The organism is Phenylobacterium sp. (genome assembly GCF_046290725.1).
Taxonomy (GTDB): domain Bacteria; phylum Pseudomonadota; class Alphaproteobacteria; order Caulobacterales; family Caulobacteraceae; genus Phenylobacterium.
In genome coordinates this window covers 488,587-541,306 of the sequence record NZ_JBKBUH010000001.1, presented here as the reverse complement: position 1 = coordinate 541,306, position 52,720 = coordinate 488,587, and the positions used below count along the sequence as shown (strand labels likewise).

The following is a 52,720-nucleotide window of genomic DNA, read 5'->3' as shown; positions in this document are numbered from 1 at the left end:
GGGGGCCGAGGATCAGGACGCCGTGGGCGGCTTCGCCTCCGAGCGCCTTCTGCCAGGAGAAGGTGACCACATCGAGCTTGGTCCAGTCGAGCGCCTGGGCGAAGGCGGCGCTGGTGGCGTCGCAGATCGTGATCCCCTCGCGGTCGGCGGCGATGAAGTCGGCGTTCGGCACGCGCACGCCGGAGGTGGTGCCGTTCCAGGTAAAGACCAGGTCGGCGTCCTTGCGGACCTTGGCGAGGTCCGGCAGCTGGCCATAGGGCGCGTCCAGCACCTCGGCCGGCAGCTTCAGCTGCTTGGTCACGTCGGTGACCCAGTCCTTGCCGAAGCTCTCGAAAGCGAGCAGCTGCACGGGCTTCGGCCCCAGCATGGACCACATCGCCATTTCAACGGCGCCCGTGTCCGAGCCCGGCACGATGCCGATCAGGAAGTCCTCAGGAACCTCCAGCACCTCGCGGGTACGGTCGATCGCCTCCTTGAGACGCGCCTTGCCCAGCTTGGACCGGTGCGAGCGGCCCAGCACGGCGTTCTGAATGGCTTCGGGATTCCATCCGGGGCGCTTGGCGCAGGGGCCGGACGAAAATTCGGCGCGAGCCGGGCGCATGGCCGGCTTCGGCAGGGTGTTCATAGCGATGTCTCCCATCCTTACAGATGGGCTGCGCCCCGTTGGGGGGGCGTGGCCCGGCGCGGAGAAACTCTGGTTTGGCGTCCGACGCAAGCGAAAGTTTTCGAAACCTGGTTTGAGCGGAGCTGACAGCCCTGCCCCTTGGCGGCCCGACCGGAGCGTGATCTGAGGCGGTTGCATGAACCGTCCGCAGCCCATCGACTGGCTCGTCATGGCCTTCCTGGTGGTGGCCTGGGGCTCGGCCTTCGCGCTCCTGAAGATCGCCGTAGAGCACATCGAGCCCGTCTGGAACGCGGCCCTGCGGCTCTGGGTCGCGGTCGCGACCCTGGCGGCCGTGCTGCTGGCCCGCCGCGAGCGGCTGCCGCCGATCCGCCACCGCGCCTGGCGGTTCTACGCCCTGACCGGCCTGGTCGGCATGGCGGTTCCCTTCGTGCTCTTCGCCTACGCGGCCCAGACCCTGCCCTCGGCGGTGAACGCCATGTGCAACAGCGCCTCGCCGATCTTCACCGCGGTGCTGGCGCACCTGTTCGTCGCCGGCGACCGGCTGAGCTTCCAGCGGGCGGCCGGCGTCGCGGTGGGATTTGCAGGCCTCGCCCTGCTGCTGGCCCCGAAGCTGGCCGGCGGCGCCAGCCTCGAAAGCCTGGCCATGGCCGCGGCGATCGGGGCGGCTGGGCTCTATGCGGTGGCCAACGTCGTCACCAAGAACGCGCCGTCGGTGCCGGCCGTCTCCGGCGCCCTGATGCTGGCCCTGTGGGCGGCGATCTACGCCACGGCCATGGCGCTGGCCATGTCGCCGCTTCCGGCCTGGCCGCCGGCGCCGGCGCTCGCGGCGGTGATCGGGCAGGGCGTGTTTCCCGCAGGCCTGGCCACCATCGGCTGGGTGTTCCTGATCCAGAGGCGAGGACCGCTGTTCGTATCCCTGTCGATCTACATGGCGCCGGTCTGGGCGACGGCGCTGGGCGTCTGGCTGCTGGAGGAGCGACCGAGTTGGACGGCCTTCGCCGCCCTGGCTCTGATCCTGGCTGGCGTGGCCCTGGCGACCTTCGAGCCTAGAGCGCGAGCGTCGGCCTAGAGGCCTCGGCCGTCCGCAGGGCGCGGCGCTGCTCGCGCCAGGACATCGCCGTCCCCAGCGCCAGGCAGCCGAGGATGGCGTAGAGATTCACGTTGTTGATCAGCAGATAGAGCATGTCGATCGGTCGGCCGGTGACCAGGTAGAAGGAGTGCAGGCTGAACTGCACCGCCTGGAACAGCAGCGCGCCGCCGAGCCAGAGGCTCGCATAGCGCATGGCGACGACCAGCAGCCCCACCGCGGTGAGGCCGTCTCCAACCAGTTGGACGAGGGGCATCCAGGGCGCGAAGCTGGGCGGCAGAAGACGGCCGAATTCCCAAAGCAGCGCAAAGAACAGGATCAGCAGGGCGCCATAGCGCTCCGCAGGGCCGCCCTTCCAGATGGCCAGGCCGCACGTCCCCAGCAAGAGGACGATAAAGACGGCCCAGAAGGCCACATGGATGGATATGTGCGGCATAGTTCGCGCCCCTAACCGGGATTAGGGGCGCGAACCAGTTAAACTATTGCAACCTGATGAGCGGCTCAGCCGACTTCGCGCATCTCGGTCGTGTTGTTGTGGCGCAGGAAGTTCGGCTTCATGTAGCCGTTCATCTTCGTGCGCACGCCGAGGCGGAGTTGGGCCTCGGCCAGCTCGTTGTGCACGCCGACCATGGCCGAGCGGGCTTCGCTGAGGGCCTTGATGGCTTCCATCAGCTTCACTTGAGCCTCGTCGGCGAAGACGAGAGAGACCTTCACGTCCTGCCGGGCCTTCAGAAGGTCCGCCATGAACTCGGTGGCTTCGACCATAGCTTGATCCACGGCCGCCTCGGTCGAGAACAGCTTGGTCGCCACGCGCTGAGCGACAAACGCTTTTTCCATTACGAACCCTCCACGGGAATGCTTAACGCATATTAAGCTAAACTAAAGGTTAAGCTCCGCCAAATGGAATCATAGGCCGTTAACCGCGACAATCGCGCGCAGAGGTTGTTGTTGTGTCCTTTGGGTCACGGTTTCGCGCCCAGGCTGTGTCGCCGGAAGCGAACCGTTAGGGAGTGACCGCTAGGCTTGGACCTCGGATCCGACCTCGAGCGCCATGACCGACCTGTCCGCAAGAACCGGTGAACGGCATCACGCGACCTTTCATGCGCGCGTGGCGAGCGTGGCCCTCGTCACGACCGTGGCGGTCCTGGTGGCCGCCTGTCTCACCTTTATGCTTCAGCAGTGGGCGGTGGCCCGCGAGCAGAGCCATCAGGGCCATCTGGCGCTGGTGGAGATCGGCGCGCGCATGACCGCCCCGGCGGTTGCGGCGGGCGATTCCGAGCGCGCGGACGCCTTCGTCGCAGGCTTCTCCCGGGCGCCGCGGGTGGTCGCGGCGCGTGTCACCGGCCGCGATGGGCGCGCCGTCGCCGACTATGCGAGCGCCGACGAGGTCGCCCGCCGCGACGCCGAGACCTTCCGCGCGCCGCTGGTGCACGAGGGGCGGACGATCGGGGAGCTGACCCTGGTGGTCAACAGGCCCCGCCTGACCACCCTGTTGCCGCAGTTCGTGGCCTTGACCGGGGCGCTCTTCTTCGGGGGCGTGGGCGTGGCCCTGTTCCTGGCCCGGGGGCTCGCCTCGCGCGTGATCGCGCCGGTGCAGAAGCTGTCGGAAGCCATGCACGAGGTCGCCGCCAGCGGTCGGTTCGAGCCTGTCGAGGTGCAGGCCCACGACGCGCTGTTCCGCTCCTTGAGCGACTCCTTCAACCATCTGCTCGAGAAGCTGGACGAACGCGAACGCGCCCTGCAGCGCACCCTGGGCGAGCTGGTGGAGGCGCGCGACGCCGCCAACGCCGCCAATGTGCTCAAGTCCCAGTTCCTGGCCAATATGAGCCACGAGATCCGCACGCCGCTGAACGGCGTGCTGGCCATGGCCGAGGTGATGTCCATGGGCGAGCTGGCGCCGGTTCAGCGCGAGCGGCTGGACGTGATCCGCCAGTCCGGCGGCCTGCTGCTGGCGGTGCTGAACGACGTGCTGGACCTGTCGAAGATCGAGGCGGGCAAGCTGACCCTGCTGGTGGACGACTTCGACCTAGAGGCGGTCGTCGAGCCGACCCGCAAGGCCTTCGCCGTCGTGGCCGAACAGAAGGGCCTCGCCTTCGCTATCGAGGTGAGCGAGGCCGCCGCCGGCGCCTGGCGCGGCGACGCCGACCGCATTCGCCAGATCCTGGGCAATCTCGTCTCCAACGCGGTGAAGTTCACCTTGCAGGGCGAGGTGAAGGCCGCCTTCGAGGTGTCCGCCGACGGCGCGCTGAAGCTGACCGTGCGCGACACCGGCGTCGGCATCGCCCTGGAGAAACAGGCGGTGCTGTTCGAGAAGTTCATCCAGGCCGACAACACCGCCACCCGCCGGTTCGGCGGCACGGGCCTGGGCCTGGCCATCTGCCGCGAGCTGACCCAGATGATGGGCGGGTCGATCTCGGTCGACAGCCGCGAGGGCGAGGGCTCGGTCTTTTCCGTCGAGCTGCCCCTGGAGCGCGGCGAGGCCGCGCCGAAGCGCGCGGCCGAGACGGAGGAAGCCGCCCCGGCCGAGGAGGGCGCACTGCGCATCCTCGCCGCCGAGGACAATCCCACCAATCAGCAGGTGCTCTCGGCCGTCATGGGCGCGCTGGGTCTCGAGGTGGAGATCGTCGCCGACGGCAAGCAGGCCTTTGAGGCCTGGCGCGCGGGCGCCTACGACCTGATCCTGATGGACATCCAGATGCCGGTCATGGACGGCATCGCCTCGGCCCGGTCGATCCGGGCGGCGGAGGCCGAAGCCGGGCGGCCGCGGACGCCGATCATAGCGCTCACGGCCAACGCCCTGTCGCACCAGGTGGAGGAATACCTCGCCGCCGGCATGGACGGCCATGTCGCCAAGCCGATCGAGATCGCCAAGCTCTATGACGCTATCGCCCGCACCCTGAGCGAGGCCGCGGTCGGGGCGAGCGCGGCCAGCGCGGCCGCCTAACGGCCCATGAAGCGGCCCGGCCGCCGCTCCTGCACCGCGCGCACGCCCTCGGCGAAATCCTCCGTCGCCCGAAGGATCGATTGCTGCTCGTGCTCGTGGCCGGTCTGCGCGCGCACCGCGGCGGCGAGTTCGCCGCGCAGGGTCTTGCGTGTGGCGGCGACAGCCAGCGGCGCGTTCTCGGCAATCTCGGCGGCGAGGGTTCGTGCGGCCGAGCGCAGGTCTTCCAGCGGCGACACCTGATCCACCAGGCCCCAGGAGAGGGCTTCCTCGGCCTTCACGCGCCGTCCGGTCAGGAACATCAGGCTCGCCCTCTGATGGCCGATGAGGCGAGGCAGGGTGTGGGTCAGGCCGAAGCCCGGATGGAAACCCAGCTTGACGAAATTGGCCGAGAACCGCGCCTCGGGCGCCGCCACCCGGAAATCGGCCACCAGGGCCAGGCCTAGCCCTGCGCCGACGGCCGCGCCCTGCACGGCCGCGACGATGGGCTTGGCCGTCGAGAACAGCCGCACCGCCTGATCGTAGAGGGGCGCGATGCCTTGCATGCCCGATCCGCCGATGCCGTCTGAGGAGACGAGGTCGGCGCCAGCGCAGAACGGCTTGCCGTTGGAGGCCAGAACAATGGCCCGGCAGTCCTGGTCCCGATCCAGCGCCTCCAGGGCGTCGGCCAGGTCGCGCATCAGCTCCACCGAAACGTGGTTGTTCGGCGGCCGGTCGAACACCACGGTCGCGACGTGGTCCGAAAGCTCGACCGTGATGTGGTCGCCGTAAGCCGTCTTCATCGTCTGGTTCCCATAAGGTTGCGGGCGATGACCATCCGATGCACTTCGGACGGCCCGTCATAGATGCGCATGTTGCGAACGCTGGCCGCGAGCAGCTGCAGGGGCATTTCCTTGGTCATGCCCATGGCGCCGAAGGCCTGCATGGCGTGGTCGACGATCTCCCAGGCCATTTCGGTGCCGAAGACCTTCACCATCGAGATTTCCTGGCGGACGTCGCGGCCTTGGTCCAGCTTCCAGGCGCAGTCGTAGACCATCAGGCGACAGGCGTGGATCTTCATCGCGGCGTCCGCCGCCCACCACTGCACCGCCTGGCGGTCGGAAAGCGGCTGACCGAAGGTGACGCGCTGGGGCGCGTATTCGCACATCATGTCCAGGGCCCGCTGGGCGATGCCGATGCACCAGGAGGCCATCTCCAGCCGCCGCGTGCCCAGCCGCACCTGCATGGGGGCGAAGCCCTGGCCTTCCGTCCCCAGAAGCTTCCAGCCAGGGACGCGGCAGTCCTCCAGCGCCACCTCGTAGGTGAAGGCCCCGCCGATCATCGGGATGCGCCGCAAGACCTTGAAGCCGGGATTGTCGCGGTCGACCAGAAAGGCCGACATGCCGCCGCGGGCGCCCTTCTCCTTGTCGGTGACCGCCATGACGATGGTGAAGTCGGCCTCCGCCGCCCGGCTCGTCCAGATTTTGCGGCCGTTGATGACCCAGTCCTCGCCGTCGCGCTCGGCGCGGGTGGTCATGCCCGCGGGATCGGCGCCGGCGCCGGGCTCGGAGATGCCGATGGCGCTGATCGTCTCGCCGCGCGCGTAGGGGGCCAGATAAGCCTCCCGCTGACGGTCGGTCACCGTCGCCATCAACATCCGCAGGTTCGGCGAGTCCGGCGGCAGGGTGTAGGGCGTGATCGTCGAGCCGAGAGCCTCGTTCACGCCCACCAGCGCCACCTGGGGCAAGTCGGCGCCGCCGACGTCCTCCGGCGCGTCCAGCCCCCAGAGGCCGAGCGACCGGGAGACCTCGTCGATCTTCGCCCGCTCCTCCGCCGTCAGCACGGCCCCCTGGCCCGAAGCCTCGCGCGCGAGGACGGCCGGCTCCAGCGGCGCCAGGTGGTCCTTCACGAACCGCTGGGCCAACTCCTTGAGCATCCGGTGCTCGTCGGAAAGCGCGAAGTCCACTAGCCCTCCCCAAGGTCAATCGGCGAATTTGCGCGATCATAGCCGTGCGAAGCGGAGAGGGGAGAGATGACGTGACGGAAGTAAAGCAGCTGGCCGAGACGGCGACCGGGCCAATGACGGGCGTGCGGATCCTGGACACCACCAGCGTGGTGTTCGGCGCCTATGCGACCCAGATGCTCGGCGACCAAGGCGCCGAGGTGATCAAGCTGGAAGACCCCGGCTCCGGCCGCGGCGACGGCGGCGACATCATGCGCTGGGCCGGCCACGTGCCGCAGGACTGCCCGCGCGACCTGGGCCCCATCTTCCTGACCATCAACCGCAACAAGCGCTCGGTGCTGATCGACCTCAAGGACCCGAAGATGCGGCCGGCGCTGGAGCGGCTGATCAAGTCCTGCGACGTCTTCGCCACCTCCATCCGCTACGAGGGCCTGAAGCGCCTGGGTCTGTCCTACGAGGACGTGAAGGCGCTGCGACCCGACGTCGTCTACGTGCATGCCGCCGGCTACGGTTCGGAAGGCCCCTATGCGGGGGAGCCGGCCTATGACGACCTGATCCAGTCGGCCTCAGGCCTGGCGGACATCCTGCCGCGAACGGACGGCAATCCGGCGCCGCGCATCCTGCCGACCCTGGTGGCCGACAAGGTCTCGGGCCTCTTCATGGCCCAGGCGATCACCGCCGGCGTCTTCGCCCGCGAGCGGACCGGCGAGGGCCAGTTCATCGAGGTGCCGATGCTGGAATGCGTCACCAGCTTCACCCTGGTGGAGCACCTCTACGACCACGCCTTCGAGCCGCCGATCGGCCAGTGGGGCTATCAGCGCGTGGTCAACCCGCACCGCAAGCCGTATCCCACCAAGGACGGCTACATCGGCCTGCTGCCCTATACCGACCGACAGTGGGACCAGTTCTTCCAGGTCGCCGGCTGGGGCGAGACCTTCGGCAAGGATCCTCGGTTCTCCGACTACGCGACGCGGGCCAAGCACATCCACGAGCTCTACGCCCTGGTGGAGACCGTGACGGCCACGCGCACCACCCAGGAATGGCTGGATCTGCTCAAGCCGCTGTCGATCCCGGTGGTGCGCACAAACCGCCTGGACGACCTGCCGGAGGATCCTCACCTGAAGGCGGTGGGCTTCTTCGAGACCTACGACCATCCCCACGCCGGGCCCTACAACGCCATGAAGCCGCCGGTGAAGTTCACGGGTACGCCGTCGAACATCCGCAGGCATCCGCCTCGGCTTGGCGAGAACACCGCCGAGGTGCTGGCCGAGGTGTCTGAGGGCGAAGAGGCGTAGCGCCTGGCGGGTGGCGGTGATCGGGGCGTCCGGCATCCGCACCTACGCGCCGATCCACCTCCCCCAGACCGCGCGGCGCTGGGGGAGGATATGATCGGAGCCGATCAGGCCGGACCGAACACCGGCGCCGGCGGGCCGCCCTGGGTGGGCTGGAATCTCACCTTCACCCGCATGCCGATGGAGATCTCCTCCGGCGTCATGTCGACGAAGTTGGTCAGCATGGCCGGGCCTTCGTCCAGCTTCACGTAGCCGATGGCGTAGGGGCCGGTCGGCGCGCGGCGCATGACGCTGAAGGTGTAGATCGTCCCTTCGCCGGGGCTCTCTTCCCACACGGTGTCGCCCGACAGGCAGAAGGGGCAGACGGCGCGCGGATACCAATGGGCCTGGCCGCAGCCCTTGCAGCGCTTGATCAGGAACCGGCCCTCGGCGGCCGCATCCCAGAAGGGCTTGCTCTCCACCGTCACCGCCGGCGGCGGGATTTCGCGGGTCATGGTCGCGGGACGGTCTTGGACGTCGGTCATGTTCAGGCCTCCCGTTCCATGATGAGGGTCGCAGCGCCGTGGCGGGTGCCGAGCGAGCCGCCGGTGCCGTGGGCCAGGGCGAGATCGCAGTTGGCGACCTGCACCTTGGGATGAGCCTCGCCGCGCAGCTGGCGGACGGCTTCGATCACCTTGGTGATGCCGCCGCGGTTGGTGGGGTGATTGTTGCAGAGGCCGCCGCCGTCGGTGTTGAAAGGCAAGCGTCCGACGCCGGAGATCAGATTGCCGTCGGCGACGAACTTGCCGCCCTCGCCCTTCCTGCAGAAGCCGAGGTCCTCCAGCTGCATCAGCACGGTGATGGTGAAGCTGTCGTAGATCGAGGCGTACTTGATGTCGGCCGGCGTCACCCCGGCTTCCTCGAAAGCGATGGGCCCCGACCAGACCGCGCCGGAGTGGGTGAGGTCGAGGTCGTGACCGCCCAGCGGTCCCTTCGGCGCCTCGCCCGCGCCGATCACCTTCACCTTCGGCCGGTTCAGGCTCTTCGCCACCTCCGGAGAGGTGACGATGAGGGCGCCGCCGCCGTCGGTGACGACGCAGCAGTCCAGCAGGTGCAGCGGGTCGGCGATCATGCGGGAGTTCACCACCTCCTCGACCGTGACCACGTTCTTCAGGAAGGCGTGCTCGTTGTACTGGGCGTGGTGGCTGGCGGCGACCTTGATCCAGGCCAGCTGTTCGCTGGTGGTGCCGTACTCGTACATGTGCCGCATGGCGCACATGCCATAGGTGTTGTGGGTGGTGCCGCCGTAGATGTTCTCGAAGCCCGCTTCCGGGGGGCCGTCGGAGAGCTGGCCCGGCTTGCCGCCGCCGAAGCCGCCGCGTCCGCCCTGGCCCTGCCGCGGCCGGCCCGCCAGGGTGACCAGCGCCACGGTGCACTTGCCCTCGGCGATCGCCTGGGCCGCGTGGCCCACGTGCAGCAGGTAGGACGAGCCGCCCGTCTCGGTGGAGTCCATGTGCCGGACGTTCTTCAGGCCCATGTAATCGACCATCGACATGGCCCCGAAGCCCGGCGCGTCGCCGGCGCAGAAATAGCCGTCGATGTCGTCCTTGGTGAGCCCGGCGTCCTCCAGGGCGCCCTTGGCGCATTCGGCGTGGAGCTGGGGGGTGGACTTGTCGGGCGCGTCGCGGAGCGGATGCTCGTAGGCGCCCATCAGGTAGGCCTTGCCCTTGATGCTCATATCCCCTTCCTGAAATGGCTTAGATGAATGCCGTCGGGCTTAGCGCGCCGGACGGGACGTGTCATGTGGCGCGTGCAGGCGCCGCCGTGGCGGAGCGCTATTTCAGCCCGTTCCAGTCCGCCCCGGCCAGCCGGCGGGTCAGCGCCGTCAGGTCCGCCTGCAGGCGCGCGAAGCCGGCGGTGGGGCTGAGCACAGCCTCGTCCAAATAGAGGGCGCGGCTGATCTCGATCTGCAGAGCGTGGGTCCGGCGGCCGGGCCGACCGTAGTGTTCGGTGGTGTAGCCGCCGGCATAGGGGGCGTTGCGCGCGACGCGGTAGCCCATCTCCTCCAGGGCCCGCTCGACGCGCTGGGTGACCACGCCGGCGCACGCCGCGCCGAAGCGGTCGCCCAGCACTATGTCGCAGGCGCCGTCCCGCCCGCCGATCCGGGCCGCCGCCGCCGGCATGGAGTGCCAGTCGATCAGGATCGCATAGCCGTGGGCGGCGTGGGCCTCTCCGATCAGGCGGGCGAGGGCGGCGTGATAGGGGGCGTGCGCGCCTTCGATCCGCCGCTTGGCCTCGGCGAAGGTGAGCTTGCGAGCGTAGATTTCCTGACCTTCGGAGACCACGCGGGCGATGGTCCCCAGGCCCGCCGCCACCCGGGCGGTGCGGGCGCGGGCGAAGTCCGGCAGCTCGTCGGCGAACATCGCCGGGTCGAGCTCGAAGGCGTCGCGGTTCAGGTCGATATACGCCCGCGCCAGGTTGGCGCGGATGACGGCGACGCCCAGCTCCGGCGCCTCGGCGATCAGCTCGTCGACGAAAGCGTCTTCGGAACGGCGGATAGCGAGCGCATCGAGCGCCGCGGCCGCCATCATGTCCTCTGGATAGAAGCGGCCTGAGTGGGGGGAGGCGAAAACCAGCGGCGTCGGCGGGGGCTCGCCTTCGGGCGCGGCGCGGCGCAACTCAAACGGCGGGACCGCGGGTGCGGCGTCCGTCGCGGCGATGGGCTCCCATGCGGTCATCGGCTTCATATGAGGGCGCGTCTGCGCGGCGGTCAAACGGATCGGAGGCGCAAGGGGCCTGCGGCTCGATGGTTCATCGCGGATTTACGTCTGCGTCGCTAAATTGAAGGCTTACTCGCCAGACCGACGGACGCCATGCCCCGCATCCTGCTTGCCGAAGACGACGATTCCCTGCGCGGATTCCTCACCCGGGCCCTGGAGCGCGCCGGCTATGAGGTGACCGCCTGCGCCGACGGCGACCAGGCGGCCGCGGCGCTGGACCGCGATTGGGACCTGCTGCTGACCGACATCGTCATGCCCGGCATGGACGGCATCGAGGTGGCGCGCCTGGCCGCCGCCCGTCAGCCGGGCCTGCGCATCATGTTCATCACCGGCTTCGCCGCCGTCGCCCTGGCCGCCGGCGAAGCGGCTCCGCCCGGGGCCAAGGTGCTGTCCAAGCCCATCCACCTGCGGGAGATCGTCTCGGAGGTGGAGCGGATGATGGCCGCGGCCTGACGACGCTTGCACGGCGCCCGCCGCGCCGTTATACCGCCGCCTCCCGTCCCCGCGAGGGGAGCCGGCCCGGTCGGACGCGTAGCTCAGCGGGAGAGCACTACGTTGACATCGTAGGGGTCGCTGGTTCGATCCCAGCCGCGTCCACCATCCTTCCTCAATAAAATCAACCACTTACCGGGTGCCGAGATCGGCATCGAGGCCTGCTGACACCCTTTTTCTTTGTTTGGGGGGCAGTAGGGGGGCATTGGATGCGGAACAACCTGCGACAATCTGCACCAACATCCTCTGGGCAGTTTGTGGTCCGAACCCACGAGGGAGCTCGTGGCTGCTCTCGAGTTCAGAGCCTACAGCGTCAACGCGCAGGGCCGTCTCAAGGTGGGGCCCGGTAACCCCTGGAGCGAGCGCGCCCTGGCGCCGGGGCTGGCCGTCATCCAACGCGCCACCAACGCGCTGGATGTGGCCCGCTCTTGGTGGCGGCCGGCCGGCCAAACGTGAACTGGCGGCTCTGGAACGGCGGGGCCGGCGGTTCAAGGCGCCGCCTCAGGAGCTTCGGCAGACGGCTCCTGAAGCGGCTTTCGAGGGCCATCTGGGCGGCGCCTCCCGACGCCAGCTGCATGGCTCCAGCGTGACCTGCTTGATGGCTTCCCGGCCCTGATTCTGTCCGATCGGCGAGGGCGGAGCGTTGGGCGAGGCCTCTGGCCTCTGGCCGGCCCGACGCGACGAACCAAATGTTTCACGCCGCGTTAGCTTGGCTGCACCGGAACCCGATGCAGCGCGACGCTTCGGCGTCCAGGATGGGCGGGCGGGGGACGATCGCGCCTCCGCATCGCCACGAGTTCGTATGGAGTAGGGGGGGCATGGCGCACGCGGACCACTCACCGCAGGGCAGTCCTGCGCCGGGTCATATCCGGCCGTCGCTCAGCGAGCGATTGGCTGCCGCCGATTGGGGAGCGACCAGCTGCGGGTCGCCTACGGCTTGGCCGGAGGCGCTTCGCCACGCCGTCGGACTCATTCAGCGGTCCGGCTTTCCGATGTTCGTGGTCTGGGGGCCGGAGCGGACATTCCTTTACAACGACGCCTACGCGCCGATCCTTGGGGCCCGGCATCCCGAGGGTTTCGCGCGACCGTTCTTTTCGGTGTGGCCCGAGGTCGAAGAGGTCATCGCCCCGGTCATCGACGCCGCCTTCGCTGGGCAGGAAAGCTTCTTCGAAGACCTCGAGGTCACCTTGACGCGCTCCGGCGCGCCCGAGCAGGCCTGGTTCACCTTCTCCTACAGCCCGATCATCGACGAACGGGGAGCCATTCCCGGCGGCCTCTGCGTCTGCGTGGAGACCACTGCGAGTGTGCGGGCGCGCGGGACCGCTACACGCGAGCAGGAGCGCGCCGCAGAACAGGCTCATGTCCTGGAGGTGCTGAACGCCACCGGCGCCGCGCTGTCCGCCGAGCTCGACCTCGACCGGATCGTGCAGATGGTCACCGACGCCGGCGTCGATATCACCGGCGCACAGTTCGGGGCCTTCTTCTACAACGTCTACGACGAGCAAGGCGGCAGTCTCCTGCTCTACAGCCTCTCCGGCGCGCCTAAGGAGGCGTTCTCCCAGTTCCCCCACCCCCGCGCGACGGAGGTCTTCGGACCGACGTTCAGGGGCGAAGGCGTGATCCGCTCCGACGACATCACCCAGGACCCCCGCTATGGCCGCAACGCCCCCAACAAGGGCATGCCGTCCGGGCACCTGCCGGTCCGCAGCTACCTGGCGGTTCCCGTCACCTCGCGCTCCGGCGAGGTGATCGGCGGGCTGTTCTTCGGTCACTCGACGCCGGGCGTCTTCAGCGACACGGTCGAAACCCTGATGCTCGGTCTCGCGGGCCAGGCTGCAATCGCCATCGACAACGCCCGGCTCTATCAGGCCGCCCAGTCGGAGATCGCGCGGCGGCAGCGGATCGAGGATCAGCTGCGCGAGTTCAACGAGACACTCGAGTTGAAGGTCGAGGAGCGGACCCGCGAGCGTGACCGCATCTTCCAGCTCTCCAGCGACCTCTTCGCGATCGCCGGCTTCGACGGAACGCTGAGAGCGGTGAACCCGGCGTGGGAGCGGCTCCTGGGCTACAGTCAGGAGGAGCTCCTGTCCCGACCGTTCGCAGAGATCATCCACCCCGACGACCACGCCAGCGCGGCGGCAGTGGTGGCCGCCCTGTCGCGAGGCGACCCGGCGATCTCATACGAGGACCGCCTGGTCCGCGCGGATGGCTCGCCGGTGACGGTCTCCTGGACCGCGGTGCCGGAGGGCGATGTCTTCTACGCCGTCGGCCGCGACGTGACCGTCGAACGCGAGCGCGAGGAGCAACTGCGGCAGGCGCAAAAGATGGAAGCCATCGGCCAGCTGACCGGCGGCATCGCCCACGACTTCAACAACCTGCTGACCGGCATCCTCGGCTCCCTGGAACTGATGCAGTCGCGCATCCGCCAGGGACGGACCGCCGACGTCGAGCGCTTCGCCACGGCGGCCACCACTGCCGCCAACCGCGCCGCGGCCCTGACCCACCGCCTGCTCGCCTTCTCGCGCCGGCAGCCGATCGATCCGAAGCCGATCGACGCCAATCGGCTGGTGAGCTCGATGGAGGACCTGCTCCGCCGCACCATTGGCGAGGCGATTTCGCTCGAAATCGTCACGGCGGCGGGCCTATGGATCACCCGCTGCGACGCCAACCAGCTCGAAAGCGCGATCCTGAACCTCGCCATCAATGCGCGCGACGCGATGCCGGACGGCGGCCGGATCACGATCGAGACCTGCAACGCCCACCTGGACAGCGCCTACGCGGCCCGGCAGCGCGAGGTGCGGCCGGGGCAGTACGTCTGCATCTGCGTGACCGACACCGGAACCGGCATGCCGCCGGACGTGCTTAGCCGCGCGTTCGACCCATTCTACACCACCAAGCCCATCGGCCAGGGCACGGGGCTGGGCCTGTCGATGGTCTATGGTTTCGCTCGCCAGTCCGATGGCTACGCGAAGATCTACAGCGAGCCGGGCGACGGCACGACGGTCAAGCTCTACCTGCCTCGCTTCCGCGGAAAGGCCGGCGAGGACGAAGCGCACGATCTCGACGTCGTCGAGGACCTCCGCACCCACGAGGGCGAGGTGGTGGTGGTCGTCGAGGACGAACAGGCGGTGCGGGACCTTGTCGTCGAGGTCCTTCGGGAACTCGGATATCAGACCGTCGAGGCGGCGGACGGCCTCGAGGGCCTCAAGCTGGTGCAGAGCCTGTCCAGGATCGATCTCCTCGTGACCGATGTCGGTTTGCCCGGCCTGAATGGGCGCCAGCTGGCGGACGCCGCCCGCGAAAGTCGCCCCCAGCTCAAGGTGCTGTTCATGACCGGATACGCCGAGAACGCGGCCGTCAGCCGGGGCTTTCTGGACGCTGGGATGGCGCTCATCACTAAGCCCTTCCCAGTCCAGACTCTGGCCGCACGCATCCGCGCCATGATCGAGGAAGCCTGAGCGGCGCGCGGCAGGGCTTAGACCGCCAACCCCATGTCGGACGGTTCCGCCGCCAAACGGGGATCGTGTTTCTGACCGGCACGGCCGACGGAGAACTGCCGCATCGGGCCCAGGCAGACGTCCGGGCGCTTGCAGCCGCTATCCGCCTGCAATAGCAGCAGCAGTCTCCCGAGCGAGCCCCGCAGGCCCGGTCGCGCGCGGTCGGGCCTAGGGCCGATCCTGCGCGCCGGGCCCTTCAAGGCCGCCGCGGGCCGCGCCGCGTATCAGCCGAGCCATCGCCGTTCCCGCCTCGAACAGGAGCCGGCATTGACGAAACCCAGGTTTGTGGCCGCCTTCCGGCGTGTGGCGCTCGCCCCCGACGCCGAGTAGGCCCCAGCATGCGGCGCCCGGCGCGGGTCACGCGGCTTAGACCGGCCGCAGCTCGCCCCACGGTTCCTGCACCAGGACTTGTACGGGGCCGCCGGACGCATCCGCCTGCCGCGCAAGGCGCAGGGCGGCCTCTTCCGCATCCACCCTGTAGCCGAAATGGCGCCACCGTCCGTTCGGACCGAACACGCACCAGCCGTCTCGATGGCGCAGGACCGCAAGCGTCAAAGCGGCTCGGAGTTTAACGGCTGGCCCTGGCATCAAGGCTGGCTCCCCTTGGCGGTACGCGCGCAAAGCTTTGTGCTTGAGGTCCGCCAGGACCTCCTGACGCACGGCGAGGGGCCTCGCGCGACTGACGGACGTCGATTGTCATCTCGACGGCCGTCCGGAGCGTCCAACAGACGTTCTGGGCGCCCCGTCCGCGGGGTGACCGCATGCGCCTCCTCCCCGAGGGGCTTACGCGGGCCGAAGGGGCGGTGCGATTAACTAGATTAGGCGCGCGCCATTTTGTTGGACCGCACGCTGCGGCGCCCCTGCGCCACGGTGCTGCACTCGATCGGCGTCAGCTTGGAACCGGTCATGCGCATCGCCGCGCCACAGCCCGGACAGGCGCCGGCCTGGCGCTCCGCGCCGTCCCACAGAACAATCACACCCTGCGCATGGTGAATTCGCCTTGAGACCTGGCGGCCTCAGAAGCCAGGAACGTCCATCTTTCGCTGCAGACGATGCGACGCTGGAGCGCCCTCGTCGGCCGCTCAAGGAGCGCTGGCGAGCCGAGTGCGAACAGATTCACGTCCATGTGGTGGTCACGGCCAACACCGGCCTCCGACCCGACGAAGCTTCGCGCCTTCAGTACCGGGACGTCAGCATCATCAACGACGAGGCGACGGGGCAGCGCATTCTCGAGATCAAGGTGCGAGGAAAGCGCGGCACGGGCTACTGCAAGAGCATGCCGGAGGCCGTTCCCGCAGTCGAGAGGCTGTCGGAGCGCAGCGCCCTCGATCCCAGCATCCCGATTTTCGGCAAAGTGCAGCGGCAATTCCTGAACAGGGTCCTCGACGAACTCGGGCTGAAGCGAGATCGGGAAGGAATCTGCGCACGGCCTATAGCCTGCGCCACACCTACATCTGCCTGCGGCTGATGGAGGGCGCCGACATCTATCAAGTGGCGAAGAACTGTCCGACGAGCGTCGACATGATCGAAAAGGTCTACGCCTCTCACATCAAGACTCGCCTCGATGCGGCGGCTATCAATGTGCCAAGGCCTCAGCCCGGAAGGCACCTTCCGGCTCTCAGGTCGCGGGCGAACGCTCCAGCGACCACCTGGCGAACGCCATCCTGGACGATAGATGGATCGCCGCGGCGGGCGTGGCGAAATGGTAGACGCTGCGGATTCGAAATCCGCAGCGAGAGACGTGTCGGTTCGAGTCCGACCGCCCGCACCATCACCCTTCGAAACATTCTAGACATCCGACATGGTCGGGAGCGACCTTCAGAAGGTCAGCTTCCGAGCCCGAGGGAAGGGTTGCGGCCTGATTGCGTGCAGCGTCGTCACCCTAGACAAACAGGCTCCGCCAGGCGGCGCGGTGGGTAAGCCAGTGGACAACAGCTGAAGCGCCGTCGCTCCCTCGCGGCCAGACCTCTCGGCTTCCCCCGCCTCGCCCTCGACTGTACTGAGCACCGGGCGTCCCCACCTGAAGGCTCCTCGTGTTCCAGGCGTACTTCGCGTTCATCGCCTCCAACTGGCGAGGCCTGCTCTTCGGCGCCGCCCTGATGGGGCTCTCAAGCTTCGGGCAGACCTACTATGTCGCCCTGTTCGGGCAGCACTTCCGGGCCGCCTTCGACCTCTCCGACGGCGGCCTTGGCGCGCTTTACGCGTTCGGCACCGTCGCCAGCGCGCTCACCCTCACCTGGGTCGGCCGGCTGCTCGATCGCACGACGGTGCGGACCTATAGTTGGATGACGGCCGCGCTGCTGAGCATCGCCTGCCTCGCCGTGGCCGCGGCGCCGGGGGCGCTGTTCCTAGCCGCGGGCTTCTACCTGCTGCGCCTGGGCGGCCAGGGGCTGATGGTCCACACCGCGCTCACGGCCACGGCGCGGGCGTTCCCGGCCGAGTCGGGGCGCGCGCTCGGCATTGTCGCCCTGGGCTTCACGCTGGCCCAGGCGGTGTTCCCAGCCCTGGCCGTCGCCCTGATCGCCGCCTTCGGCTGGCGCGGGGCGTGGGCGTTGAGCGCAGGCCTGGTCCTGGCCGGCATGGCCCTCGCCACCCGCTTCCTGCCGCCCCGGCCCGCCGAGGTGGCCGACCTGGCTGAGCGGACCGCCGCACTGGCGCAAGCCAAGAGCGCGCCGCTGTGGCGCGACCGCCGGCTGCACGTCACGATGCCCGCGATCCTGGCGGCGCCGTTCTTCGGAACTGGCTTCTTTTTCCACCAGGCCCGGCTCGTGACCGAGAAGGGCTGGACCTTGGAGTGGCTCGCCGGGTGGTTCGCCGCCTTCGCGGCGGTGCAGGCGATCACCTATGTGGGCATTGGCCCGGTGATCGATCGCCTCGGACCGCGCCGGCTCCTGCCGGTCTTCCTGGCGCCCTTCGCGCTGGGCCTGTTCGCGCTCGCGGTCTCCGACTCTCCGTGGGTCGCGCCGGTCTACCTGGTGCTGTCCGGCGTCTCCTCGGCCATCGCAGGCACCTTGGCCACCGCGCTCTGGGTCCAGCTCTATGGACCGGAGCGGCTTGCCGGCGTGCGATCGACCGTCGAGGCGGCCCTGGTGATCGCCAGCGGAGCGTCCCCGATCCTGATGGGCGTGCTCATCGACCGCGGAATCCCCTTGAGCGCACAGGCGGGCGGCGCGATCCTCTACATGCTTGCGGCGAGCCTCTTGGCGGCGCGCATCCCCGGGGCCAAGCGGGAGGGCTAGCGCGGAGCGCCAACGCCGATCCAGGCTTCCCAGCCCCCATCGGACACCCTATGCTTGACGGGCTTGGCGCCGGGCCGGGCACTGCCCCGCCAAGTCACAGCGGCTCCCCAGCTGCTTCCGCCCCGAGACTTGTCCGCCCTGTGACCCCGAGCGGACATCGCAGCCCTCATCCGATGAGGGGCGTGGCGTGAGGTCAATTGCCTAATTTCGATCCGTGGCCCTCGCCGATTCAGTGCGGACTTCCGCTCTGCCAGGCGTTGCACCGGCGCTGCGAAGAAGCGCCACGAGCAGAACGCCGCAAATCCGGCCATCCTCACCGGCCGAGCGCCGTTGAGAGGCTGGAGCGACATTACGGAGCTCCGTCAGGACTCCGCACCCGACAGGTCGCTGCGGCTGAGCCGCATCGGCCCGTTTCGCCGGGAGCCGCGGTTCGCCGTCTCCCCGACCATCCCCGGGAATCCGCCCGGGGGATCTGAAGGAATCACCATGTTCGAATCCCACACCAAGTCCGTCGAATGGGCGGGGCGCACCCTCACCCTTGAAACCGGGCGCATGGCGCGCCAGGCGGACGGCGCGGTGCTCGTCACTTACGGCCAGACCATGGTCATGGCCGCCGTCACATTCGCGAAGGCCGCGAAGCCCGGCCAGGACTTCTTCCCCCTCACCGTCCACTACCAGGAGAAGTTCTATGCCGCGGGCAAGATCCCGGGAAGTTTCCCCCGCCGGGAGACCGCGCCGTCGCAGAAGGAGACGCTCACCTCGCGCCTGATCGATCGCCCGATCCGGCCGCTGTTCGCAAAGGGCTTCAAGAACGAGGTCCTCGTCGTGGCCACCGTGCTCTCTCACGACCGCGAGAACGATCCGGACGTGGTGGCGATGATCGCCGCCTCGGCGGCGCTATCCCTCTCCGGCGCGCCGTTCCTCGGGCCGATCGGCTGCGCGCGCGTGGGCTTCGTGAATGGCGCGTATGTTCTGAACCCGACGCTGGACGAGATGAAGGAGAGCCGGATGGACCTGGTGGTCGCCGGCACCGACGACGCCGTGATGATGGTGGAGTCCGAGATCCAGGAGATGTCCGAGGACGAAGTGCTGAAGGGGGTGATGTTCGCCCACGCCGGCATGCAGCCCGTCATCGCCGCGATCGTCGAGCTGGCCGAACGCGCCGCCAAGCCCCCGTTCGATTTTCAGCCCGACGACACCGACGCCCTGAAGGCTCGGGTGAAGGCTGCCATCGGCGACGACCTGCGCGCCGCCTATCAGATGACCGGCAAGTCCGAGCGCCAGGCCGCGCTGGCGGCCGCCAAGACCAAGGCGGTGACCGCCTTCGCCAAGACCGACGCCAATCCGGATGGCGTGGACGCCAACAAGCTGGGCGCCGTGTTCAAGGACCTCGAGGCCGACATCGTCCGGCGCTCGATTCTGGAGACCGGCAAGCGCATCGACGGCCGTTCGGTGGACCAGGTCCGGCAGATCGTCGGCGAAGTGGGCGTGCTGTCCCGGGCCCACGGCTCGGCGCTGTTCACCCGCGGCGAGACCCAGGCGCTGGTCGTGGCCACGCTCGGCACCGGCGACGACGAGCAGCTTGTGGACGCCCTGGCGGGCAAGTCCTTCGAGGCCTTCATGCTGCACTACAACTTCCCGCCCTTCTCGGTGGGCGAGACGGGCCGCATGGGCACCGGTCGCCGGGAGATCGGCCACGGCAAACTCGCCTGGCGGGCGATCCGGCCGGTGCTGCCGCCGCGGGACGAGTTTCCCTACACCATGCGAGTGGTGTCCGAGGTCCTGGAGTCCAACGGCTCGTCATCCATGGCCACGGTCTGCGGCGCATCCCTGGCCCTGATGGACGCGGGCGTGCCCCTGGCGCGCCCGGTCTCCGGCATCGCCATGGGCCTGATCCTCGAGAGCGACGGCTTCGCGGTCCTCTCGGACATCCTGGGCGACGAGGACCACCTCGGCGACATGGATTTCAAGGTGGCCGGCACGGCTGACGGGATCACCTCCCTGCAGATGGACATCAAGATCGCCGGGATCACCGAGGCGATCATGAGGAAGGCCCTTGAGCAGGCGAAGGGCGGCCGCGACCATATCCTCCTGGAAATGAGCAAGGCCATGGAGGCGCCCCGCGCCGAATTGGGCGAGTACGCCCCGAAGATCGAGACCATGAAGGTCCCCGTGGACAAGATCCGTGAGGTGATCGGGACGGGCGGCAAGGTGATCCGCGAGATCGTCGAGAAGACCGGCGCAAAGGTGAGCATCGAGGACGACGGCGCCGTGAAGATCGCCGCGGCCGAGCAGTCGAAAATCGACGCCGCGCGGGCGTGGATCGAATCCATCGTCGCCGAGCCGGAGCTGAACGCCATCTACGAAGGCAAGGTCATGAAGATCGTCGACTTCGGCGCGTTCGTGAACTTCTTCGGGCCGAAGGACGGGCTGGTCCACATCAGCCAGATCTCCGGCGAGCGCGTGGCCAAGGTCTCGGACGTTCTCGCTGAAGGGCAGACGGTGAAGGTGAAGTTCCTCGGCGCTGACGAACGCGGCAAGATCCGGCTGTCGCTGAAAGATGTCGATCAGGCCACGGGCCAGGACCTTTCGACGACGTTGGCGAGCTAACGCCTCTGGGAAGCCGGCGGGCGCAGAGGCGTCGTCTCGGCACCTGAGGCGGCACGCAGGTCTGCGCCTGTCGATGTCCGCCCGCGGCGGACCTCTCCCGGCCTCGCCTCCGGCGGATCTTGTCTTCACAGGCCGGGTCCCGCCCCCTATGTTCAAGGGACTTGGCGCGCGGCCGGGCACTGCCCCGCCAAGTCGCAGCGGTTCGGCCAGCTGCTCCAGCCCCAAATCTGTCCGCCCTGTGACCCCGAGCGGACTCCGCGACCGCAGCCTCACGGCGCGGCGCGTGGCGCGAGGTCGTGATGCCCAACATCCACCCTGGAACCGTCTTCCGTGAAGCCGGCGGGCCGCAGCACTGGCAGGTGCTGAACGAGCATTCCGGCGTCTACGAACTGCAGTGCGTGGAGCGGCCCAGTCGGAGCCGCTTCGCGCGAGCCGAGAAGCTGCTCGACGGTCACCACTACGAGCCCGTCTCCCGCGATCGCACGGCGAGGGAGTCCCGGTGAGCGCGCTCTTCCAGGAACTCGCCTTCGCCCCGACGCCCATGGGCGACCTCAGCCTGCGACGCCGCAGGATCCTCTCGCTCGACGTCGATGTCCTCGAAGTGAAGCTGGGGGAGGAGTTCCTCATGTCCAGCCTGTTCACGGTCGGGGAGCGGGCGCTTGCGACCCTCGGGCTCGCGGAGATCGACCGTCCGGACCTCGAGGTCGTCGTCGGCGGCCTCGGCCTCGGCTACACGGCGGCGACGGCGCTGAGGGAGCCTCGGGTCCGACGCCTTGACGTCATCGAGGCGCTCGAACCCGTCATCCAATGGCACAAGCAGGGCCTCGTGCCGCTCGGCGGCGGACTGATCGGCGACGCCCGCTGCCGGCTGCGCCTGGGCGACTTCTTCGCCTATGCGCGCGGCGAGGCCGACGCCGGCGCGGCGCCCGTGGACGTCATCCTGCTGGACATCGACCATTCGCCGACCGCGCTGCTGAGCGACGCCCACGACGGCTTCTACACGAACGAGGGCCTGCGCCAGCTCGGAACGCGCCTGCGCTCGGACGGGGTGTTCGCCATGTGGTCCGATGCGCCGCCGGAGCCGGCCTTCGAGGCCGCCCTCGCCGGCGCCTTCGCCGCCACGAGATCGGAGGTCGTCGAGTTTCCGAACCCGCTGCAGGATCGCACCGCCACCTGCACGATCTACATCGGCCGGGGGCCGCGATGATGCAGACGCAGGTCTCTTCGCTGCATCAGGCCCGTCTGGACACCGTGCTGGGCGCCCTGGAGTCCAGGGCCGCGCGGCGCGTGCTGGACCTGGGGTGCGGGCCAGGCCCGCTGCTGGAGCGGTTGCTCGAATCCGGCGTGGCCGAGGCGCTCACGGCGATCGACATCTCCGCCGAGGCGATCGAACGCCTGCGCAGACGCTTCGGCCGCGAGCCGCGCCTTCGGCTGATCCACGGCTCCTTCACCGATCGCGATCACCGGCTGCAGGGCTTCGACGCCGCCGTCATGCTGGAGACCATCGAGCACCTGCCGCCGGATCGGCTCTCCCAGGTGGAGCAGGCCCTGTTCGCCTTCCACCGACCCAGGCTCGTCCTGATCACCACGCCGAACGCCGATTGCAATCGCCTCCTCGGCGTGCCGGACGGCTGCTTCCGCCGGCCGGATCACCGGTTCGAATGGGGCCGGGACCGGTTCAGGCGGTGGGCCGAGGGGGTGGCGCAGCGCAACGGCTACAGCGTCTCGGTGACGGGTATCGGCCCGGAGCACCCCCGCTACGGATCCCCGAGCCAGCTCGCCGAGTTCGTCGAAGCGCGCGCCGAGATGTCCCACGCCTCGGCCCAGCGGCCGTCCACGCCAAACCCCAGCCTCACGGCGTCATTCCAGGAGGAGCCATGAAGATCTCGTTCGCCACCACCGAAGCCATGCTGCGGCGCATTCTGGACCGGAACCCGCGGGCGAGCCTGCGCGAGATCCGCAGCGCGCATCCCGCCTTCCGCGCCATGTCCTATGACCACCTGACCGTTCGCGTCACCCGGTTGCTCGAGCGCGAGACGGGCCTGAGCAAATGACCGACGCTCCCGCCGCCGCCCAAGGGACTGACGACGCCGCGGTCCGCACGGTGTCGATGTCCCCCTTCGACGACCAGCGCCCGGGGACGTCGGGCCTGCGGAAGACGACGGAGCGCTTCCGCACGCCGCACTACCTCGCCGCATTCGTCCAAGCGATTTTCGACGTCCGGCCGATCGACGGTCCCGTCGTGCTCGGCGGGGACGGACGGTTCTTCGGCGCCGAGGCCGCCCAGACCATCATCCGCCTGGCGGCGGCGAACGGCGCAAAACGGATCGTCGTGGGCCGCAACGCCTTGCTCTCGACGCCGGCGGCCTCGCATCTGGTGCGCGCGCGCAACGCCTGGGGCGCCCTCGTGCTATCCGCCAGCCACAATCCCGGCGGCGCGGACGGCGACTTCGGCGTGAAGTTCAACGGTCCGAACGGCGCCCCGGCGCCGGAGGCGGTCTCCGAGGCGGTTTTCGCCCGCAGCCGGCAGCTTACAGCCTATCGGTTGGCCGGTCTCCCCGCCGCCGACCTGTCCAGTGTCGGCGAGCGGTCGCTGGGGAACACGGTCCTGGAAGTCGTCGATCCCGCGGCGGCCTACGCCGACCTCATGGAGCGGCTGTTCGACTTCGACCGGATCTCGGCGCTTCTGCGCAAGCCGGGCTTCCGGATGGTGTTCGACGCCATGCACGCCGTGACCGGTCCGTACGCGCGGGAGATCTTCGAGCGCCGGCTCGCGGCGACGGGGGTCGTCCTGCGCGGCGATCCGCTGCCGGACTTCGGCGGCGGCCACCCGGACCCGACGCCGGCCCATGCGGCGGAGCTGTCGGCGCTGATGTTCGGCGCCGGGCCGCCGAGGTTCGGCGCAGCGTCCGACGGCGACGGCGACCGCCACCTGATCATGGGGCCGAACTTCACGGTGAACCCCAGCGACAGCTTGGCCATCATCCTCGCCAACGCCGAGCTGATCCCCGGCTACAGCGGCCGCGTGACCGGCGTGGCCCGTTCGATGCCGACGAGCCGGGCGGTGGACGAGGTCGCCGCGCGGCTTGGCCTACCGTGCTTCGAGACGCCGACGGGCTGGAAGTACTTCGGCTCGCTGCTGGACGCGGGCCGCATCACCTTCTGCGGGGAGGAAAGCGCCGGCGCCGGCTCCGACCATGTTCGCGAAAAGGACGGCCTGTGGGCGGTCCTCTACTGGCTCAACATCATGGCGGCGCGCGGGCAGGGCGTCGTCCAGGTCGTGCATGAGCATTGGGCGCGGTTTGGGCGCCACGCCGCCCAGCGGCTGGACTTCGAAGGGTTGCCGGCCGAGCCGGCCGCCGTCCTCATCGAGCGGCTCCGCAGCAAACTCGACACGCTTCCCGGTACGACCCTGGCCGGCCGGCTGGTCGAGGCTTGCGACGACTTCGCCTATGTCGATCCGATCGACGGGTCGGAGACGGCGCGCCAGGGCGTGCGCCTGGTGCTCGCGGGAAGCGGACGGGTGGTCTTCCGCCTCTCCGGCACCGGCACGTCGGGCGCGACCCTCAGGGTCTATCTCGACCAGTACGTCGCCGCCACGGACCTGCAGGGCCTGCCCGCCGAGACGCTGACGCTGCCGCTCGAACAGGCCGCGCGGGCGGCGCTCGCCCTCGTGGAGGCCGACCGTCTCCTAGGCCCCTTGGCGCCGAACCATCGAACCTGAGCCGCGCCGTTGTGATCTCCGCGGGCCGGTCCGACACCTTCTCCCCGCCCCGGGTTCCCCGCGGCGAACAACGGCAATCCGGAGGAATAATGAGCGACGAGAGCTACAAGCCTACGGCGGTGACGCCGAAGCCCGCGCCGCGCGACATGCTGCTCAGCCTCGACCAGGCGCTGACACGGCGTTCCAGCCATCCGGGTCCCTTCGAGCAGCTCTTCTACGCCCACAAGGGACGGCCCGCCGACAAGTGGACCCACTACTTGCCCTTCTACGATCGGATGCTCGCGCCGTATCGCGGCCTTCCCGTGCGGCTTCTAGAGATCGGGGTCTGCGAAGGCGGATCGCTGGAGCTCTGGCGGAAGTACTTCGGTCCTGAGGCGGTGATCTTCGGAATCGACATCGACCCCGAATGCGCCGAGCGGGCGGATGCGCCAAACCAGGTCCGGATCGGCTCGCAGGCCGACAAGGCGTTTCTCCGGGAAGTCGTGCGGGAGATGGGCGGGCTAGAGATCGTGCTCGACGACGGCTCGCACGTGGCGACTCACCAGCGCCTGTCGTTCGAAGCGCTCTGGCCGCTGCTAAACCCCGGCGGCCTCTACGTCATCGAGGACCTGCACACGGCCTATATGCCGAAGTGGGAAGGCGGCCTGCGCCGCCCGGGCTCCGCGATCGAACTCGTGAAACAACTCATCGACGACATGCACGCCTGGTATCACACGGAGGATGAGCGCTGGGCCGGGCGCGACGAGATCGGCTCCATCCTGATCGCCGACTCCATCGTCGCCCTGAGGAAGGTGCAGCGCCGCCCCGCCCCCGGCCACGTCTGGGTGGGCGCCGGGACGGAAAACTGGGGGCCCGAGACACCGTGAGCGCAACCCCCGCGGCAGATCGCCTTCCGCTGATCGAAGAGCTCATCGCACTCAATCCGGCGCTGCAGGCCTGGGGCGACGACAGCCCGGCGAACTGGGCGCCCGCGCCGGACGTGCTGCGCTTCATCGCCGCAAATGTGCAAGCCGGCATGCAGACGGTCGAAACAGGCGCGGGACAAAGCACCATTGCCTTCGCCCTGGCCGGCGCGCGACATACGGCGGTCACGCTCGACAGCGGCGAGGCGGCGCGGATCCGCGCCTACCTGGCGGATCGCGGGCTGCATTGCCCCGTCCGCTTCATCCACGAGAGCTCGGACAGGGCGCTCGCCCGGGCCGACACGCTCCCGCCGGTGCTCGACTTCGTCTTTATCGATGGCGCGCACCGTTTCCCGTTTCCGTGCCTCGACTGGCATTACACGGAGGGCCGGCTCCGGGTCGGCGGCCTCGTCGGCGTCGACGACTTCTGCATGCCCTCAGTGCGCATCCTTCACGACTTTCTCCTGGGCGAAGACGAGTGGGAGCTCGTCCAGGTCTTCGAGCGCACCTCCTTCTTCCGCCGTGTGCGCGAGACCGTGGTCCTCAATGACTGCCAAGGCCAGAGGATCAACCAGCGTCCCTGGTGAGGTCCTAACGGAATCAGGCGGGCGAGCCTCGACGCCGCGGCCTGCGATCAGGCGCGCTCCTTCAGCTTGAGGAAGCGTACGCCCGGATAGGTCTTCTCGGCGTAGTCCAGGTCCCACTGCGACTTGGCCAGCAGGACCGGCGCGTCGTCGCGGTCGAGCGCCACGGCCGTCCGGTGAGCGTCGATGAAGCGCTCCAGCGCGGCCGGGGTGTCCCCCTCGAGCCAGCGGACGAGCTGATGGGGCGAGGCCTCGAACCCAGCGGCGACGGCGTACTCCGCGGCGATCCGGGAGGTCAGCACGTCGAGCTGCAGCTGGCCCACGACGCCAACCATGATCTGCGACCCTACGAGGGGGCGGAAGACCTGCGCCACCCCCTCGTCGGCGAGGTCGTCAAGGGCCTTGCGCAACTGCTTGGCCTTCAGGGGATCGTCCAGCCGGACCCGGCGCAGGATCTCGGGGGCGAAGTTCGGCAGGCCGGTGAAAGCTTCCGTCTCGCCCTCGGTTAGGGTGTCGCCCACATAGAGCGCGCCATGGTTGGGGATGCCGATGATGTCGCCGGGAAAGGCCTCGTCGACCACCTCCCGGTCCTGCGCTAAGAAGAAGATCGGGTTGTTCACCGACATGAGCTTGCCCGCGCGGACGTGGCGCAGCTTCATCCCGCGGCGGAAGCGGCCGGAGCAGAGACGCACGAAGGCCACGCGGTCCCGATGGTTTGGGTCCATGTTGGCTTGCACCTTGAAGACGAAGCCGCTGACCTTCGGGTCGGACGGCTGGACCGGGCGCGGCCGGGCCGGCCGCGGCTGCGGCGGCGGCGCCAGGCACCCCAGGGCCTCGAGCAGCTCCTCGACGCAGAAGTCCTTCAGCGCGCTGCCGAAGAACACCGGCGTCAGGTGGCCCTCCCGGTAGGCGACGGGATCGAGCGCGGCGTAGCCGGCCAGCGCCAGGGCGCCGGTCTCCCGCAGTTCCGCAAGCTGGTTTTCGGGCACGTGGTCCGCGAGCGCCGGATCGTCGAGCCCGCGCACGTCCACGCCACGGGCGAAATGTCCCCGCGGCTCGGTCGGCTCCGGCAGCAGCAGCCGGTTGCGGCGCAGGTCGTAGCAGCCGCGGAACACCGACCCCGTCCCGACCGGCCAGGTCACCGGGGCGACATCCAGCGCCAGCGTCTGGGCGATCTCGTCGAGCAGCTCGAAGGGATCGCGCCCCTCCCGGTCGGCCTTGTTGATGAAGGTCAGGATCGGGATGTCGCGCAGGCGGCAGACCTCGAAGAGCTTCAGCGTCTGGGCCTCGATGCCCTTGGCCGCATCGATCACCATGACCGCGCTGTCGACCGCCGTCAGCGTACGGAAGGTGTCCTCGGAGAAGTCCTCGTGTCCCGGGGTGTCGAGCAGGTTGAAGACGACGCCGTCCCGCTCGAAGGTCATCACCGAACTGGTCACCGAGATCCCGCGCTGCTGCTCGATCTTCATCCAGTCTGAGCGGGCGCGGCGGCGGGCGCCGCGGGCCTTCACCTCCCCAGCCGCCCGGATCGCCCCGCCGAACAGCAGCAGTTTCTCGGTCAGGGTGGTCTTGCCCGCGTCGGGGTGGGAGATGATGGCGAAGGTTCGGCGGCTTGCCGGCCCGGCGGGCGCCGCCGCCGGCAGAAGGTCGTGCGGCGCGGAACGGTCGGCGGGGGCCTCTGCGGCGAGGCTGTGGGGTTGCGAGGTCATCGGACCGCGCCCCGCGCCCCGCGCCTGGGGCGCTGGCCCGGCCGGGGCTCACCGGTGACCTCACGCAAGGCGCGCTTCACCTCCTCCCGGAACGCGTCCGCGGAGAGGCCGCCCGGGCGCTCGGCGAACATGTGGATCCTCGACTGATCCCCATCGAACTCGATGAGGATTCTCGCCTCGATCAGGCCGCCCAGACATCTCGCAACGAGGCTGAGCTCGGCAGGTCGCGTGGCGGCGGGCATGGCGATCGCGATCCAGGTCAGGCGCGCTCGAAAGTCATGGGGGTCGGGCGCCATCAGAGGTCCTCCAGAGCTTCGACGACCGCCCGACGCAGGCGAATGGCGGCGGCGTGTCCGGCCTCGCCCACATGGGCGAAGGTGTTCACCGGAGCCAGTTCGCGGCCGAGCGTGGGGTCCGCCGGCAGGTCGAGGAATCGCGCCAGCTTGCGCCCCAGGCGCGCATATTCGAGGCGCACGTCGGCTTCGCTCGCGCCGACCGCCTGCGCCAGGTCGCCCCAGGTGGACCGGGCGTCCGGACGATAGACGTGCGCCCGCAGGATCGACATCAGCCGGGCCGAGCCCTGCAGCGGCGCCGCCTCGATCGCGTCGCGGTACTCCTCGGCGCCCGGCCAGCCGTCGACGCGCGCAGATCTGTGGGCGCGGACGCGGGCCTCGAGCCGCGCGACCACGGCGTCGAAGGCGCCGTCCAGGCTCTCCGCGTCGGCCATCTCGATGCGGCGCATGCCGGCGTAGGCGGCCGCCTTGCAGAGCCCGCCTGCGGGCGCCGCGATGACCCGGTACATGCCCCGGCTCTCGTCGCGCCGCGGCTGGCCGGCCGCCCGCGGGCGGGCCCTCGCGATCATCGGGCCAGCCCCTTGCGGCGTTCGAGCATCCGCTTGGCCTGCGCCATCCAATCCTTGAGTTCGTGTTCCGGGACGGCGGCGAGCGCCGGCGCAATGGCTCGTACCTGGTCCACCGTCGCGTCCGGCTTCACGCGCAGCACGTTTTGCAGCAGCATGCTCTTCTTGGTCGGATCGTTCTTCATCGCCTTCCCTCCGGCCGACGGCCGGTGCTGGGCGCGAGCGAACGGCGCATCTTGCGATGCGACGACGATGCGTCCTCGAGGGATCCGAGCCACCTGGAACAAGCCAGTCGCCGAGGAGCTCTCGGCGGACGCGGAGACACCTCGGTCGCGAGACAATGCTCCAAGGCATCGGCTCGCACAGCAGGTCGCTCGCGCGTTGGTCGGACCCGGGATGTTCCGGGAAAGTCGCGGCCGCCGCGGAAGGGCTGCCGTCGGACATCAGTCTAAGGCCTCTTGCCGGCCGTTTGTAGTGCTATCTTCCGCCTCGCAACGGGCGACGATCCGCCCCGGTGACGGTCGTAAGGGGTCACCTCGATGCGAACCGCCTCCCCGACAGCAAGGTGGCGCAGGTCGCGCCGGGCCCGGTTGGCGACGGTCGCCAGGACGATGATGTCGTCAGGCGCCTGCACCCGAAAGTGCCCTGAGGGCAGCACTTCCAGGATGCGGCCTCTGTACGGAATGCCTTGTTCCTTCGCCACGTCGGCTCCTCTCGTTTCATGGGTTCAGTCCAGGGGCAGCAGGACGCGCGCCTCCAGGCCCGGGTCGAGGCGCCGGAACGTCACCCGGCCTCCGTTTCGGCCGACCAGGGACAGGATGATCTGCGAGCCGGGCCTCGGCAGCTGCAACGGATCCACGCCCTCGGGCAGGCCGCGCCCCCGATCCCGCACCAGGATCTCCAACCCGCCGGCGAGCCGCCGCGCCTGGAGCGCAACCGGGCGCGCTTCCGCGGGTCCGTACGCATGTTTGGCGGCGTTCAGCAGCAGTTCGTTGACGACGAGCGCGATGGTGATGGCGAGCGACGAGGTGAGCTCGACGCGATCGGCCGAAATGTCAGGCGTCAGGTCCAGGCTGCGCGCGGCATCGGCGCCGAGTTCCCCCACGAGGTCTTGCAGGTCGATCCGCTCGCTCTCGCTGTATTGGGTCAGCCGGTCATACACCTGCGCGATGGCGCGAACCCGCTGGTTCGCGGTCTCGAAGGCTGGCCGTGACTCCTGGCTGGCGGTCTGCCCCGCCATGCCGAGGAAGCCGCTCACCAGCTGCAGGTCGTTCTTGACGCGATGGCTGAGCTCCCGCAGCCGCACCTTGTGCTCGCGCACGACCGCGTCCTTTTCGGCCAGCTTGCGCTGATGCTCCTCCTCTGCGGCGCGGGCGGCCGTGAGGTCGACGGCGCTGACCAGCACATGCGGCGGGCCGCCCAGTCTCGCCACGGCGATCACCGCGACCTCGACGTCCAGGAACCCGCGGCGGCGGTGACTCCAGAGGCGCGCGGGCATGCGGCGCGGGTCGTCGCCGCCCCGGGCCTGCCCCAGAAGCTTGCGCACACGGGCTCGATCCTCCACCGCGAAAGCTTCGATCCATTCCTCGGAGCGGAAGGAAGGTCCGACTCCGGGGCGGTCGGCGTCCATCGCCTCGAGAACCCGCCCGCTGTCGTCCAGCAGGATCGTCAGGCAGGAGGCGGTCTGGGCGAGCGCCCGGAAATGCGACGCTCCGATGCCGTCGCCGGCCGCCGCCGGCTCCGTCTCGCCGCTCATCGGGCTCCCCTTCCGTGGGCCGGAAGCTTGTCTCCCACGTCGGCGACCTCGCCTGGGTCGCGGGTCGCCGCGCGGCCCGGATCGGGCGTGTAGGCGACCGGGAACAGCGGTCCGTCGCCGACCACGAACCCTGCCCCGGCATAGCTGGCGACCAGGCGCGCCTGGTCGGGCTGGGGCGCTTCCGGGGTGGCGAACGCGCGCGCATTGCCGCGGATCGCCAGGCCGTGCTCCGCCGCCAGGGCGATGATGCGCCGGAGAAAGGCGAGGAAACCGCCCGCGCCTGGGGAAAGGGATTCCACCCTTTGGAGGTGGATGGCGTCGCGACTGAAGTGCAGGGCGGCGACCACATGCCCGTAGCGCCGAAAGGCCACGTGCTCGTCGTTCCCCCGCCGCCCGTCGAACGGCTGGCTGATTGCAAGCCAGGCGGCCTGCGCGGCGGCCATTGGCAGGGTGCTCCGCATGAGAGCCAAATTCAGAGCGCCCGCTGCGCGGCGCAGCCGCCGCAGGTGGGCGCCAGCGGGTCCGCCTCGATTCGCTCCGGAGCGATGTCCTCGCCGCAGCTCTGGCAATATCCGAACTCGCCCGCCGCGAGCCGTTCGAGGGCGAGCCGCACCCGGCGCAGGTTGAAAACCCGGCGCTCTTCCGTCGCCACGGCCAGGCGATGGGCGACCGCGTCGCCCCCGCCCGCCGAGGCCTCCTGGGCCGGCGCCTGCGCCTCCAGCCTTGCCTGGATCTCGGCCAGCAGCGAGCGGGCGCGGTCGGGCGTCATCGTCATGCAGATCTGTCCTTCATCATGGAGGGGGTTCACGCCGCGTGCTCCGTAAGCCGGCGGGGGGAGTGGCCGCGAAGCCTGCCGAGCGCCTCGCGGATTTCGGGCCTGAGCCGGATGGACCAGTCGTCCCGGAAGCTTGATCGGGTGAGTTGCGAGAAGGTGAGCAGCGGCCGCGCTTGCAGCTGTTCCGGGGGGACGCTCTTGGGCGGCGGGGCCTCCAGAGCCGAGGCGACCTTGCGGCCGAAGCGCTCGTAGGCCCACCAGACATGGGGGACGCTCTTTCCGGCTCGCGCGCCGATCTCCGCTGCCGTCGCCAGCCCGCCGAGATCCAGATGCGCGAAGAGCAGCGTCAGGATCTTGGCGCGCCATGTGGCGGGCAGCGCATCCAGCAGGTCCTGTAGTTCGTCCCCCGTGGCCACGCCGTCCCGCCGCTGCAGCCGGGCGGCGACGAGGCGCCTCTCAAGCTCGGCCTCGACTGCGGCGCACGCGAGGTCCGGGCGGCGCGCCGATGCAGCGGCCACCACTCTGTCGCCGGTATAGGCGAACGCGGTGTGTGCATCCCCGGCGGCGTGCGTGCGAACCGTGTAGAATCGCCAGGTTCGCGCCAGGGCGTCGGCGGCGGGGGGGGGTGGCGACAGACATGCGTCTCTCCTCTCGCTGCACGCGAGGCGGGGAGCACGCCGACGACCTGTCGGTGCGGCCGTGTCTTCGCATCCATCTCGATCCGCGACGGCGATCGCCGCATCGCGAGGGCGCTCAGACAGCCAGGCCGTAAGGCCGAGAACGTCTCAACGCTCGCGATCATCAAAGATGGACGCCTGAATTTCAGGGAGTCCGCGCCCTCGACCTGAAAGACGGGAGAGCGCTTCAGAAGTATAGTCGAACGATCGTAGCTGTTCTACCCCTGTGTTCGCGATCGCGGCCCTTCGCCGCGTCGCAGCCGTGATCGCAATTCCGTGAGATGCGGCGGACGGCGACCCCGCTTAAGACCTCATTAAGCACAGGCGGTCAGCCTGCGCGGGCTTGGCGACTTTCGCCCGCTCCGGACATCGCAGAACAGTTGGGGAGGCTCGCATGAGGCCGCTCGCCATTCGCCTTTTGGCCGCCCTTGCAATGGGCGCCGCGTCATTGGCGCCCGCCCTGCCGACCCCAGCAGCCGCCCAGTCGCGGCCGATCTTCAGCCAGCAGAAGTTCGCCGCCATCTCCGTAGACGCAGCCACCGGCCAGGTGCTCTTCGCCCACGAGCCGGACACGATCCGCCATCCCGCGTCGCTGGCGAAGCTGATGACGCTTTACATCGTCTTCGACGAGCTCTCCGCGGGCCGGATGAAGCCCAGCGACCGCGTGGTGATCTCGCCGCGCGCCGCCGCGCAGTCGCCGACCAAGCTCGGCCTCGCCGCAGGCGAAACCATCAGCCTCAGGGAGGCGATTGACGCGGTGGCCATCCGTTCTGCCAACGACATCGCCGTCGCCTTGGCCGAGCATGTTTCCGGGACGGAGGCGCGGTTCGCAACCCGGATGACCCGCCAGGGGCTGGGCCTCGGGATGCGCGACACCGTGTTCCGCAACGCCTCGGGCCTGCCGCATCCCGGCCAGATCACCACCGCCCGCGACATGGCGGTCCTTGGTCGTGCGATCCTGCGGGACCACCCCGAGCGGTATGCTGTCTTTGGCCGCACGTCCTTCACGCACCGGGGCCGCACGATCACAGGCCACAACCGCGTCACGCAGCGCTACCCGGGGGCCGACGGCCTGAAGACCGGCTACATCCGCGCGTCCGGCTTCAACCTGATCTCCTCCGCCGTGCGGGACGACCGACGGGTCATCGCCGTCGTGCTCGGCGGCCCGACCGGGGCTGCCCGCGACGCCTACATGGAAGAGCTTCTGAGCAGCAGCTTCACCGTGCTTGCGGGGCGGGCTCGCGGCCAGAAGCTCGACGTCGCACAGTTCGTCTCGCTGCCGCGCTTCACGGACGGGGAGCCTCGCAGCGCGCAGCCGACCGCCCAGGGCTCGAACTAGGGCGCCCCCACGGGGACGTTACTCCGACGAGCAGCCCACGCAGGTGGCGATCGCCGGGTCGAGCTCAAGCCGGCGCGGAGCGATCGCTTCGCCGCAACGGGCGCAATAGCCGTAGTCGCCGCTGTCGATGCGATCGAGGGCGGCGTCGATCCGCCGCCGCTCGAGCTGGCGGCGCTGCTTGCCGGCCTGGGCCATGGCCTGCCGCTGGATGGCGTCCATGCGCGACAGCCGCCCGACGCTCGTCTGGTCCAGTTCCACCGGCGCCCGGTCGGTTTCGGTGATCTGGTCCTGCTCGACGAGCTCGGCCCTGGCCTGGTCGAGCCTGCGGCGCGCCGCCTCGATGTCCATGGCCTCACCTCAGCGGAAGAGCAGCACCGGCAGCTTGCTGGTGCGGATCATCGCCGTCGTCGTGCTGCCGACGATGAGTTCGCGAATACGGGAATGGCCATAGGCGCCCATCACCAGGAGATCTCCTTCGCCGTGACGAAGGCGGCTGCGAAGACCTTCCTCCACCTGGCCGCCGACGATCTGGATGTCGATCTGGCGCGCGCCCGCCGCGGCCCGGGCGGCGGCGGACCGCTGCTCGGCGTGCGCTTCCGCCTCGCTGACGATGACCACCGTGCACGGGACCTCGTCGAACACGGGGCTCGTCAGGACATGACGCAGGGCCTTGGTCGAGGCCGCCCCGGCATCGAAGGCGACCACGGCGCGGGTGATCGGCATGAAGACCCGCGGCACCACCAGCACCGGGCGGATGCTGCCGCGCACCACGCGCTCGACCTTGCTGCCGAGGTGGCCGTGCGAGAAGTTGCCGCTCTCGCCGCGCTTCCCGATCACCACCAGGTCGGCCGAGGCTTCGAGCTCGATGACCGTCTCGGCGACTTCGCCATGCCGGTGCGTCTGGGTGACGGTTGTCACGCCGTCCTCGCGCAGACGGCGCTCGGCGCCGTCGAGCATGGCCTTGCCTTGCTCCCGCGCCACACGGCCGCGCGCCTCATCCGCACGGGCAAGCTCCTCCATGAGGGTCTCGCTCGCGCCGAGTCCGACGCTGCCGCTGAGGTCGAGCCGCTCGCGGGCGCCCTCGGCCCGGTCGATCACGTGCAGGACCTCGACCTCCGCGTCCATGCGCGTGGCGAACCACGCGGCGTGATCGCAGATGCTTGTCGCATATGAGGAGGCGTCGACCGCCGCCAGTACCTTGGGCATTGCTCGCCTCCCTAGTGCGCGCCGATCTTGAGCTCGGCGTCTGGTTTGTCGTGCAGGCCGAACCTGTCGATCATCGTGGAGCTGGCCTCGTTGAGGCCCATGATCTCCACCTCCGTGCCTTCACGGCGGAACTTCAGCACCACCTTGTCGAGGGCGCCGATGGCCGAGATGTCCCAGAAGTGCGCGTGGGACACGTCGATCACCACCTTGTCCAGGACCTCCCGGAGGTCGAAGCCATTTGCGAACGTCTCCGAGGACGCGAAGAACACCTGGCCGGCGACGCGGTAGGTCCGCACGCGGCCATCCTCGCTCAGCTCCGAGCTGATCGCCAGGATCCGCGCCACCTTGCGGGCGAAGAAAATGCCGGAGAGCAGCACCCCCGCCAGCACGCCGAGCGAGAGGTCGTGCGTCGCGACAACCACGATGACCGTCACCACCATGACGACGGACGAGCTCAGCGGATGGCTGCGCAGGTTCTTGATCGAACCCCAGTTGAAGGTGCCGATCGCCACCATGATCATGACGGCGACGAGGGCCGCCATCGGGATCTGCGCGACCCAGGGTCCCAGCACCACGATCAGGAACAGCAGGAAGCAGCCGGCGACCACGCCCGAGAGGCGACCGCGGCCGCCTGACTTCACGTTGATCACCGACTGGCCGATCATGGCGCAGCCGCCCATGCCGCCCAGGAAACCGGCGATCACGTTCGCGACGCCCTGGCCGCCGCACTCCCGGTTCTTGTTGCTGGGCGTGTCGGTGAGGTCATCGACGATGGTGGCGGTCAGCAGGCTCTCCAGAAGGCCGACGACCGCCATGGTGAGCGCATACGGGAAGATGATCTGCAGGGTCTCGAAGTTCAGCGGGATCTGCGGCAGCAGGAACATGGGCAAGGTCGTCGGAAGTTCGCCCAGATCGCCGACCCGCCGGACGTCCAGGTCGAGCAGGATGGCCAGGAGCGACAGGACGACGATCGTCACCAGCGGGGACGGTATCGCCTTCGTCAGACGCGGGAAGAGGTAGATGATCGCCAGCCCGCCGGCGACCATGGCGTAGGTCTGCCATCCCACGCCGGTCAGCTCCGGGAGCTGCGCCAGGAAGATCAGGATCGCCAGCGCGTTGACGAAGCCGGTGATCACCGAGCGCGAGACGTAGCGCATCAACACGCCCAGCCGCAGGGCGCCGGCCACAAGCTGGAGCAATCCCATCAGGATCGTGGCGGCGAACAGGTACTGCACCCCGTGATCCTTCACGAGGTCGACCATCAAGAGGGCGACGGCGGCGGTGGCCGCGGAGATCATCCCTGGCCGGCCGCCCACGATGGCCGTCACCACGGCGATGGAGAAGGAAGCGTAGAGGCCGACCTTGGGATCGACCCCGGCGATGACGGAGAAGCCGATGGCCTCCGGGATCAGGGCCAGCGCGACGACGATGCCGGCGAGCACGTCGCCGCGGACATTGGACAGCCAATCACGTCGCACGGATGCGATGAGATCCATAAACACACATTCCAGGATCGAAGCTGCGAAGGGTGGGTCATGCCGCACCGCGCAAGCTTGGAGTTGTCCGGGGGATAGGCGCCCGGAAGAGCCACCCGGCGCGCCGGGTCCTTGTCGGCGCCTCCAATGCCTCGGCTCGCCATCGAAAGCAAGCCGTTCGGGCGGGCCTGCGGCAATTGCTCGGCGCCGGGTCAGTCGCCAACTGGTTCGAGATCCGTCGCCGCGGTTCGGCCGCTCGAGTCCAGCTCAATACGGAAGCGGAAGCGTTGGCCTTTCGCCAGGCCCTCCAGCCCTGCGCGTCGGACTTCGGACACGTGAACGAACACCTTCGGCTCTTTGTCGTCGCGGGAAATGAAGCCATAGCCCGCGTCGGCATTGACGAATTTCACGGTGCCAATGGGCATGGCCCCTCCCGCGCTATGCGCCTAACTCCGCTTCCATTGTACGGGAGCCTCGCCGGACAGGCGCCCCAGGGCAAGCGGTATGCTTAGCGAAGCTTTCCAATCGCATTCGGGAGTATTCGAAGACCGATGTGGGCGGGGTCATAAGGGTACGCTGTCCCTCCGACCTCAAATGCCCGCCACGGCCAGTCGGCGACTCTCAGAGTCGCACAACCTCGCCGTCTTCTTTGGTGAAGCTGTCGGGCTTGCGGTCGAGCAAGTCGAGGACAGCGTCCGAAGGCCGGCTGAGTTTCACGCCCTTGGGCGTGACCACGATCGGCCGGTTCACCAGGATCGGGTGTTCCACCATCGCGTCCAGGATGGCGTCGTCGGTGACCTTTGGTTCGAGGAGGCCGAGCTCCGCGGCGGGCGTGCCTTTGTCGCGCAGCATGTCCCGCGGCTTGGCGCCCATCGCGGCGAGCAGCTCCTGCAGCTGCGGCTTGGTCCAACCCGCCTGCAGGTATTCGACGACGGTGGGCTCGTAGCCGGCGGCTTGGACCATGGCGACGGTGTTGCGCGAGGTGCCGCAGGCGGGGTTGTGGAAGATGGTGATCGGGAAGTCGGACATGGGCCTCACCTTGTGATCGGCGGGGCGCAGCGCGCCGCCACCCGTTGAACGGCCGCGCCGCGCTCGTACCAGCGCTTGGATCGGTTCACGATGGCGACGATGGTCAGCATCACCGGCACCTCGATCAGCACGCCGACCACGGTGGCGAGCGCCGCGCCGGAGCTGAAGCCGAACAGGCTGATGGCGGCGGCGACAGCCAGCTCGAAGAAGTTGCTGGCGCCGATCAGGGCCGAGGGGCCCGCGACGCAATGGGCTTCGCCGGTGGCGCGGTTTAGCAGGTAGGCGATGGCCGAGTTGGCGTAGACCTGGATGAGGATCGGCACGGCCAGCATGGCGATGATCGCCGGCTGGGCGAGGATCTGCTCGCCCTGGAAGCCGAACAGCAGGACCAGGGTGGCGAGCAGGGCAGTGAGGGAGAGGGGGCCGATGCGGCCAAGCACTCGCTGGAGTTCGGCCTCGCCGCCGCGCTGGAGGAGCGCGCGCCTGAGCAGCTGCGCCAGCACGACCGGGACGATGATGTAGAGCCCGACCGAGAGCAGCAGGGTCTCCCAGGGCACGGTGATCGCCGACAGCCCCAGCAGCAGGCCGACGATCGGCGCGAACGCCACCACCATGATCGCGTCGTTCACCGCCACCTGGCTGAGCGTGAAATGGGGCTCTCCGCGGGTCAGATTGCTCCAGACGAACACCATCGCGGTGCAGGGCGCCGCCGCCAGCAGGATCAGGCCGGCGATGTAGCTGTTGATCTCGCCGGCCGGCAGGTAGGGCCGGAACAGGTAGCCGATGAAGAAGGCGCCCAGCGCCGCCATGGAGAACGGCTTCACGGCCCAGTTGACGAACAGGGTGACGCCGATGCCCCGCCAGTGCTGGCCCACTTCGCGCATGGCCCCGAAGTCGACCTTCATCAGCATCGGGGTGATCATCAGCCAGATCAGCACCGCGACGGGGAGGTTGACCTTGGCGACCTCGGCGCCGCCGATCGCCTGGAAGACGCTCGGGAAGAGGTGACCCAGGCCGACGCCGACCACGATGCAAAGCGCGACCCACAGGGACAGGAAGCGCTCGAAACGGGACATCGCCTTGGGCCCCTCAGCAGGGGCGGGCGGTTCGATGGTGGTCATTGGGCCGTGTGGGTCTCGTCGGCGCGCTCCCCGATCTCGCGCAGCTTCGTCTGGAGCGACATCCGGTCGATGGAAGCCAGCGGCAGGTTGAGGAAGATGCGGATGCGGTTGCCCAGCATCCGCGCCGTCTCGGAAAATGCGGCGGCGATCTCGGCCTCGGAGCCCTGGGCCGCGGCCGGGTCGGGCACGCCCCAGTGGGCGGTCATGGGCTGGCCGGGCCAGACCGGGCAGACCTCGCCGGCGGCGTTGTCACAGACCGTGAAGACGAAATCGAGGGCCGGCGCGCCTGGCTTGGCGAACTCCCCCCAGGACTTGGAGCGGAACGCCGTGTCCTCGAAGCCGAGGGCGCGGGTGATCGCCAGCGCGTGCGGATTGACGCGTCCCGTGGGCATGGACCCCGCCGAGTAGGCCGCGAAGCGGCCGCGGCCCTCCTTGTTCATCAGCGCCTCGGCGATGACCGACCGGGCCGAATTGCCGGTGCACAGGAAGAGGATGTTGTAGGTCTTGTCGGCCATCGCAGAGCTCCGTTCAGGCGCAGGCGCCTTCGGCCGAGCATGCGTGGCTGGCGATGGCGGCGAGCGGGGCGCAGATCTCGGGTGAGCCGGCGCAGCAGTCCTCCATCAGGAAGGCGAGCAGCTCGCGCATGGCGTCGTAGCGGGCGGTGTAGATGATCGAGCGGCCGTCGCGCCGCGAGTCGATCAAACCGGCATGGCTCAGCACATTGAGGCTGGCCGACAGGGTATTGGGCAGCACGCCCAGGCGGCGGGCGACCTCGCCGGCCGCGAGGCCTTCCGGGCCGGCCTGCACCAGGAGGCGGAAGGTCGACAGGCGAACCTCGTGCGCGAGGGCCGACAGGCTTGCAACGGCAGGCTTGGTTTCCATATTTCCACAATATAGGAACTTTTTGACAGTTTGAAGTCGCGTCCGCCGTGTTCCGAGGTTTCCGAATGACCGAATTCCCCGCCCTGCAGCCGCAGTTCCTCGACACACCGAGCCTGGAGAAGCTCAAAGCGGCGGCGCCGGCGACCCACCCGCCGCGGATCCTACTGCTCTACGGCTCCCTGCGGGAACGGTCCTACAGCCGGCTGCTGACGGAGGAGGCCGCCCGGATCCTGCAGCGCTTCGGCGCCGAGACGCGCATCTTCGATCCCCGTAACCTGCCGCTTCCCGACTCCGTTTCCCCCGACCATCCGAAGGTGCAGGAGCTGCGGGCGCTCTCGCAGTGGTCCGAGGGCCAGGTGTGGTGCAGCCCGGAACGCCATGGGGCGATCTCGGGGATCATGAAGGCGCAGATCGACTGGATCCCTTTGGAGATCGGCAGTGTGCGGCCGACCCAGGGCCGAACGCTGGCCGTCATGCAGGTGTCCGGCGGCTCGCAGTCGTTCAACGCCGTGAACACCCTGCGCCTGCTTGGCCGCTGGATGCGGATGATCACCATCCCCAATCAGTCCTCGGTGGCCAAGGCCTACCAGGAATTCGACGAGGCCGGCCGCATGAAGCCGTCCGCCTACTACGACCGCGTCGTGGACGTGATGGAGGAGCTCTACAAGTTCACGCTGCTGACGCGCGACCGCGCCGACTATCTGGTGGATCGCTACAGCGAGCGCAAAGCCGCCCGTCGTGTCACCGAGGGCGATCAGTTGGCCGCCGCCGCCATGTCTCATGAGGCGGCGATGACCTGAGGCGCCCGCTGCGCCGGCGACCGCTACCGCGCCGGCGCGTTAGGCGGGGATGTGCAACGACTACCGCTACACAAAGTCGCCGGACACGCTGCGGGAGGAGTTCAGCCAGCTGAAGATCCCGCTGCGCTTCGCGGGCGACGCGACGCCGAACTACCCGCCCTACGAGGACATCCGACCGAACCAGACCGCGCCGATCCTTCGGGGCTCGTCCGCTGGCGTCGAACTGTCGGTGACGCCTTGGGCCTGGAAGTCGTCCAGCGGCAAGCCCGTGTTCAACTTCCGGTCCGAAGGCCGCAGATTCGCCAAGAGCGACCGGTGCCTGATCCCGTCCGACGGCTTCTATGAGTTCACCAAGCCCGACGACCCCAAGCAGCGGCTGAAGGACAAGCACCTGTTCACCCTGGCCGGCGAGCCGTGGTTCTGGATCGCGGGTCTGGTGAAGGAGGGCGCCTTCGCCATGCTGACCACCTCGCCGGGCCCGGATATCGCCCCCTATCATGATCGCCAGATCGTCGTGCTGCCGCGGAACCAGGGCATGGATTGGCTGAACCTGGCGCGCCCTGAGGCCGAAGTCCTGCGGCCCTTGCCCGAAGGCAGCCTGACGCACGAACAGGTTCGCTGACGCGGAGCCTCGTTCTGGCGCCGCTTGCCTTTTGCGCTGCAGCATAGGAGAGGGGCGCCATCACCACGGACCCGGTTTGACCGGGTGGCTAGCCTGCGCGCCGATCCCCCGGGAAACCTTCCAGCCTCCGAACTCGCCCCGCCTAGGCTGCGCCCGGCGCGCGGCGGCTGACGCAGTGTCTGAACCTCAATGTCCATCTTTGCATCCGCGCGCAGCAATGGCTCGCCAATCCCCGCGGCGACCTCCTAGCGGGTACGGTCGTGGCGCTGGCCCTCATTCCCGAGGCCATCGCCTTTTCGATCATCGCCGGCGTCGACCCGGCCGTCGGCCTCTACGCCTCCTTCATCATCGCCGTGACCATCGCCTTCGTCGGCGGCCGTCCGCCGATGATTTCCGCCGCCACCGGCGCCATGGCGCTCCTGATGGTCACCCTCGTGAAGGACCACGGGGTGGAGTACCTGTTCGCCGCGTCGATCCTGACCGGCGTGTTCCAGATCGCCGTCGGGCTGCTGAAGCTCGGTCGCTACAAGTTCGTGTCGCGCAGCGTCATGACCGGCTTCGTCAATTCGCTGGCCATCCTGATCTTCCTGGCCCAGATGCCCGAATTGATCGGCGCCAGCTGGCAGACCTTCGCCCTGGTCGCGGGTGGTCTGGCGATCATCTACGGCTTCCCCAGGCTCAACAAGGCCGTGCCGTCGCCGCTGGTCGCCATCGTGGTGCTCAGCGCTTTGGTGATCTTCACCGGCTCGACGTGCGCACCGTCGGCGACATGGGGCAGATGCCGTCGAAGTTGCCCATGTTCCACCTGCCCCTGGTCCCGCTGACCTGGGAGACCTTCGCGATCATCGCGCCAGTGTCGGCGACCCTGGCCTTCGTCGGCCTGCTGGAGTCGCTGCTGACCGCCAATCTGCTGGACGACATCACCGACACCCCGTCCGACAAGGACCGGGAGACGAGGGGCCAGGGCATCGCCAACATCGCCTCGGGCCTGTTCGGCGGGATGGCGGGCTGCGCCATGATCGGCCAATCGCTCATCAATGTGACGTCCGGCGCCCGTGCTCGGCTCTCCACCCTCTGGGCGGGACTGTTCCTCCTGTTCCTCATCCTGATCTTGCAGGACTGGGTCGCCCGCATCCCGATGGCGGCCCTGGTGGCGGTGATGATCATGGTTTCGATCGGCACCTTCGACTGGGGCTCGGTGCTGCGCCTGCGCTCGACGCCGGTGCAGTCGTCCATCGTGATGATCGCCACGACGGTCACCGTGGTCGCCACGCACGACCTGTCAAAGGGCGTCGTTCTGGGCGTGCTCCTGTCGGCCGTCTTCTTCATGCGAAAGGTCGGCAAGACCATCGCGGTGGAGGAGATCGAGACGCCGGAGGATGGCGTGCTGCGCTATCGCGTCAGCGGCCAGTTGTTCTTCGCCTCCGCCGACCTGTTCGCCGCCAGCTTCGAGCATCATGGGCATCCGAAGCGTGTGGAGATCGACATGAGCGAAGCGCACCTGTGGGACCTGACCGGAGTGGCCGCGGTCGACAAGGTGGTTCCGTTACCGCCGCCAGGGCGCTGAGGTCGAACTGATCGGCATGAACCAGGCCGGCCAGACCCTCGTTGATCAGGTCGGCAAGCACGACAAGAGCCATCTGCCAGCGGGGGCCGATCCGCACTAGACCAATGCGGGCCCTCACAGCGGCCCAGAAAGTGGACCTTCCCAAGCTCGCCGATGGGCGGGAAACTTCCTAGAGCTCACGCCCGACCAGGCGGTCGGCGGAGTACCGGTCGCAACCTCTGATCGAGATGGGAAAGGCCACAAATCCTAGGATCAGAGGATACTCGAATCCGCCGTCGATCCAGGGATAGGTCGGTCCCATGGCTAGGCAGATGAAGATGATCTGGCCAGCATCGGCGCGAACCGTCGGGTGGCGAGGCCGGCAGCGACCGCGAGACCGCCAAAGGTCTCCAGCAGCGCGACAAACACTGCAAGCTGCGGAGCGAAGGGCAGGCCAAGCACTTCGCCAATCAAACGGGTTGATCCGGCCATGGGGTCAGCCATGGACCCGTGGCTGGTCCCCAGCATCTTCGGGACCCATGGGTGACGATGGTCAGTCCAAAGGCCAGTCGAAGGAGCGCATAGGCCAGGCCTTCAGCGTGGCGGTGGAACGGCGCCAGCCGAGGGATGCGCAACCGGATCGCCGTGGCGTTCAGCTGGTGCTGGGACTATCTGACGTTCGGCCGGCGGGCTCGACTGATCACCGAACCTGCGAACGCCCGGCCCGCACAAGCGCAGCCTGCGGGTCCATCGGCGCCCCCTCATCTCCTGAGCCGGCGTCCGGCGGCCGCGACCAGCCTTGAGCCGGCGCGCCCCTGTGGCGCTGATCGCCCCGGCCCGGCCCCGCGCCTGCGCGGGCACGGGGGGAGCTCCACGCACCGGCGGCGAGCCGCGCCGGGGCAAAGCAAGGCGGGTCTGCGCAAGGTGTGGCCGAACCTCGCCTCGCCTCGGGGACGCCGCTCGCAGCCGTTTTTCGGGCAGTGCTAACCCAGGTGAATGCCGGACCCCGCAAGGCGCGCATAGTCGCGGATCACAGCGTTCGGCCGCGTTCGACGAGGGCGCACACCCCCGCTGAAGCGCGCCGGCAGACACAACCCCCAAGGGGCGACGATACACATGCAGACGGTCAAGGTGATACCCGTCCAGGGCGGCTGGATGGTGGAGAGTCAAGTCGCCGCGCCGACGGCGTTCCTGTCTGGCGCCGCGGCCGAGAAGAAGGCCGAGGAGCTCGGTCGCCTTCTCGCCGCCCGGGACCAGGCGCAGGTGTTGGTCCATGATCGCGGAGGATGCCTGGTCGGCTCCACCGTGATGGGGGACCCGCGAACAGCGCCGGAGACTTCCGCACGCAAGGCCGGATGATCTTGAGGCAGATGGCGCTCCCGGCGGCGCCGAACGCCTGATCCCCTTCGACGTCGTGCCCCGGGTGATCCGTTCGGCGGCGTGGGGCGCATCGAGCGAGGGCTGATTCCCCCCGGCACCGCGATGGCTTACATCGAGCGGATCGAGCAGTTCATTTCAGGGTTCGAGCGGGACCCGAACGCGGCACGCGCCGCGATGACATACGCCCAGCGCTCCGGACCGTCGGCTTTGAGCGGCGCCTCACAGTTGCGTTCCTGGCCCGCGAGCAGGTGACGATCCTTCGGATCTTCTACGGCGGCCGTGACTGGGAAGCCGCCCTCGGCGCCTTTTGAGCTTGTGCTCATCCGTCGCGTCCAACTCAGCAACGCATTGCTTCCCGCGGAGTGCTCGATCATCAGCGGGCGCCAGCCACCCTCACTTCGCGCCGGCAGCGGCATTTGCGAGGGACGACGCGCCGGCGGCGACGGCGCTGCACACGCTCGCCGAAGCCTCTCGCCGCGTGCCCGGACGCCCCCTTCGGTAGAGCGCGCGCCGGGCGCGGCCAGGTCCGCCGCGCCGCGGGCCCTGGGACCGAGAAGCCCAAGGATGCCCGACCCCGATGCACGGTGGCGGGGCGGCCGGTCGGACTGCGGGCGACGACGACGACCACGGAACAGCCGGCCGTCGGAACTTCGGAAGCATCGGCGCAAGTGCATTCCAGTTGCTGGGCCTTCGACACCACGCCCGACGGCGCCGTCTGGGCAAGCGCAGACTCGGCGTGAGGCCCCTCGGCCTCTACGCCCCCTGGGCTCGGCGCCCCGCCTCGAATGCGATCATCGCGTCCATCTCGCGAATCTGCGCTTTGAGGGACATGATGCGCGCAAGGTTCGCGGCCTCGTCGCCACTCGCCAAGGCGCCCGCCTCCAGAGGCTTGAGCAGCTCCTCCGCCTGGCGGCGCATCGTCTTGAGCTGTGCGACGTAGTGGTCGTGGTTCATCACCGCGATGATACCGACGTGATCACATAAACGGAATGCGGCCGATGCGACCGATCTCAGGATCGGACTTGCCGCAGACCGCCCGGGAACAGCAGCGCTGAAACTATCAATTCATATGGCGGGTTGTGCGCACCATTCGGTCGACGAGACGACAGAGCGCGCGATGACGGATCGGGATTTCAATCAGCGAAGGGCGGAAGAACTGCTGCGCAAGGCCGCCGAGACGCAGAACCTCGCGGAGCGCAGCCGCCTGATCGGCGAGGCTACGATGCACCACATGCGGGCCGTGGAAGCCGAGGTGGGGAAGCTCGACGGCGACCCGGACGCCGCCAGGGCGCCGGATGACGGCTGACGACGGCGGCCCGCCGCAGCCGCGGCGAGCTCAGTAAGCTGGGGGCCGCGAGCAACCGGACTCCGGCGCGGCGGGCCGATGCAGAACCCACCTTGCCCGCGGTCCGCAGCTGCGACTAGCGTAAGCGGTGCAATATCGGCGGCATGGGGTCGCATGTCCGAGTACAAGCCCATGTCCATAGTCGCGCCGGCGTTCCGGTCGGGCGGCGAGTTGGCCGCCAAGGCCGGGCGCCGGCGGGCGCCTTCCCAATGAGCACGGAGTCCGGGCGGCACGCCTTGATCATCGAGGACGAGATGCTGATCGCCCTGGAGATCGAGGCCGAGCTCCGAGACCTTGGCTACGAAAGCGTCCCTTCGCGGCCTCGCCGTCTGAAGCCGTGGCCGAAGCGCGCCGGCGTCGCCCTGACCTGATCACCGCCGACGTGCGTATAACCCATGGCACCGGCATCGAAGCGGTGCAGGCTATCGCCGAGCTGCTAGGGCCCATTCCGGTGGTCTACGTCACGGGCAATGTCGGCATGCTCGCCGAACTCGCGGCCCCGGCGGTGGTGGAGAAGCCCATACGGCAGCAGCTGTTCCGGGCGGCCTGCCGCAGGGTGGAAGCGCACAGCTGAGCGACCGGGCGCCGGCGCCTCGGATCGACGGCCGCTGTTCACCGCTCCCCCGGACAGTCGAGATCGACACACGTCGGGTCGCGGCCCATGGCGGCAATCGTCGCGTTGCGAAGATCCAGCTCCAGCGCCCGTGCGCCGGGTCGCGCGGCAAGCTCCGCAACTGTGGCAGGTGCACGGACCCGTCCCCGTCATTCCCTCCATTGCAAAGGTTGAGGTGGAGGTGGCGGCGTTCTACGAAGCGGCCCTAGTCGATCTGCGCCCGCCCAAGTCCGTATCCTCAGTCCGGCCTGGAGACCGTCCCGTTGTCAGCGCAAGGCTCCGGTTCACAAGTCTGGCTCCCCGAGCATCTCAAGCAGGCGATCGACGCCGCCGAGGTGGCTTTGTGGTCTTGGAACGTCAACACCGACCGCTTCACCATGGACGAGCGCGCCTTCGGCCTCTGGGGACTCCCGTGGGCCGACGAAGTCACGTTCGAGGAGCTCTCGGCCCACATCCACCCCGCCGACCGGGATCGGGTCCGCGCCGCGTTCACGGGGACGCGGTCGGTCGCCGGAGCCTACGAGATCGACTTCCGCATTATTCTGGGGGACGAGGTCCGCTGGATCTCGGCGCGCGGCCAGGGCGCGGATGCGGGCATCGTCGAGGGGGTGATGTTCGGCATCTTCCTGGACGTGACCAATCGCAAGCAGGCGGAGGAGGGTCACGAACTGCTGGCCGGCGAGATGAGCCACAGGGTCAAGAACCTGCTCGCGGTCGCAACCGGTCTCACGCACATCTCCCGGCGGTCCGGCAAAGGCGCCGAGGAGATGGCCGAGGACCTGATCCAGCGCCTCACCGCGCTCGGCCGCGCCCACGACCTCGTTCGTCCGCTTCCCGGCAGCCAGGGCAAGGCCGCCCTCCTGGGCGACCTGCTGTCGGTCCTGCTCGCGCCCTATGACGATCCGGGGGCGTTCGCCGGGCGCATCCGGGTGGCCGTGCCCCGGATGGGCATAGGGGAAGGGACCGCGACGACCCTCGCGATGGTGATCCACGAGCTGGCCACCAACTCGGTCAAGCATGGCGCCCTGTCCGTCCAGGAAGGGACCTTGGACGTTTCGGGGTCGTGCGACGACACCCACCTGCAGCTCACCTGGGCGGAAGACGGCGGGCCCAAGGTCCAGGGAACGCCCGAGATGCGGGGGTTCGGCAGCAAGATGATCTCCCGCAGCATGTCCCAGCACTTCGACGGCGGCCTGTCGTACGACTGGCAGCCCAGCGGCTTGGTCGTGACGTTGCGGATGCGGAAGGACCGCCTCGCCGCTTAGCCGCGAGCCTGCGCCAGGGCGTCGGGCGGAGATATCAGTCAAGGCTGCGAGACAGAGGCCCCGTGCCGCCGGAACGCCGACGGCCTTCGTCGGGCTGGCTTCTTCGTCCGGACAGGCTTACACTGCCGGCATCACCGGCCAAGACGACAGGCGCCGGTGGCTGAGAGACCCCCGCGCTCCCGCCTGTGACGGGAGAGCGCATGTCCAGCAAGATCACAGACCTACGGATCATCGGCCTTCGCATAGAACGGGCCGCCGATCACCAGCGCATGGTCATCGCGCGTCGCCAGGTGGTGGCCCGCGCTCGTGCGCTTGTGCTGCCGCGCCTGCAGGCCGCGAACGATCCAGACCCACAAGCTGCATAACGAGCCCCGATGGAACGCTACTTCTTCCACGTCACCTATGGCGAAACCACGCGGGATAACGAGGGGTTTTTGCTCCCGAGCCTGCAGGAGGCCCGGGCCGCCGCCGTGCAGTTGCTGGGCGAGATGCTCCGGGATCAGGGCGATAGCTTCTGGGCGAAGCCCGACCTGGTCGTGACGGTCACGAACGCCGACAACTTGACGCTCTGGACCCTGAGCGTGACGGGCGCCGAGGCGGCGAGCGTCTCCATGGGTCGGCTCAGGGCGCGATAGCCGGCGCTCAGCCGGCTAGGCTGCGGCGAGGTGCAGGTAGTCCTCGTTGAACTCGCCGGCGGCCGTGAGCCGCGACCACTCCAGCACCTGCAAGCGCCCGGTGCGCATCTGGATGATCTCTTCGCCGCGGAGCTGCTGGAGCACGCGATTGACGTGGACGCTCGACAGTCCGAGCGCGTCCGCCAGCTCCACCTGCGTCAGGCGAAGCTCGATCGTGTCGTCCTTGGCGAGGCCGACCGCCCTGAACTTCACCACCAGCTCGCAGAAGAGGTGGGCGATCCGCGCGTAGGCCGAGCGCCGCCCCAGCCCCACCATCCACTCCCGGAACACCGCCGCATCGACGAGCGTGTCCCGCCAGAGCATGTCGGTCAGCCTGGGATGGGCATGGGTCAGGCGGCGAATGGCCTCGTGGGGAATGTAGACCACCCGGCTTGGCAGCAGAGCCGCGAGGCTGTGGTCCATCTTCCTGAGGTGGAGGCTTTGCAGGTCGGGGATGTCGCCCGGGACGTGGAACGACAGGATCTGTCGACGTCCGTCCGGGAGCAGCTTGTAGCGGCAGGCGAAGCCTTCCAGCACCAGGCAGCACTCCTTCGGGGCGTCTCCTTCCCGGACCAGGTCCTCGTCACCCTTGGGCTCGCTCACCCGGATCGGCAGGTCGCGGATCGCGGCGCGCTGCTCCTGGGTCACCGGGCCCATGCTCTCAAGCTTGTCGAGCAGGCGGTCGTAATTCGGCTGGGAACGCAGGGGATCGTGCATGGGTGCTCCAGGGCTGCGAGGCTGGGAGCACAGGTTGTCTCTCGGCCGCCGGCAGCCTCCACAAAGGGCCAGCGATGAGGCCATCATAGGCGAAGAGTGGCGGGCTGTCCCCTCACATAGGTGGACGCACCGCCGAAAGGCGCAGGCCGCCTGCGCACGTCCCCGCGTCGTCTGGCGCGCGGCGTCCCGAGCCGCCGTGGCGAAGTCGAGCTTCCTTCCGTCGCATGGCCGCGCCCCGCGCCCCTTACTACCTGAACGCCCCAGTCAAAGGTGTGGAGACATGCAGGCCTACCGCGTCTACCGGTTGAACCCGGCGGGGAAGATCACCAGCGGCGAATGGATCGAGGCCGCGAACGAGGACGACGCCCGAGCCGCGGCGCACGCGATGTGCGATCCGGCGACGCCGAAGGTCGAGCTTTGGCGCGGCGCGATGCGCGTGGCGGTCCTCCCATGCGAAGGCGGCGAGGCCGCGTAGGCGGCCCCCACGCCCCCTGCGCGGCGCTGCCGCCTCGACGGCCGCAACTGGCGCTCTGCGTTCGCCAAAGCTTTCCCACGAAGTTGCGTCGGCGGCTTAACCGATCCGGGCGCCGCGAAGCGCCGCCACGGTGGAACAAGCTTGGCCTGGGCGCGTTTTCCCTCCGCAGCGACACACACGCCCCCCCACCGCCGGCCTGCATCTCGGGTCCGGCCACCGCTGCCATCGCCCCCGGCCGGAAGGCCGGGGGCTTTTTGCTGCTTCAGGCGGCCGCCGACAGGCGCGGTGGCGCTCGGGAACGAGGCCGTTTCAGAGCGGCGTCGTTGAACCAAATTTAGCCTATGTTAGTTTTGAGATGATGGGACGATCGGACGACTTCTACCGGGGCAAGGCGCAGGAGTGCGAGACGCAGGCCTCGCACTTGAAGGATCCCGCCCAGAGGGCTCCCTGGCTGAAGATGGCCCGGGACTGGCGCGCCCTGCTGTCGAAGAAGGGCGTGCGATCGGGCGGTTGAAGTCGTAGGCCTACCTCCGCCATTTGCTTCCGGAGTTCGTCGGCGCACGACATGCGCAGACCCGGCCTGGCGGGCTCGCAACGCGCCCGCCGCAAGCGCATTGTCCACAGGATTGATGTGATCGTCGCCCGGGAGGCCCCGCGGCGGCGGGGAACGACGCAGGTCATGGACGAGAACAGCTCGGACGTCTCTCCCAACGACTTCGAGCCGGCCAAGCCCGGCACGGCGGCGCGTACGCTCGCGCAGTCGGGCATCGAGCAGCTCAGGGCGGCTGGCGGCGTCTTCGTCGAGGCGGTGCGCGCCACCCGCATGCCCATGGTGGTGACCGATCCGGCGCTTCCGGGCAACCCGATCGTCTTCGCCAACGGCGCGTTCCTCGAGCTGTCGGGCTACAGCATGGCCGAGGTGCTCGGGCAGCAGCCCTACTTCATGAACGGCGACGAGACGGACCCGACCGACGCGGACAGGTTCCAGGAGGCCCTGTCGCAGGACCGCGACGAGATCCTAGAGGCCGTCCAGTATCGCAAGGACGGCTCCCGCTTCGTCGCCTCCGTCTTCCTGAGCGCCTTCAAGGACGGCGATGGCCGCACCCTGCATCAGTTCCTCTCCTACTTCGACATCACCCGCCGGGTCGAAGCGGAAGACGAGCTCGCCGCGCGCCGGAAGATGGAGGCCCGGCTGCGCGAGAGCGAAGAGCGGTTCCGACAGTTCGCCGACGCGACCACGGACGCCTTCTGGGTGCGGAACGCCGACAGCCTCCTTATGGAGTACCTGAGCCCGGCGTTCGAGCGCATCTACGGGGAGGACCGGGCGGCGGTGCTGGGGGCCGGCCTCGGCGAGTGGACCCACCTGATCCATCCCGACGACCGGGCCGGCGCCGTGGCGGCCCTTGAGCGCGTACGCGCCGGCGCCCGGGTCACGCACGAGTTCCGGATCGTCCGGCCGGACGGCGCCTTGCGCTGGATCGAGAACACCGACTTCCCCCTCTACGACGCCCGAGGGCGGCTTCAGCGGATCGGGGGCATCGCCCGCGACGTGACCGCGGCGAAGCGGGCCGCCGCGCGCCAGCAGCTTCTGCTGGCGGAACTGCAGCATCGCGTACGGAACATCCTGGCGATGATCCGGTCCGTCGTTCGGCGGACCGTGGGAAACGCCGAGACCGTCGAAGAGGTCGCCAACCACCTGGATGGCCGGCTGAGTTCGCTGGCCCGGACACAAGGCCTTCTGACCCGCGCGGCCGGAGCAGGCGTGGACCTGGAGATGCTGGTCCGCGAGGAGCTGCTGGCCCAGCGCGCCGACGACACGAAGGTGCTGGTGGAGGGACCAGCGGTCGAGCTCGCCCCCAAGGCCGCCGAGGTGCTCACCCTGGCCGTCCACGAGCTTGCGACCAACGCCACCAAGTACGGCGCCTTCGCCCAGCCCAACGGGTCCCTCGTCGTCCGGTGGCGCGTCGAGCCGGCCGGCGCCGCACGCACGCTCCGGCTGACATGGAGGGAGAGCGGCGTGCTGGTCGTCGCAAACGCGCCTCGGCGGAGGGGCTTCGGCAGCGAGCTCGTCGAGCGGCGCGTCCCGTACGAGCTGAAGGGCGAGGGATCGATGCAGCTCCTGCCTGGCGGCCTACAGGCCCAGATCTCGTTCCCCCTCGTCCCCGGCGAAAGCATCCTGGCGACCGACCTGCCCAAGACCTCGCCCAACGCGGAGGATCTCCCATGAGCTCGCCGCAGGCGCTCGAGGCCGTCGGGGTCCTGGTCCTGGAGGACGACTTCTACCTGGCGGAAGACGCGCGTCGGACGCTGGAGGAGGCGGGCGCAACGGTCATCGGCCCATTTTCCGACGCTGACGAAGCGATCGCGGCCGCCGAGCGGGAGAAACCGAGCTGCGCCCTCGTCGACATCAACCTGGGCGACGGTCCGGACTTCGCGCCGGCCAAGGCCCTGATCGCCCGCGGGATTTCGATCATCTTCGTCACGGGCTATGACGCCGCCGTGATCCCCCCGGAACTCGCAGCCGTCCCTTGCCTGCAGAAGCCGGTGGAGCCGCGTCACATCCTGGACGCGATCCAGTCCCTTTCCCTGCATTGACGCGCGACGCCAACGGAGCGCCGCGGCTTTGTAGGGTCCGCTTCGTTGAGGAGCAGGCATCGCCCTCGAAACAGGCGATGCATCAGGTGCAGCGGGTCCGGGCGCGGGCAAAATGTTCCCGAACCCAGCAATTTTGACCCGCGCAGGAAGGACTGCAGTCCGGGTGAACCGCGATAGCCCGAGGGTCTCTCGATCAGCCCGGCGCGGAGGCGGCGCGGGGCGTCACGGCGCTCGATCGGCCCGCGTGCGAGCCGACGTCGAAGCCGGCGATCTGCTCGAGTGCGCGTCTGTCCTCCAGCGCCAGACGACCCGCGCGGCAGCGGATCAAGCCGGCCCGCCGCAGCTGCTGCAGGGTGCGGTTCATGTGGACGATCGAGAGACCGAGGGTGTCCGCCAATGTTTCCTGGGTGAGCGGGAACGGCACCGTCTCCCCTTCGACGAGGCCCACCGCCCGGAGGCGGGCGTGGAGGTCGAGCAGCAAGTGCGGTCCGCTCGAGCGCCGATAGACGGCCCAGGCGCACCAGGTGATCCACGAGGGCCTGGTGCTGCCGTACAGCCTGGCTTCGGAGCAGATCGGCCATGGCGCGGTGCTCGACGGTCTCGGCGCGCAGCACCGCGGCGATGCTGCCGAAGTTCGCGGTCCCGACGCGGCTCAGCGCCACCGTCGAGCATCCGCTCGGCTGCGAGCTGAAGCTCGCCAGACCGCAGATGTCCCCAGGCAATAGGAGATGGAGGATCTGCCTGCGGCCGTCGGGCAGGGACCGACAGCAACCGGCCCACCCGCTCTGCACGATCCGCAGCACAGGCTGCTCCTCGGCCACGTGCTCGATCGTGGCGCCGGTGCTGTACCACTCCTCGGAATGCGCCGGCTGTACCCTTCCGAGCCACGCGGCTGAAGGGTCGAGAAGCTCGGATCTGGGCGCCAGCAGCCGCGCCCCGCCGCTGTTTTGCGATGTGACCGTCATTTGGTGCTTTCCCATCCTCGCGGTCAGCCAAAGCATGGGATGGATGGCGCGGCGCTTACCCACGTTAAGACTTGGGACGCCGTCGGCACATTCAACCGTGAACCCAGCCTTGCAACCTGGAGCGCCCCGCGCGATCGGTCGCAGTTCCCAAGGCTTCTGTCGTAGGACCCAACCTCGCCCTCGGCGCCGCCGGCGTGCTGCGCGACAGAGGAGCCATCCGACGGTGGAAGCGACGCCGGCCGCCATCGGGCCCACCACACGCGACCCATCGCCATCACGGATGACCGCGCATCGTCACGGTGATCCGGGCGCCATCTTCGGCCTTGTTATCGGGTCCCAGCCCGGACGAGGCGCTCGGCCTTGTGAAATCGCGCGAAGGGACCGCTGCCCCGCGCCCCCATCGTCGCGCGCCGTGGGGTTGTTCGCCGGCCTAGACTGCGCTCAGGCGAGCGGGGGCAGAAGGCGCGTCTCGCGGCCGGGGCCGCGTACCTGTGGGCCCGCGGCGCGCCGCTTTCAGTATGGCCAGCCGAAGCTCTGCGCCTCGTCGGCCCATGCGGCGAGGCGCAGAGCCCAATCCGGAGGCGTCAGGATTGGCGCCGGGTGCGGTCGACCACCTGCCAGACGCGCGCGGCGCTGGCGTAAATCTGCATCCGCAGTGGATCGAGGGCCTGCATGGCGCCTACGGTCGGATAGAGGCGCCCTCCGCGTCGTTCCAGAAAGCCACGCGCAACCATCGCGGCGACCTTGCGGCGGACGGTCTCCCTGGGGATGCGGCAGGACTCTGAGATCGACCGGACATTGGTGCCGCCTCCGGGCAGCTCCGCAATCTTGCCGGCGAGTAGATCGCCGCGGGAGACCGCCCCGAACGCCCCTGCGGACTGGGCGCGGGTCAATACCGCCAGGAACACGGTCCAGTCCTCTAGGTCGCAAAAGTGCTCCCGAGCCTTGAGAAGCACGGCGAGCACCTCCGCCACGATGGGGGGGCCTGTGCGTGGATAGTCGCTCACGAGGCGTTCAACCTCCTCCGTCAAGTCCATGAACCCTCCCGCAGGCTTCAAGACCAAACTGGCATGTTCGCTGCGCCGCGGACGCCGCCGGCGACGAGTTCAGGCCTGCAGGCGCTCCGGGACATGGCCAGCCGGAGCCCCTCTGTCGACCGGATCTGAGCCTGTCGTCAGCGCCTCCTCCAGCGCCTCCATCA

At 68.9% G+C, this 52,720-nt stretch carries 61 protein-coding genes, 2 tRNA genes, 2 pseudogenes and 2 other annotated features (2 of these 67 running past the window's edge); of the genes and pseudogenes, 32 read left to right on the top strand and 33 right to left on the bottom strand.

Going from position 1 to position 52,720, the window contains the following annotated elements; genetic code table 11:
- Positions 1 to 640, bottom strand: the 5' portion of a protein-coding gene (locus ACK41C_RS02905) for a phosphoserine transaminase (protein WP_409650295.1). It extends 545 nt beyond the left edge of the window; 640 of the gene's 1,185 nt are visible here — the first part of the coding sequence; the start codon lies at positions 638 to 640; its stop codon lies off the left edge, out of view.
- Positions 641 to 800: 160 nt separating this feature from the next.
- Here ACK41C_RS02905 and ACK41C_RS02900 point away from each other — a divergent pair, with 160 nt between their 5' ends.
- Positions 801 to 1,694, top strand: coding sequence for a DMT family transporter (locus ACK41C_RS02900; protein ID WP_409650292.1), 894 nt, complete (start codon positions 801 to 803; stop codon positions 1,692 to 1,694).
- Here ACK41C_RS02900 and ACK41C_RS02895 read toward each other — a convergent pair.
- Both ACK41C_RS02895 and ACK41C_RS02890 read right to left on the bottom strand, forming a co-directional pair.
- Positions 1,672 to 2,148 (bottom strand): hypothetical protein, encoded by a 477-nt coding sequence (locus tag ACK41C_RS02895; protein WP_409650289.1) that lies wholly within the window; start codon positions 2,146 to 2,148, stop codon positions 1,672 to 1,674. The two genes, ACK41C_RS02900 and ACK41C_RS02895, sit on opposite strands and share 23 nt — an antisense overlap.
- A 65-nt stretch (positions 2,149 to 2,213) precedes the next feature.
- Positions 2,214 to 2,549: a hypothetical protein gene (locus ACK41C_RS02890; protein ID WP_409650286.1), complete on the bottom strand. Its 336-nt coding sequence runs from the start codon at positions 2,547 to 2,549 to the stop codon at positions 2,214 to 2,216.
- 280 nt (positions 2,550 to 2,829) lie between these two features.
- Between ACK41C_RS02890 and ACK41C_RS02885 the strand changes: the two genes are divergently transcribed.
- Positions 2,830 to 4,656 carry an ATP-binding protein gene (locus ACK41C_RS02885; RefSeq protein WP_409650283.1) on the top strand — a complete coding sequence of 609 codons (1,827 nt, stop codon included), beginning with the start codon at positions 2,830 to 2,832 and terminating at the stop codon, positions 4,654 to 4,656.
- Here ACK41C_RS02885 and ACK41C_RS02880 read toward each other — a convergent pair.
- Together ACK41C_RS02880 and ACK41C_RS02875 are read right to left on the bottom strand one after the other, a co-directional pair.
- A complete protein-coding gene (locus tag ACK41C_RS02880) occupies positions 4,653 to 5,435 on the bottom strand; it encodes an enoyl-CoA hydratase/isomerase family protein (protein WP_409650280.1) in 783 nt (260 codons plus the stop codon). The two genes, ACK41C_RS02885 and ACK41C_RS02880, sit on opposite strands and share 4 nt — an antisense overlap.
- A complete protein-coding gene (locus ACK41C_RS02875) occupies positions 5,432 to 6,598 on the bottom strand; it encodes an acyl-CoA dehydrogenase family protein (RefSeq protein ID WP_409650277.1) in 1,167 nt (388 codons plus the stop codon). Before ACK41C_RS02875 ends, ACK41C_RS02880 begins: the two co-directional genes overlap by 4 nt.
- A 71-nt stretch (positions 6,599 to 6,669) precedes the next feature.
- On the opposite strand from ACK41C_RS02875, the gene ACK41C_RS02870 reads away from it, so the two are divergent.
- The gene (locus ACK41C_RS02870) at positions 6,670 to 7,890 is read left to right on the top strand and encodes a CaiB/BaiF CoA transferase family protein (protein ID WP_409650274.1); all 1,221 of its coding nucleotides are present in this window, start codon (positions 6,670 to 6,672) and stop codon (positions 7,888 to 7,890) included.
- A 104-nt stretch (positions 7,891 to 7,994) separates the two neighbouring features.
- Here the strand turns inward: ACK41C_RS02870 and ACK41C_RS02865 are convergent, their stop codons facing one another.
- The 3 genes from ACK41C_RS02865 to ACK41C_RS02855 form a co-directional block, all read right to left on the bottom strand.
- Positions 7,995 to 8,411 carry a Zn-ribbon domain-containing OB-fold protein gene (locus ACK41C_RS02865; protein WP_409650271.1) on the bottom strand — a complete coding sequence of 139 codons (417 nt, stop codon included), beginning with the start codon at positions 8,409 to 8,411 and terminating at the stop codon, positions 7,995 to 7,997.
- Between the two features lie 2 nt (positions 8,412 to 8,413).
- The gene (locus tag ACK41C_RS02860) at positions 8,414 to 9,604 is read right to left on the bottom strand and encodes a thiolase domain-containing protein (protein ID WP_409650268.1); all 1,191 of its coding nucleotides are present in this window, start codon (positions 9,602 to 9,604) and stop codon (positions 8,414 to 8,416) included.
- Between the two features lie 97 nt (positions 9,605 to 9,701).
- Positions 9,702 to 10,604, bottom strand: a complete 903-nt coding sequence (locus ACK41C_RS02855) for an N-formylglutamate amidohydrolase (protein WP_409650265.1) — start codon at positions 10,602 to 10,604, stop codon at positions 9,702 to 9,704.
- A gap of 135 nt (positions 10,605 to 10,739) precedes the next feature.
- On the opposite strand from ACK41C_RS02855, the gene cpdR reads away from it, so the two are divergent.
- From cpdR to ACK41C_RS02840, 3 genes are all read left to right on the top strand, one after another.
- A complete protein-coding gene (gene cpdR, locus ACK41C_RS02850) occupies positions 10,740 to 11,099 on the top strand; it encodes a cell cycle two-component system response regulator CpdR (RefSeq protein WP_409650262.1) in 360 nt (119 codons plus the stop codon).
- A gap of 72 nt (positions 11,100 to 11,171) precedes the next feature.
- Positions 11,172 to 11,246: transfer RNA gene (locus ACK41C_RS02845), tRNA-Val, on the top strand.
- A gap of 884 nt (positions 11,247 to 12,130) precedes the next feature.
- Positions 12,131 to 14,596 (top strand): ATP-binding protein, encoded by a 2,466-nt coding sequence (locus ACK41C_RS02840; protein WP_409650259.1) that lies wholly within the window; start codon positions 12,131 to 12,133, stop codon positions 14,594 to 14,596.
- Between the two features lie 405 nt (positions 14,597 to 15,001).
- On the opposite strand, the gene ACK41C_RS02835 is transcribed toward ACK41C_RS02840, so the two are convergent.
- Positions 15,002 to 15,190 carry a hypothetical protein gene (locus ACK41C_RS02835; protein WP_409650257.1) on the bottom strand — a complete coding sequence of 63 codons (189 nt, stop codon included), beginning with the start codon at positions 15,188 to 15,190 and terminating at the stop codon, positions 15,002 to 15,004.
- 445 nt (positions 15,191 to 15,635) lie between these two features.
- Between ACK41C_RS02835 and ACK41C_RS02830 the strand changes: the two genes are divergently transcribed.
- The 11 genes from ACK41C_RS02830 to ACK41C_RS02780 all read left to right on the top strand — a co-directional run bounded on the left by ACK41C_RS02830 (position 15,636) and on the right by ACK41C_RS02780 (position 25,697).
- Positions 15,636 to 16,103: a hypothetical protein gene (locus ACK41C_RS02830; protein ID WP_409650255.1), complete on the top strand. Its 468-nt coding sequence runs from the start codon at positions 15,636 to 15,638 to the stop codon at positions 16,101 to 16,103.
- Positions 16,104 to 16,323: 220 nt separating this feature from the next.
- Positions 16,324 to 16,406: transfer RNA gene (locus ACK41C_RS02825), tRNA-Ser, on the top strand.
- 262 nt (positions 16,407 to 16,668) lie between these two features.
- Positions 16,669 to 17,874, top strand: coding sequence for an MFS transporter (locus ACK41C_RS02820; RefSeq protein WP_409650252.1), 1,206 nt, complete (start codon positions 16,669 to 16,671; stop codon positions 17,872 to 17,874).
- 486 nt (positions 17,875 to 18,360) lie between these two features.
- Positions 18,361 to 20,484 carry a polyribonucleotide nucleotidyltransferase gene (pnp, locus tag ACK41C_RS02815; protein WP_409650249.1) on the top strand — a complete coding sequence of 708 codons (2,124 nt, stop codon included), beginning with the start codon at positions 18,361 to 18,363 and terminating at the stop codon, positions 20,482 to 20,484.
- Positions 20,485 to 20,783: 299 nt separating this feature from the next.
- The gene (locus ACK41C_RS02810; RefSeq protein ID WP_409650246.1) at positions 20,784 to 20,987 is read left to right on the top strand and encodes a hypothetical protein; all 204 of its coding nucleotides are present in this window, start codon (positions 20,784 to 20,786) and stop codon (positions 20,985 to 20,987) included.
- Positions 20,984 to 21,691, top strand: a complete 708-nt coding sequence (locus tag ACK41C_RS02805; protein ID WP_409650244.1) for a hypothetical protein — start codon at positions 20,984 to 20,986, stop codon at positions 21,689 to 21,691. The genes ACK41C_RS02810 and ACK41C_RS02805 overlap by 4 nt, the downstream gene beginning before the upstream one ends.
- A complete protein-coding gene (locus ACK41C_RS02800; protein WP_409650241.1) occupies positions 21,688 to 22,365 on the top strand; it encodes a methyltransferase domain-containing protein in 678 nt (225 codons plus the stop codon). Before ACK41C_RS02805 ends, ACK41C_RS02800 begins: the two co-directional genes overlap by 4 nt.
- Positions 22,362 to 22,538, top strand: coding sequence for a hypothetical protein (locus ACK41C_RS02795; protein WP_409650238.1), 177 nt, complete (start codon positions 22,362 to 22,364; stop codon positions 22,536 to 22,538). Before ACK41C_RS02800 ends, ACK41C_RS02795 begins: the two co-directional genes overlap by 4 nt.
- Positions 22,535 to 24,208, top strand: coding sequence for an alpha-D-glucose phosphate-specific phosphoglucomutase (locus tag ACK41C_RS02790; RefSeq protein WP_409650235.1), 1,674 nt, complete (start codon positions 22,535 to 22,537; stop codon positions 24,206 to 24,208). The genes ACK41C_RS02795 and ACK41C_RS02790 overlap by 4 nt, the downstream gene beginning before the upstream one ends.
- Positions 24,209 to 24,297: 89 nt before the next feature.
- On the top strand, positions 24,298 to 25,074 hold the full coding sequence (locus ACK41C_RS02785) for a class I SAM-dependent methyltransferase (protein ID WP_409650232.1): 777 nt from the start codon (positions 24,298 to 24,300) through the stop codon (positions 25,072 to 25,074).
- Positions 25,071 to 25,697 (top strand): class I SAM-dependent methyltransferase, encoded by a 627-nt coding sequence (locus ACK41C_RS02780; protein WP_409650229.1) that lies wholly within the window; start codon positions 25,071 to 25,073, stop codon positions 25,695 to 25,697. Before ACK41C_RS02785 ends, ACK41C_RS02780 begins: the two co-directional genes overlap by 4 nt.
- A 47-nt stretch (positions 25,698 to 25,744) precedes the next feature.
- On the opposite strand, the gene ACK41C_RS02775 is transcribed toward ACK41C_RS02780, so the two are convergent.
- From ACK41C_RS02775 to ACK41C_RS02740, 8 genes are all read right to left on the bottom strand, one after another.
- Complete coding sequence (locus ACK41C_RS02775) at positions 25,745 to 27,403, bottom strand: peptide chain release factor 3 (protein ID WP_409650226.1); 1,659 nt, start codon at positions 27,401 to 27,403, stop codon at positions 25,745 to 25,747.
- Positions 27,400 to 27,699, bottom strand: a complete 300-nt coding sequence (locus tag ACK41C_RS02770; RefSeq protein ID WP_409650223.1) for a hypothetical protein — start codon at positions 27,697 to 27,699, stop codon at positions 27,400 to 27,402. Before ACK41C_RS02770 ends, ACK41C_RS02775 begins: the two co-directional genes overlap by 4 nt.
- Positions 27,699 to 28,265, bottom strand: coding sequence for a hypothetical protein (locus ACK41C_RS02765; RefSeq protein ID WP_409650220.1), 567 nt, complete (start codon positions 28,263 to 28,265; stop codon positions 27,699 to 27,701). Before ACK41C_RS02765 ends, ACK41C_RS02770 begins: the two co-directional genes overlap by 1 nt.
- Positions 28,262 to 28,447, bottom strand: a complete 186-nt coding sequence (locus ACK41C_RS02760; RefSeq protein WP_409650218.1) for a hypothetical protein — start codon at positions 28,445 to 28,447, stop codon at positions 28,262 to 28,264. Before ACK41C_RS02760 ends, ACK41C_RS02765 begins: the two co-directional genes overlap by 4 nt.
- A 542-nt stretch (positions 28,448 to 28,989) precedes the next feature.
- The gene (locus ACK41C_RS02755; RefSeq protein WP_409650215.1) at positions 28,990 to 30,018 is read right to left on the bottom strand and encodes a sensor histidine kinase; all 1,029 of its coding nucleotides are present in this window, start codon (positions 30,016 to 30,018) and stop codon (positions 28,990 to 28,992) included.
- Positions 30,015 to 30,461, bottom strand: coding sequence for a hypothetical protein (locus ACK41C_RS02750; protein ID WP_409650212.1), 447 nt, complete (start codon positions 30,459 to 30,461; stop codon positions 30,015 to 30,017). The genes ACK41C_RS02755 and ACK41C_RS02750 overlap by 4 nt, the downstream gene beginning before the upstream one ends.
- 29 nt (positions 30,462 to 30,490) lie before the next feature.
- Entirely contained in the window at positions 30,491 to 30,793 is a 303-nt protein-coding gene (locus tag ACK41C_RS02745) for a TraR/DksA family transcriptional regulator (protein WP_409650209.1), read from the bottom strand.
- Between the two features lie 29 nt (positions 30,794 to 30,822).
- Positions 30,823 to 31,311, bottom strand: coding sequence for a hypothetical protein (locus ACK41C_RS02740; RefSeq protein WP_409650206.1), 489 nt, complete (start codon positions 31,309 to 31,311; stop codon positions 30,823 to 30,825).
- A gap of 553 nt (positions 31,312 to 31,864) precedes the next feature.
- Here ACK41C_RS02740 and ACK41C_RS02735 point away from each other — a divergent pair.
- Positions 31,865 to 32,809, top strand: a complete 945-nt coding sequence (locus ACK41C_RS02735) for a D-alanyl-D-alanine carboxypeptidase family protein (protein WP_409650204.1) — start codon at positions 31,865 to 31,867, stop codon at positions 32,807 to 32,809.
- A gap of 18 nt (positions 32,810 to 32,827) precedes the next feature.
- Here ACK41C_RS02735 and ACK41C_RS02730 read toward each other — a convergent pair whose 3' ends face one another.
- The 8 genes from ACK41C_RS02730 to ACK41C_RS02695 all read right to left on the bottom strand — a co-directional run bounded on the left by ACK41C_RS02730 (position 32,828) and on the right by ACK41C_RS02695 (position 38,522).
- Complete coding sequence (locus tag ACK41C_RS02730) at positions 32,828 to 33,157, bottom strand: TraR/DksA family transcriptional regulator (RefSeq protein WP_409650201.1); 330 nt, start codon at positions 33,155 to 33,157, stop codon at positions 32,828 to 32,830.
- A 9-nt stretch (positions 33,158 to 33,166) separates the two neighbouring features.
- A complete protein-coding gene (locus ACK41C_RS02725) occupies positions 33,167 to 34,015 on the bottom strand; it encodes a universal stress protein (RefSeq protein ID WP_409650198.1) in 849 nt (282 codons plus the stop codon).
- Between the two features lie 11 nt (positions 34,016 to 34,026).
- On the bottom strand, positions 34,027 to 35,511 hold the full coding sequence (locus ACK41C_RS02720; RefSeq protein WP_409650196.1) for a SulP family inorganic anion transporter: 1,485 nt from the start codon (positions 35,509 to 35,511) through the stop codon (positions 34,027 to 34,029).
- A 61-nt stretch (positions 35,512 to 35,572) separates the two neighbouring features.
- Positions 35,573 to 35,625, bottom strand: a sequence feature (sul1 is cis-regulatory element that is thought to sense ions involved in sulfur or methionine metabolism; They are found in Alphaproteobacteria).
- A gap of 77 nt (positions 35,626 to 35,702) precedes the next feature.
- Entirely contained in the window at positions 35,703 to 35,915 is a 213-nt protein-coding gene (locus ACK41C_RS02715) for a cold-shock protein (RefSeq protein WP_409650193.1), read from the bottom strand.
- Between the two features lie 196 nt (positions 35,916 to 36,111).
- Positions 36,112 to 36,519, bottom strand: a complete 408-nt coding sequence (gene arsC / locus ACK41C_RS02710; protein WP_409650190.1) for an arsenate reductase (glutaredoxin) — start codon at positions 36,517 to 36,519, stop codon at positions 36,112 to 36,114.
- A 5-nt stretch (positions 36,520 to 36,524) separates the two neighbouring features.
- Positions 36,525 to 37,640 (bottom strand): ACR3 family arsenite efflux transporter, encoded by a 1,116-nt coding sequence (gene arsB / locus ACK41C_RS02705; protein ID WP_409650187.1) that lies wholly within the window; start codon positions 37,638 to 37,640, stop codon positions 36,525 to 36,527.
- Positions 37,637 to 38,155, bottom strand: coding sequence for an arsenate reductase ArsC (locus ACK41C_RS02700; protein ID WP_409650184.1), 519 nt, complete (start codon positions 38,153 to 38,155; stop codon positions 37,637 to 37,639). Before ACK41C_RS02700 ends, arsB begins: the two co-directional genes overlap by 4 nt.
- A gap of 13 nt (positions 38,156 to 38,168) precedes the next feature.
- Positions 38,169 to 38,522, bottom strand: a complete 354-nt coding sequence (locus ACK41C_RS02695; protein WP_409650181.1) for an ArsR/SmtB family transcription factor — start codon at positions 38,520 to 38,522, stop codon at positions 38,169 to 38,171.
- Positions 38,523 to 38,587: 65 nt separating this feature from the next.
- Here ACK41C_RS02695 and arsH point away from each other — a divergent pair, with 65 nt between their 5' ends.
- From arsH to ACK41C_RS02680, 3 genes and pseudogenes are all read left to right on the top strand, one after another.
- Positions 38,588 to 39,322, top strand: a complete 735-nt coding sequence (arsH, locus tag ACK41C_RS02690) for an arsenical resistance protein ArsH (protein WP_409650178.1) — start codon at positions 38,588 to 38,590, stop codon at positions 39,320 to 39,322.
- A 49-nt stretch (positions 39,323 to 39,371) separates the two neighbouring features.
- Positions 39,372 to 39,944, top strand: coding sequence for an SOS response-associated peptidase (locus ACK41C_RS02685; RefSeq protein WP_409650176.1), 573 nt, complete (start codon positions 39,372 to 39,374; stop codon positions 39,942 to 39,944).
- A gap of 64 nt (positions 39,945 to 40,008) precedes the next feature.
- Positions 40,009 to 40,062: a sequence feature (sul1 is cis-regulatory element that is thought to sense ions involved in sulfur or methionine metabolism; They are found in Alphaproteobacteria), on the top strand.
- 85 nt (positions 40,063 to 40,147) lie between these two features.
- Positions 40,148 to 41,611, top strand: a pseudogene (locus tag ACK41C_RS02680) (SulP family inorganic anion transporter).
- Positions 41,612 to 41,814: 203 nt separating this feature from the next.
- Here the strand turns inward: ACK41C_RS02680 and ACK41C_RS02675 are convergent.
- Entirely contained in the window at positions 41,815 to 41,994 is a 180-nt protein-coding gene (locus tag ACK41C_RS02675) for a DoxX family membrane protein (protein ID WP_409650173.1), read from the bottom strand.
- A gap of 612 nt (positions 41,995 to 42,606) precedes the next feature.
- Here ACK41C_RS02675 and ACK41C_RS02670 point away from each other — a divergent pair.
- The gene (locus ACK41C_RS02670; protein ID WP_409650171.1) at positions 42,607 to 42,849 is read left to right on the top strand and encodes a hypothetical protein; all 243 of its coding nucleotides are present in this window, start codon (positions 42,607 to 42,609) and stop codon (positions 42,847 to 42,849) included.
- 128 nt (positions 42,850 to 42,977) lie between these two features.
- Here ACK41C_RS02670 and ACK41C_RS02665 read toward each other — a convergent pair whose 3' ends face one another.
- Positions 42,978 to 43,244: a hypothetical protein gene (locus tag ACK41C_RS02665; RefSeq protein WP_409650168.1), complete on the bottom strand. Its 267-nt coding sequence runs from the start codon at positions 43,242 to 43,244 to the stop codon at positions 42,978 to 42,980.
- Positions 43,245 to 43,623: 379 nt separating this feature from the next.
- Complete coding sequence (locus ACK41C_RS02660; protein ID WP_409650166.1) at positions 43,624 to 43,824, bottom strand: hypothetical protein; 201 nt, start codon at positions 43,822 to 43,824, stop codon at positions 43,624 to 43,626.
- Between the two features lie 163 nt (positions 43,825 to 43,987).
- Between ACK41C_RS02660 and ACK41C_RS02655 the strand changes: the two genes are divergently transcribed.
- From ACK41C_RS02655 to ACK41C_RS02630, 6 genes are all read left to right on the top strand, one after another.
- Positions 43,988 to 44,176, top strand: coding sequence for a hypothetical protein (locus tag ACK41C_RS02655; protein ID WP_409650163.1), 189 nt, complete (start codon positions 43,988 to 43,990; stop codon positions 44,174 to 44,176).
- Positions 44,177 to 44,424: 248 nt separating this feature from the next.
- Positions 44,425 to 44,586, top strand: a complete 162-nt coding sequence (locus ACK41C_RS02650; RefSeq protein WP_409650161.1) for a hypothetical protein — start codon at positions 44,425 to 44,427, stop codon at positions 44,584 to 44,586.
- Between the two features lie 11 nt (positions 44,587 to 44,597).
- Positions 44,598 to 44,789 carry a hypothetical protein gene (locus tag ACK41C_RS02645; protein ID WP_409650158.1) on the top strand — a complete coding sequence of 64 codons (192 nt, stop codon included), beginning with the start codon at positions 44,598 to 44,600 and terminating at the stop codon, positions 44,787 to 44,789.
- Positions 44,790 to 45,091: 302 nt separating this feature from the next.
- On the top strand, positions 45,092 to 46,093 hold the full coding sequence (locus tag ACK41C_RS02640) for a sensor histidine kinase (protein WP_409650156.1): 1,002 nt from the start codon (positions 45,092 to 45,094) through the stop codon (positions 46,091 to 46,093).
- 200 nt (positions 46,094 to 46,293) lie between these two features.
- Positions 46,294 to 46,458 carry a hypothetical protein gene (locus tag ACK41C_RS02635; protein ID WP_409650153.1) on the top strand — a complete coding sequence of 55 codons (165 nt, stop codon included), beginning with the start codon at positions 46,294 to 46,296 and terminating at the stop codon, positions 46,456 to 46,458.
- Between the two features lie 9 nt (positions 46,459 to 46,467).
- Complete coding sequence (locus ACK41C_RS02630; RefSeq protein ID WP_409650151.1) at positions 46,468 to 46,728, top strand: DUF6894 family protein; 261 nt, start codon at positions 46,468 to 46,470, stop codon at positions 46,726 to 46,728.
- 15 nt (positions 46,729 to 46,743) lie between these two features.
- Here the strand turns inward: ACK41C_RS02630 and ACK41C_RS02625 are convergent, their stop codons facing one another.
- Positions 46,744 to 47,484, bottom strand: coding sequence for a Crp/Fnr family transcriptional regulator (locus ACK41C_RS02625; protein ID WP_409650149.1), 741 nt, complete (start codon positions 47,482 to 47,484; stop codon positions 46,744 to 46,746).
- A gap of 280 nt (positions 47,485 to 47,764) precedes the next feature.
- On the opposite strand from ACK41C_RS02625, the gene ACK41C_RS02620 reads away from it, so the two are divergent.
- From ACK41C_RS02620 to ACK41C_RS02605, 4 genes are all read left to right on the top strand, one after another.
- On the top strand, positions 47,765 to 47,959 hold the full coding sequence (locus ACK41C_RS02620; RefSeq protein WP_409650146.1) for a hypothetical protein: 195 nt from the start codon (positions 47,765 to 47,767) through the stop codon (positions 47,957 to 47,959).
- A 358-nt stretch (positions 47,960 to 48,317) separates the two neighbouring features.
- The gene (locus tag ACK41C_RS02615) at positions 48,318 to 48,473 is read left to right on the top strand and encodes a hypothetical protein (RefSeq protein ID WP_409650143.1); all 156 of its coding nucleotides are present in this window, start codon (positions 48,318 to 48,320) and stop codon (positions 48,471 to 48,473) included.
- A gap of 51 nt (positions 48,474 to 48,524) precedes the next feature.
- Positions 48,525 to 50,186 (top strand): PAS domain S-box protein, encoded by a 1,662-nt coding sequence (locus ACK41C_RS02610; RefSeq protein WP_409650141.1) that lies wholly within the window; start codon positions 48,525 to 48,527, stop codon positions 50,184 to 50,186.
- Positions 50,183 to 50,554 carry a response regulator gene (locus ACK41C_RS02605; protein WP_409650138.1) on the top strand — a complete coding sequence of 124 codons (372 nt, stop codon included), beginning with the start codon at positions 50,183 to 50,185 and terminating at the stop codon, positions 50,552 to 50,554. Before ACK41C_RS02610 ends, ACK41C_RS02605 begins: the two co-directional genes overlap by 4 nt.
- A 193-nt stretch (positions 50,555 to 50,747) precedes the next feature.
- Here the strand turns inward: ACK41C_RS02605 and ACK41C_RS02600 are convergent, their stop codons facing one another.
- The 4 genes and pseudogenes from ACK41C_RS02600 to ACK41C_RS02585 form a co-directional block, all read right to left on the bottom strand.
- Positions 50,748 to 51,035 (bottom strand): Crp/Fnr family transcriptional regulator, encoded by a 288-nt coding sequence (locus ACK41C_RS02600; RefSeq protein ID WP_409650135.1) that lies wholly within the window; start codon positions 51,033 to 51,035, stop codon positions 50,748 to 50,750.
- Between the two features lie 175 nt (positions 51,036 to 51,210).
- Positions 51,211 to 51,519: pseudogene (locus ACK41C_RS02595) on the bottom strand (cyclic nucleotide-binding domain-containing protein); the annotation flags it as partial.
- A 584-nt stretch (positions 51,520 to 52,103) separates the two neighbouring features.
- On the bottom strand, positions 52,104 to 52,556 hold the full coding sequence (locus ACK41C_RS02590) for a hypothetical protein (protein ID WP_409650133.1): 453 nt from the start codon (positions 52,554 to 52,556) through the stop codon (positions 52,104 to 52,106).
- A gap of 69 nt (positions 52,557 to 52,625) precedes the next feature.
- Positions 52,626 to 52,720, bottom strand: partial view of an ATP-binding protein gene (locus ACK41C_RS02585; RefSeq protein ID WP_409650130.1) — the 3' portion only. Its footprint extends 1,693 nt past the window's final position; 95 of the gene's 1,788 nt are visible here — the last part of the coding sequence; the start codon falls outside the window, past its right edge — the gene reads right to left on this strand; its stop codon occupies positions 52,626 to 52,628.

Excerpts from the sequence above, each read along its gene's own strand:
- ACK41C_RS02900 (WP_409650292.1), top strand. The coding sequence starts at position 801 with ATGAACCGTCCGCAGCCCATCGACTGGCTCGTCATGGCCTTCCTGGTG.
- ACK41C_RS02895 (WP_409650289.1), bottom strand. The coding sequence starts at position 2,148 with ATGCCGCACATATCCATCCATGTGGCCTTCTGGGCCGTCTTTATCGTC.
- ACK41C_RS02890 (WP_409650286.1), bottom strand. The coding sequence starts at position 2,549 with ATGGAAAAAGCGTTTGTCGCTCAGCGCGTGGCGACCAAGCTGTTCTCG.
- ACK41C_RS02880 (WP_409650280.1), bottom strand. The coding sequence starts at position 5,435 with ATGAAGACGGCTTACGGCGACCACATCACGGTCGAGCTTTCGGACCAC.
- ACK41C_RS02865 (WP_409650271.1), bottom strand. The coding sequence starts at position 8,411 with ATGACCGACGTCCAAGACCGTCCCGCGACCATGACCCGCGAAATCCCG.
- ACK41C_RS02860 (WP_409650268.1), bottom strand. The coding sequence starts at position 9,604 with ATGAGCATCAAGGGCAAGGCCTACCTGATGGGCGCCTACGAGCATCCG.
- ACK41C_RS02855 (WP_409650265.1), bottom strand. The coding sequence starts at position 10,604 with ATGACCGCATGGGAGCCCATCGCCGCGACGGACGCCGCACCCGCGGTC.
- cpdR (WP_409650262.1), top strand. The coding sequence starts at position 10,740 with ATGCCCCGCATCCTGCTTGCCGAAGACGACGATTCCCTGCGCGGATTC.
- ACK41C_RS02840 (WP_409650259.1), top strand. The coding sequence starts at position 12,131 with ATGTTCGTGGTCTGGGGGCCGGAGCGGACATTCCTTTACAACGACGCC.
- pnp (WP_409650249.1), top strand. The coding sequence starts at position 18,361 with ATGTTCGAATCCCACACCAAGTCCGTCGAATGGGCGGGGCGCACCCTC.
- ACK41C_RS02810 (WP_409650246.1), top strand. The coding sequence starts at position 20,784 with ATGCCCAACATCCACCCTGGAACCGTCTTCCGTGAAGCCGGCGGGCCG.
- ACK41C_RS02800 (WP_409650241.1), top strand. The coding sequence starts at position 21,688 with ATGATGCAGACGCAGGTCTCTTCGCTGCATCAGGCCCGTCTGGACACC.
- ACK41C_RS02795 (WP_409650238.1), top strand. The coding sequence starts at position 22,362 with ATGAAGATCTCGTTCGCCACCACCGAAGCCATGCTGCGGCGCATTCTG.
- ACK41C_RS02790 (WP_409650235.1), top strand. The coding sequence starts at position 22,535 with ATGACCGACGCTCCCGCCGCCGCCCAAGGGACTGACGACGCCGCGGTC.
- ACK41C_RS02785 (WP_409650232.1), top strand. The coding sequence starts at position 24,298 with ATGAGCGACGAGAGCTACAAGCCTACGGCGGTGACGCCGAAGCCCGCG.
- ACK41C_RS02775 (WP_409650226.1), bottom strand. The coding sequence starts at position 27,403 with ATGACCTCGCAACCCCACAGCCTCGCCGCAGAGGCCCCCGCCGACCGT.
- ACK41C_RS02770 (WP_409650223.1), bottom strand. The coding sequence starts at position 27,699 with ATGGCGCCCGACCCCCATGACTTTCGAGCGCGCCTGACCTGGATCGCG.
- ACK41C_RS02765 (WP_409650220.1), bottom strand. The coding sequence starts at position 28,265 with ATGATCGCGAGGGCCCGCCCGCGGGCGGCCGGCCAGCCGCGGCGCGAC.
- ACK41C_RS02760 (WP_409650218.1), bottom strand. The coding sequence starts at position 28,447 with ATGAAGAACGATCCGACCAAGAAGAGCATGCTGCTGCAAAACGTGCTG.
- ACK41C_RS02755 (WP_409650215.1), bottom strand. The coding sequence starts at position 30,018 with ATGAGCGGCGAGACGGAGCCGGCGGCGGCCGGCGACGGCATCGGAGCG.
- ACK41C_RS02750 (WP_409650212.1), bottom strand. The coding sequence starts at position 30,461 with ATGGCCGCCGCGCAGGCCGCCTGGCTTGCAATCAGCCAGCCGTTCGAC.
- ACK41C_RS02745 (WP_409650209.1), bottom strand. The coding sequence starts at position 30,793 with ATGACGATGACGCCCGACCGCGCCCGCTCGCTGCTGGCCGAGATCCAG.
- ACK41C_RS02735 (WP_409650204.1), top strand. The coding sequence starts at position 31,865 with ATGAGGCCGCTCGCCATTCGCCTTTTGGCCGCCCTTGCAATGGGCGCC.
- ACK41C_RS02730 (WP_409650201.1), bottom strand. The coding sequence starts at position 33,157 with ATGGACATCGAGGCGGCGCGCCGCAGGCTCGACCAGGCCAGGGCCGAG.
- ACK41C_RS02725 (WP_409650198.1), bottom strand. The coding sequence starts at position 34,015 with ATGCCCAAGGTACTGGCGGCGGTCGACGCCTCCTCATATGCGACAAGC.
- ACK41C_RS02720 (WP_409650196.1), bottom strand. The coding sequence starts at position 35,511 with ATGGATCTCATCGCATCCGTGCGACGTGATTGGCTGTCCAATGTCCGC.
- ACK41C_RS02715 (WP_409650193.1), bottom strand. The coding sequence starts at position 35,915 with ATGCCCATTGGCACCGTGAAATTCGTCAATGCCGACGCGGGCTATGGC.
- arsC (WP_409650190.1), bottom strand. The coding sequence starts at position 36,519 with ATGTCCGACTTCCCGATCACCATCTTCCACAACCCCGCCTGCGGCACC.
- arsB (WP_409650187.1), bottom strand. The coding sequence starts at position 37,640 with ATGACCACCATCGAACCGCCCGCCCCTGCTGAGGGGCCCAAGGCGATG.
- ACK41C_RS02700 (WP_409650184.1), bottom strand. The coding sequence starts at position 38,155 with ATGGCCGACAAGACCTACAACATCCTCTTCCTGTGCACCGGCAATTCG.
- ACK41C_RS02695 (WP_409650181.1), bottom strand. The coding sequence starts at position 38,522 with ATGGAAACCAAGCCTGCCGTTGCAAGCCTGTCGGCCCTCGCGCACGAG.
- arsH (WP_409650178.1), top strand. The coding sequence starts at position 38,588 with ATGACCGAATTCCCCGCCCTGCAGCCGCAGTTCCTCGACACACCGAGC.
- ACK41C_RS02685 (WP_409650176.1), top strand. The coding sequence starts at position 39,372 with ATGTGCAACGACTACCGCTACACAAAGTCGCCGGACACGCTGCGGGAG.
- ACK41C_RS02675 (WP_409650173.1), bottom strand. The coding sequence starts at position 41,994 with ATGGCTGACCCCATGGCCGGATCAACCCGTTTGATTGGCGAAGTGCTT.
- ACK41C_RS02670 (WP_409650171.1), top strand. The coding sequence starts at position 42,607 with ATGCAGACGGTCAAGGTGATACCCGTCCAGGGCGGCTGGATGGTGGAG.
- ACK41C_RS02665 (WP_409650168.1), bottom strand. The coding sequence starts at position 43,244 with ATGATCGAGCACTCCGCGGGAAGCAATGCGTTGCTGAGTTGGACGCGA.
- ACK41C_RS02660 (WP_409650166.1), bottom strand. The coding sequence starts at position 43,824 with ATGAACCACGACCACTACGTCGCACAGCTCAAGACGATGCGCCGCCAG.
- ACK41C_RS02655 (WP_409650163.1), top strand. The coding sequence starts at position 43,988 with ATGACGGATCGGGATTTCAATCAGCGAAGGGCGGAAGAACTGCTGCGC.
- ACK41C_RS02650 (WP_409650161.1), top strand. The coding sequence starts at position 44,425 with ATGAGCACGGAGTCCGGGCGGCACGCCTTGATCATCGAGGACGAGATG.
- ACK41C_RS02635 (WP_409650153.1), top strand. The coding sequence starts at position 46,294 with ATGTCCAGCAAGATCACAGACCTACGGATCATCGGCCTTCGCATAGAA.
- ACK41C_RS02630 (WP_409650151.1), top strand. The coding sequence starts at position 46,468 with ATGGAACGCTACTTCTTCCACGTCACCTATGGCGAAACCACGCGGGAT.
- ACK41C_RS02625 (WP_409650149.1), bottom strand. The coding sequence starts at position 47,484 with ATGCACGATCCCCTGCGTTCCCAGCCGAATTACGACCGCCTGCTCGAC.
- ACK41C_RS02620 (WP_409650146.1), top strand. The coding sequence starts at position 47,765 with ATGCAGGCCTACCGCGTCTACCGGTTGAACCCGGCGGGGAAGATCACC.
- ACK41C_RS02615 (WP_409650143.1), top strand. The coding sequence starts at position 48,318 with ATGGGACGATCGGACGACTTCTACCGGGGCAAGGCGCAGGAGTGCGAG.
- ACK41C_RS02610 (WP_409650141.1), top strand. The coding sequence starts at position 48,525 with ATGCGCAGACCCGGCCTGGCGGGCTCGCAACGCGCCCGCCGCAAGCGC.
- ACK41C_RS02605 (WP_409650138.1), top strand. The coding sequence starts at position 50,183 with ATGAGCTCGCCGCAGGCGCTCGAGGCCGTCGGGGTCCTGGTCCTGGAG.
- ACK41C_RS02590 (WP_409650133.1), bottom strand. The coding sequence starts at position 52,556 with ATGGACTTGACGGAGGAGGTTGAACGCCTCGTGAGCGACTATCCACGC.